The following is a 55641-nucleotide window of genomic DNA, read 5'->3' on the forward strand; positions in this document are numbered from 1 at the left end:
CCCAGTTGACGGATTGTGGCTTTGACCCGACGGCCAAGCTTCAGGTACAGCCTCACGGCGCGCAATCGGTCTTCGTACGAATACATGAACCACTCCTAGAGTAGTCCAAGATTTTGTCCGCACCCCCCCGGCACGAAGATGTCGATGTCTTTACTCAGCCGGTGTCGGTACCGAAACATCAGCACCGTTCCACCGCCCAGCGTCCAGAACGGGCCTCAACATCCCGACGAATTTGTGGAGAATCTCTTCGATCTTGATGCGGCTGCGGTAGTAGCCGCCGCGCAACGCCAGCGAGCACAACTCAAGAATCCACCTATCGACGTCGACCATTATCTGGAGATCCTATTCCGGCAAGGACTGGTTCAGACAACCAAAGCCTTAGCGACCTATTGTTCCATTCTCTAACATCGCAGCCCAACGCTGCCCATCAGGCACCTGCCGTAGCCGAAGGATGGAAAACCTGTCAATTGGAGAGAATTGAGTTGGCTATTGATTGGACAAATGCCTATGAAGGCATCGAAGTAGCGGTGGCAGCAACGGCTCAGGAATTTATTGACGCTCTTCGGCCATCCAATTCCCATTGGTGGGAAGGTGCATCTTGCCCGTGGGTTTTTCGGGGCCACGCATACGAGGAGTGGCAGTTATTACCTTCGGCTTGGCGCCCATCGAATACCATCTTGAACAACATCCGTTCAGCGCAGTGCTGGTTCGCTACGCGTCGCTTCCTTCGAATCAGGTGGATTCGGCCCGATGTAAACGGATTTACCATCCTTCCACACCACGGCGTACTGGCCTAGGCGGCGCTTGCGATCCAGTGCCTTGGCCACGGAATTGCGTAGGCTTTCCAGTGCCTTGCGCGTGTCTTCGTCATATTGGAGACTCATAGGCCCGCCTCACTGCGTAAGTGCCGATAGACGGCATCATCAAAAATTTCAACACGATTCCCCTGCTGAGTAAACACAAGAGCTGGGTCATCCAAGCTGTTCAGGTAGCAGCGCGTCAGGCTGACCCGGTGGGCATACAGTTCAAACAAGTTGCGCAAGCTCCGGGCAAAACGTCGTTCAATCGCCTGCGCCGGGATACTGTGGCCGCCGTGAGCGACACGCTCGGCCACCCGGTCATGAGACAGCTGCACATTGGGTAAGGCCAAGTATGACATCTCGACACGCCAGCCGCTTTGCATCAAGCGATCCACCAGCCGCAGGTAACCACGTCCAGACAAAGTTGTCTCAAAAGCGAAGTCCTGGCGCGCTCGTTCGCACCGGTCGATTTCCGCCAGATACAGCTTGGACGCAGCCAACTGCTCACGCTCGGGATTCAAGGGTGACAGCCCCGCAGCAATCAGGTCGGCATTGATGAACGTCTGGCATTGGGCGACCGCCGGGAGGTAGTCCAGTGCAAAGGTTGTTTTTCCTGCGCCATTGGGGCCTGCAATGATCCAGCAGGTGGGCGTCAGACTCATACCTGCAAATCACCCGCATTGGCCACTTGCACATCCAACCGCATTTGCTCACGAAACCAAGCATCGTGATCAGGTGCCTGCTTCTGGGTTCGGACGTAATCGCGCATGAAGGCCCGCAACAGCTGTGCACCGCTGACGTCTCCCGCCTTGGCGATTTCAGTGAATTCGTTCTTCAGTTGCTCGTCCACACGAAACGTGAAGGTGGATTGATTCATGGTTTGGCCCATGTGTTACATCGAAAGTGCAATCTAACACAAACCTCAGAGCTACAGCAAAAGGAGTACAAGGGCGATGTTCTATGTAAAGCCCCACCGCACCGGCGACGGCCTTGGATACCTCGTCCTCCCGATACCATGCCAGCGCCGTTTAGCTGATCATGGTATCGGTGTCTCTTTCAATGGCACCTTCTCTTCATGCCATAAAAAATGCCATTGATGATGCGATAAACATCGTTATTGATTCGATATTTTTACAATAAAATCAATAGATTATAAAACAATCTCACTCCCACTCTATTATCAATAGAATATTAATACACTTATATTTCATTATCTTGTAAAAACAAATCAATCCAATGCCATGAAAAATACCATGCCTAATTTATCCGACTGAAAATTGCTCGTTCTGCCGACGTTCGCGCTCCTGGTCGGCAATCTCGCCCGGCTGCAATGCCAGCTCGGCATCGCTCATATCCTCGAGCACGTCGCGCAGGCGGATAGTGCAAGAGATGGGCGGCGGCTCGAACTCGTAGCCACCAGCGATCATTTCGGCCTCGGCTTCCTCAGTGATGAAAAACGGCTCATCGCTCTGATGCAGCTTCGTCATGCCCTTTTCTCCTGGCGTTCATCCTGGCCGACAGCGGTCAGCGCTGTCGGCTTCAGAAGACGGCTGCACAGACTATTAGAAGTCAACTGCACTGAAACCGTGAGCACATCATTTTCCTTCAATCAGTTCGCCGAATAGCTCCTTGACCTTGGCTTTGGCATCGGTCAGCGCCACGCGGCCTTGCTCGGTGATCTCATACATCCGTCGATCCCGTCGACCGGTGCGCTCATGCCGAGAAGTGAGATAACCCTTCTTTTCCAAACCGTGCAGCATGGGGTATAGCGTCCCGGCACTAAGCTCGTAGCCGTGGTGGCGTAGCTCTTCGATGATGCCGAGGCCGAAGATGGGTTCTTCGGCTGCGTGATGCAGGATGTGCAAACGGATCAACCCGCCGTAAAGGTCTTTGTCGGTCATGCTCGGAACCTCACAGGGTCACGCTCAACAACCAGCCCACGATACCACTGCCAACCACGACCAGCCATGGCGGCAGCTTCCAGAACATCAGGGCAACCAATGCCACAAGGGCCAAGCCGAAGTCTTGCGGCGCATGAATCGCGCTCGTCCATACTGGTTGATAGAGGGCGGCCAGCAGCAGACCAACCACGGCCGCATTGATGCCCAGCAACGCCGCTTGCGTGCGGGTGTTGCGGCGCAGACGTTCCCAGAACGGCAAGGCACCCACGATCAGCAGGAAGGACGGCGCAAAGATCGCTAGCAGGCAGACCAAGCCCCCCAACCAGCCGGAGGGTGCCTGGTTCATCGAAGCACCGAGAAACGCCGCGAAGGTGAACAGAGGGCCAGGGACGGCCTGCGCGGCACCGTAGCCTGCCAGAAATGCGACATTGCTGACCCAGCCAGAAGGCACCACTTCGGCTTGCAGCAGCGGTAACACGACATGTCCGCCACCAAAGACCAGCGATCCGGCCCGGTAGAAGGAATCCACCATAGCCAGCGTCTGATTCGGGAACATGGCTGTCAAAAACGGCAACCCGATCAGTAGAACAAAGAACAGCGTCAGCCAGAACAAACCGACGCGACGCCGCATGGCAATCGGCAACGGGTCATGCGCAGCGCCCTGCTGAGGTTTGAACAACAACAGGCCAATAATCGCTGCAATGGCGATGACCCCCACCTGTCCCCAGGCAGACGGCACCAGAAGCACAAAGCAGGTCGCCGCCGCCATGATGGTGATGCGGGGTGCGTCTGGACAGAGATTGCGAGCCATCCCCCATACGGCTTGCGCGACCACCGCCACGGCCACCACCTTCAAACCGTGCAGTACGCCTGACGGCATCGCATCCCCGTAACTGGCCATTCCCAACGCAAACAGGATCAACACAATCGCCGACGGCAACGTGAAGCCCGCCCACGCGGCCACGGCCCCGGCATAGCCGGATCGGGAGAGCCCGAGCGCGATGCCGACCTGACTGCTGGCCGGCCCCGGCAGGAATTGGCAAAGGGCGACCAAATCCGCATAGCTGCGCTCGGTCAGCCACTGTCGCCGCGTCACAAACTCATAGCGAAAGTAGCCCAAATGGGCAATCGGGCCTCCGAAAGAGGTCAGGCCCAATCGGAGAAAGATCAGAAAAACAGCCCACGGGCTGTGGTCAGTCTTCGTGGTACCGGTCATGGTCGCATCTTGATTTCTGGTTTCGTTAGACCATAATAATCGAATTTCGATAACGAAATACGACAAAGAAAGGTACGCATCATGGAGCTCGTTCTGATCGGACTTGCGACCCTACTGACATCTGGGCTGACCTTATTCTCAGGCTTCGGCTTAGGAACGATACTAATGCCGGTGTTCACATTGTTCTTCCCATTGCTATTAGCCATAGCGGCGACTGTTGTGGTGCATTCCGCCAACAATCTCTTCAAGTTCGAGTTGATGGCCCGGCAATCCGTGGAGTGTCGGTCGCCACGCTCACCTCGCTTGGCGCACAGCCGCTACACCCAATCAACTGGTGCAGTCGTCTTCTAAAAATGACATGCGCCTAGCTCATTTCGACCACTTAAATGAGCTGTTGAGTATACCCATAATTTCGACTATTATTGAAATATGGAAACGATAAATGCTGTTGCCGCTCTGGCGGCCCTCGCTCAAGAATCGCGCCTCGCGGTGTTCCGGCTGCTCGTCCAGGCCGGTCCCGCCGGCATGGCCGCCGGAAAAATCAGCGAAGCGGCCGGCATCCCGCCGTCTTCGCTATCCTTCCACCTGAAAGAGCTGGCACACGCCGGCATGGTCACGTCGCGGCAAGAAGGCCGGTTTGTGATCTACGAGGCGAACTTTTCGACGGCCACTAACCTGGTGGCCTTTCTCACGGAAAACTGCTGCGGCGGCCAGGTGTGCAACCTGTCTTGCACCACGGAAGCCGGGAAGGTGTTGGCATGAGGCTTCGCCATCTTTCCGACCCCGATTCTTTGCCCGCTTTGAACAAATCCTTTGCCATCGAGCGCCCGGCGCTCGGGCTGGCACCCGACGCCCCGCCGGTGCGTATCCTGCTGCTGTATGGCTCGCTGCGCGCCCGCTCGTTCTCACGGCTGGCCGTCGAGGAAGCGGCCCGGCTGCTACAATTCTTTGGCGCAAAAACACGCATCTTCGACCCGTCCGATTTGCCGTTGCCCGATCAAGTGCAAAGCGACGATCACCCGGCCGTCAAGGAGCTGCGCGCCCTGTCCGAGTGGTCAGAGGGACAAGTCTGGTGCAGCCCGGAACGCCACGGTCAGATCACCAGTGTCATGAAGGCGCAGATTGACCATCTGCCGCTTGAAATGGCCGGCATCCGGCCGACCCAAGGCCGCACCCTGGCCGTGATGCAGGTATCCGGCGGCTCGCAGAGCTTCAACGCCGTGAACACCTTGCGTCTGCTCGGCCGCTGGATGCGGATGTTCACCATTCCGAACCAGTCGAGTATCGCCAAAGCGTTCCAAGAGTTCGACGCGGCGGGCCGCATGAAGCCCTCGCCGTACTACGACCGAATAGCCGATGTGATGGAAGAACTGGTGCGCTTCACGGCGCTGGTACGACCGCACCGTGAAGCACTGACAGACCGCTATTCCGAACGGAAAGCGGCCGGCCACGTCATCGACCAGGCCACCGATCTTTCATCCATCGCCATTGCTCCCCAGGCACTACCAGAAAGCGAAACATCATGACCGAAAGAATCTATAACGTCCTCATCCTCTGCACCGGCAATTCGGCGCGCAGCATCATGGCCGAAGCTCTCATCAACACGATGGGGCAAGGGCGCTTCCGCGCCTACAGCGCCGGCAGTCACCCAACCGGCAAGGTCAATCCCTTCGCCGTCGAAAAGGTGGAGTCGGTGAATTACCCGACCGAGAATCTGCGCAGCAAGAGCTGGGACGAGTACGCCACGCCCGACGCACCGAAGATGGACTTCATCATCACCGTCTGCGACAACGCCGCCGGCGAAATGTGTCCGGTGTGGCCTGGTCAGCCGATCTCGGCGCATTGGGGATTTGAAGACCCGGCCGCCGTCGAAGGCACTGACGACGAGAAGCGCCGGGCCTTCGAACAAACCTTCCGGCACATGATGAACCGCGTCCGCCTATTCGTGAATCTGCCTCTCAAAATGCTTGACCAGACGGCCATCAAGCGCGAGCTGGCGAACATCGGCAAGACCGAGCAGGAAGCATGAGCGCCGGCGCACAGGCCATCGCCGCGAAGCCGCGCCAGGCCCCGATGAGCGGCTTCGAGCGTTACCTGACGCTGTGGGTGGCCCTGTGCATCGCCGCCGGCGTTGCGCTCGGCCAAGGCCTTCCTGACGTGTTCCAGGCCATCGGCCGCATGGAAGTGGCCCAGGTCAATTTGCCGGTGGGCCTGCTGATTTGGGTAATGATCGTCCCGATGCTGGTCAAGATCGACTTCGGGGCGCTGCACCAGGTCAAAGAGCATTGGCGCGGCATCGGCGTCACGCTGTTCGTGAATTGGGCCGTCAAGCCATTCTCGATGGCCCTGCTGGGATGGCTGTTCATCCGACAAGTGTTCGCTCCGTTCCTGCCGGCCGATCAACTGGACAGCTACATCGCGGGCTTGATCTTGCTGGCCGCCGCGCCCTGCACGGCAATGGTGTTCGTGTGGAGCCGCCTTACCAACGGCGACCCGCTTTTCACGCTCTCGCAAGTGGCTCTGAACGACGCCATCATGATCGTGGCCTTCGCGCCCATCGTCGGCCTGCTGCTGGGCATGTCCTCGATCTCGGTGCCTTGGGACACGCTGCTGATTTCGGTCGTGCTCTACATCATCGTGCCGGTGATCCTGGCGCAGCTCTTGCGGCGGCATCTGCTCAAGCAAGGACAGACCGCCTTTGAACGGGCCATGCAGAAGATCGGGCCGTGGTCGATGGCCGCGCTGCTGCTGACGTTGGTTCTACTGTTCGCCTTCCAGGGCGAGGCCATCATCTGGCAGCCGTTAGTGATCGCCATGCTGGCCGTGCCGATCTTGATTCAAGTGTTCTTCAATTCCGGGTTAGCCTACTGGCTGAACAAGCGGGCGGGGGAAAAGCACTCTGTCGCCTGTCCTTCGGCCCTGATCGGTGCCAGCAACTTCTTCGAGCTGGCCGTGGCGGCCGCCATCAGCTTGTTCGGTCTGCACTCCGGTGCTGCATTGGCAACCGTGGTCGGCGTCCTGGTCGAAGTGCCGGTGATGCTGCTGGTCGTGCGCGTGGTGAATCGTTCGAAGAGCTGGTACGAACGAGGTTGAACATGAGTAGGGAAAAAACTGAGGAAATGATTGCAGATTGCCGCGCCGGCCGCTTCCAGGCGCATTCGATCACTGACCTGGAACACCTAATATCCATGCTTGATGAGGTCGCCCGATGACAGACCCAAAGAACCTAGAGAACAGGCTGCATGAGAAGGCCGACCCGGCCCGCGCCGTTTCCACTGGCCGGGTGCGCTACACACTGGCCGAACTACTGGCCGACGCGGAAGCATCCGGGGCTTACCCGCTGCCGCCGGAGGAACGCGAATGGATGGATGCGCCGTCTGTGGGTCGGGAATGGCCAAACAGTGAAGATTGAAAAAGGCGGCCAGTTCGAGTGGCCGCCTTTTCGTCATTAGCTGCACGCTTGGCGCAAGGCGTTCATTGCTTCTTGAAAATCAGCCTGTGCCGCCCGGCCCGTTTCAGCTTGGTAGTACACCACCATGAAAGCGTTGGCGACGGCTTCGGCCACTGGCCCCAGACTCTGCGCTGCGGCCTGGTCGATATACTCCAAGGAAGCTAAGATCGCCGCCGCCTGGTGCACGACATACCCCGGTTCGATAAGATGTTGTGTTGTCATGATTCACCTCTCCAATAGGTGTTGATTGAAAGTGCCGGGCTGGTTGTGGCCAGCCCGGTGCGCCTACAGGTATAGACCCGCCGCCTCCGCGAATGCCGACCGCTGATTACTGCGCGCCTTGCCCTCGATGGGTACCGGCTTGGCTTCAAGCTCTCGCATAGGGTCTGGCCGTGCAGCAAAAGCCGCCGCTTCTGCCTCTCTATCAACTTCGGTCGATTGTTCGCCCAGCGGCGAAACAAACGCTTGGCCAGCTTCTTCCCTTGGCGTTTCATCCAGGGCCGCCAATGCGGCCATGTAAGGTGTTGTCATTGGTCTAGCTCCTTCCTTCGTTGTTGTCAGTGTTAGGATTCACGAAACCAGCAACCTCGGAATTCCGCTCCTGCTGCCGCTCCTGGGCATATGAAACGTAGTCCTCGACTCCGAACGTATTGCCCTCACTCTTGGCCTGCCATTCGGCATGAGACGCCATTGCTTGCGCCTGGTCGGACTCTGACAGCGCGTTGAATCCGCCGGTTTGATTTATCCAGCCGCCGCCACTTGGTTTGCCGGAACTGCCAGCATCACCGCCAAGGCTGTTGCCACCAAAGTCCTGCCCTTCGGTGCTCTGCGCCGTGTTTTCTCCTGGCTCCATACTGGCCCTGATTCCAGCCGCCAGTTTTCCGCCGGTTGTCTCTGCTACCCGCTCCTGGAACCCTTGCTGCATTTGAGAACCGACACCCTTGGCCAGCTCGGATGCAGTACCAGCGGCCAGCTTCGCCGCCCTGGCAAAACCGCCACCACTTGAGCTGCTACCGCTGTCGCTAAAGCCTGCTGCCTGGGCAAACGGTGAACTGCCAGCCGTATCAGCCTCACCACCGCCGCTGCTGCTGCCACTGTTGGCTATCGACCCCATGCTGGGCATATCGCTACCGGCGCCCATCGAGGCTGATGCTTTCTGGAATGCCGCCTGGATGGCCGATGCGCCGCCCACAGCCCCGGTAGCAGCTCCCATCACGGCCTTACCAGCCATTGCTGCGCCGCCGGTGGCCATGCTTGCCGCTGTCATTGCAGCCCCCATAGCTGCGCCTGCACCGAAGCTACCCGCTCCACCGATAGCGCCCAGGCTCGCGCCCGTCACAATCCCGGAAATCATCGAAGGAACCTTGTTGACCAGGAACAGCAATATCAAAGCAATCACCAACATAACGGCCAGCTCTTGAGAGGTCACACCCTCGCTGATTTGCGCGTAATAGTGATTGATGAACTGCTTGCCAATTGCGACCAGCAGCACCATCGCCATGAGCTGCGCGGCCACGCCCAACACGGTTTTGTAGTAGTTGATGGCCATGTCGGAAGTCCAACGCGACCCACCAAATCCGAGAAAGAAAATGCCGGCATACATCAGAATCCAAGCCGATGCCATGACCAGCAGTAGGTTAATCGCGATCAATGCCATGACGATCAACACAGCAATGGCCAACAACTCCATGACCAAGGCCGTTGCGAACTGTCGCCACCCCAATTCCGACGTGGCCTGTACTGTTTTGTGATACAGCTCAAAACCCAAGTCGAGGATGCTTGATGGCCCCAGCTTGCTATCAGACAAACCACCTGCCTGCGCTCCCAGCATTTGCAAGGACTCAACCATCGTTCCAGCGATATTCATGCCGGTAGTGGCATTCGTCAGCAGCCACCAGAAAAAGCCGGTGAAGATCGTGAACCGGACGAACTCCGCGAAGAACTCGCCAATGTCGGCCTTGCGCAAGGCCATCTGGCCAAATGTCCAGACCATCGAAATCACTACCAGCGTCCAGAACAACCGGGATGCGGCAGCTTCAATGGCAGGCCCCCAGGTTGATGCCGTAGTGTGAAAACGCTCCAGGACGTCATTCATGACACCGCTACTGCTAAGTTCCTGCGCCATCGCCGGTTCAGCTAACGCCGCAGTAACGGCCACCATCAGGCCACCAAAAACAATTTTTTTAACCATGTCGGCCACCTCAATAATTGTCTTTAGGGCTGGGCTTGAACTCCCACTGGCGCATTTGTTTGGCCTTCTGGAATGCTCTGCATTCCTCGGTAAAAGCCGCTCGGTTCGCTTCGCTGCGCGTTTCGTTCAATGCTGCCTGGAACGCATCAGGGGCGCACGTCGCCGCGTTTGGTTCGGGCATCCTTTCCTGTTCACATCCAGCCAACAACAGCACCGCAGCCGCCGCAGTAAATAAGATTTTTTTCATCGCACCATCTCCCTAGTAGTTGTCTGCCGGACTCGGGCGAAACGTCCAGGTACGCATTTGCTCGGCCCTGGCATCACCTCGCGCCTCGGTATCGAGTTCTGCGGCAATCCGGGCCGCCTCTGCATTGTGTTGAGCGGTCAACATGGTGCGAATCTGCAAGAGCTGGTTGGCCTGCTGGCTGGCAAGCTGGTTGGCGTAGCCGATGGCCTGTAGCTGGCCAGTTGCGCCCTGGGCCGCGCCTTGCAGCCGCTCCAGGGTACGGGCGTCATCCCTCAACGCCTTTTGCTGGTCGGCCACGGTCTGAAACAGGGCATCATTGGCCTTCTTTTGCGACTCGGACGCCAGGCGGCGGTTTTCAGCCATTGCGGCCTGTTCGGCGGGTGTGCAACCGGCGGTGCCGTTAAAGCAAGGGGATGAACGGTAATAGGCCACGTCCTGGAACTTGGCCAGGTAGTTGTCCAGGCTGCCAAGCTGGTTTTCGTAATACGCCAGGGTGTTCTGAGCCGCCATCAATCGGTTGATGGTGGTCTGCGCCTGATCCCAGATATACGCGGCCGGGGCCATCGTGTTTTGCAGTTGGTTTTCGTACTGCTGCAATTGGGTCTGATACTGCTCAATCTGTTTGAGCGTCTGCGCTACAGACTCGATGGCAGTCATGATGTTCTGAGTCAGGTTGCCGCCGTCGATGACAGGGATGCCAGCCTGAACAGGGGCGATGCTGATAGTGGTGATAAAGCCAGTTGCGAGCGCAACGGCTAGAGCGGTTTTTTTAGCCGCTAAAATTCGGCTGTTTCGCATGGTCATTACCTCTCAAATGAATAGTTGCTATTCATCGAGTAGCTGCACTATGCACTATTCGGTAATTGACCAGCCCGATGCCGGTGGGCGGCCTTTTTTATAAGATCACGGCATCAAGTCAGAACTTTCTTCGCTGGTTTCGATTCACTCAGCCCAACTTCCCGGCTAATCTCATCCAGCTCCAACGGTTGTACTGCCGCTGTCAGTATTTCGCGTATTTCCGCGTCGGTGCTCCTCTCATTTAGCGCTGCTCGAACCTTCAACGCTCGGTGCACCTCGGCGGGCAAGTTTCTGATTAGCACATTGGCCATATCACTTCCCTTTTGGTGTACCAAACAGTTATGCTATCAAAGCAATCAAAAATATCAACCGTTGATTACTTTCTACTTGGCCGAACCACACTTTTCATGACCTGCCCCATTTCGTCCTGGGTAGCCTCGATCCGGCCCAGCAGCGCCAAGATGGTCGCCTCGCCAAAGTTGGCCGTCCGCACGTCATCGGTCAGCCAGAGTTTCAGCAGGCCACCAAGTCGGCCAAGGTCGCCATTGATGCGGGCCAGTTCGCGCACGCGCTCGTAGTCGGTGATGCCCTTGATTTCGTAGCCCTGGCCGACTTCGCGCAAGTAGCGCGCAACACTCAAGCCCGCCTGCCGGGCTTGGCGTTCGATCTCTTCTTTCTCATCCGGGAACACCGGCACCCGTAGGTGGTGGCGGCGCTTCCGGCCCGCTTGCTTTTCGTATTCCTCCATCGTCCAACCTCGCTTGTTGCTTCTTTGCCGGCGGTAGCTGGTTGCCTCGCAGAGCAGGATTCCCGTTGAGTGCCCCCGGCGCGAATAAGGGATAGTGAAGATAGATAACCGGCTTGCCGGTTAGCTAACTTCACCCATCCTGCCCGCATCTCAACCACTATCGCAACTCTAACGGATATCGAACAACGGGCTACTTATCCTCAAACTAACATCGATTACTGGCAACACAGATGTAATCGCCAAAGAATCGGTATGTAATCGGTATAGCTGCTTGAGAATCGCTGTTAAATCGGCTTCAAATCGGAATCCAGAATGCTAGAAATCGAAAAACACCACCCGCCCCAATAGGGCGAGTTGAACGCCAAGAAGGAAGGCATAGCCCGCCCCTCAAGTGTCAATGAACACGAGAAATTTGCCGCCCTTCCCGTCATACCACTAAGGCGACGTATTGATATTTGAGGGGCAATCTTTCCGGATGTTGACACCTTCACGCAGGTTACCGGCTATGCGTATCCAGCAGCACGGCTTATTCCTGTTTGGTAATAATAAGAATAATAATCTTCTTATTATTCTTACCGGATAGATAAACATTGCCAGATCATTTGAAATCTTGGGTTAGAGTCTCGACATAGAGAATTCATAAGCGCACACAGCAGCCCTCCAGCGCTGCTAGCGACACTTTCGGCTTCAGAACATGGGGCAGGACACCCTGATTGCTTTCACCGCTCACAAGGCGTCTCAGAAGCCACAATAGCCACCTTTTCTCTTCTTGGCGTTAAACCATCGGCCTATGGCCGATTGAGAAAGCCCGCCAGGGCTTTATTGGCAAGGTCAGAACGCGCCCTCAAGGCGCGAGCTGCACCGCGCATGATGGATTATCTTTAGATAATCTTGGATGGATTTCTCAAACTCCCCGCAAAGCCTTACCCCATCTGGGTTTTCCAGATCGGGACGGGTGGCGTTACGACGGTGAAAGGGTGACGTTACGACGGTAGGCGGGTGGTGTTACGACGGTAAATAGGTGCTGTTGCCGTGTGGCCAGGCCTCTTGATTTCCCATTTTCCCTTGGCGTACTCGTTTACTATCCAACCCACGGCGGCAACTTCGGCCAGAGCCTTACGAGCGGTCTGGCGGCGTGTTTTAAGTGTGTTGGGGTTGGTGACTTCATCTGGCCAGACATAGCCGCAAAGCGTGTCCACCTCCACGCGCCCGGATTTGCCGGGGTCGATCCAGCCGCATAGCCGTTGATGCATCAGCCGTGCCGGATCAGTCTTTAGCACCCGCACTTCCGCCATGTCGATACGGGCATATGGACGATGCCCCAGGATCGCTTCGGCAATGCGCGGATTCAGGGCAACCCATAGCCTGCCGTCCGCCTCGTCAAAAGCGTGGCTCATCAGGTGGAACGCGGCTTGCCGCCGTCCCTTCGTCACAAGGATGGTGACGTTCGACATGCGTAGCAGGCTGGCTTTGAGCGCCTTGATGTTGTCGCCGCTATCCGTCATGCCCGTTTCTGAGAGCAGCTTGGTCAGGCTCTCACGAACCACCAAGCCGTCTTGCTCAATGGCTTCGAAACGTGGCTCAAGGAATAGCCGTAGCTGTCGCCCGGTCTCACTGGTCGGTTCCGGGGTCAGCAAGATGCCGTTCGGCCCGCCAAGGGCCACGATGCCTTGCAGAAGGCGCATGTCATCGGCCCCAAGAGGTTCGAAACCAACGAAGCGCATGGATTCGCCTTCACCAAAGGTGTAGGTCACGTCCAGCTTGCCCCGTTTGCGCTCGCCACGCTTGAGGCTACGAAACAGACCAGGTGCCAAACAGTGCGCGGGATCATGCCGAACGTGGGTCAAGTTATGCTTAGGCTTCTTCACGCGGCCTCCTTTTCACCTTGCACTGCCGCTCCAGTACAGCAGGCTTCAACACGCCGCCGTCGTGCCGTCTAAACCAGAGTTCTTGAAAAGGCGCGCCATAGTTGGCCTTGCTGACGCCAAAGCGGACAAAATACCCGCGCTGACAATCATCGACCCCCAGTATCTCGGCCTCGCCTTGCGTCATGCCGGATAGGTACGATTGCCAACGGATGTTATCGACCAGTACGGACGATCCACGACTGGCCTGCTGTTGATCGCCCGACCCCATCATGGCTGCGCTTTTGCTCGCGTGGTGCAGAAACACAATGGAGCAGCCTGTATCCGCGGCTATAGCCTCCATGTGCCCCACAACCTGCGCCATCGGCCCGCTAGCGTTCTCCTCCTCGATGTGGAAGCGTCGCAAAGTGTCCAAGATCATCAAGCGACGACCTTCAGCGGCTCGATTGAGGGCATCGAACCAGCTAGCAACCATGATGTTGGGGCATTTACCGATCAAGGGTTCAATGAGCAAACCATCAGCCACAGCTTGCCGTTCTGCGGCGCTGAGGTGCGCCCCAAGGGCGTGCAGACGATGGTGAATAGCCGACGGTGGATCTTCAGCAGGCAGATAGACCACTTGCCCGGTGGGAAACTCGCCTATTTCAAGTAAATCAGGCCCCCCAGCAATCTGTGCAGCCAATTGAAGGGCCAACATTGATTTACCAGCCCCACCAGGCGATACAAGAGCACCAACAGTGCCTGCAACCATATTAGGCAGAACATAATCAATGGGTGGCGGCAATTCCGTGAAAGCCGCCATAAGATCAAGAGCCATATAACTAGCCCTCTATAGGGCCAGGTCGCGCAGCTTGATCGCCCGATGATTTACGTGTCTCAATCCACTTTTCGACCTCTGACAAATCCCAAGCGACGTTTCTACTGGTAAGCGCGATGCGGCGTGGAAACTCCCCTCGCTGCTCCAGGTTATAAATTGTTCGTGTCGAAAGCGGGATCATCTCCAGGAGCTTCTTCCTGTTGATGAGGGTCTTGATATTTTGCATGGGTCAATACCTCTCAAATGAATAGTTGCTATTCATCGAGTAGCTGCGCGAAGCAGCTAATCGGTAATTGACCTGCCCGATGCCAGTGGCGGCCTTATTTGTGAAATCATGGCATCAAGTTCAATGCTATCAAAGATAGCAAAAACATCAACCCTTATTGCCTCCCAAAGTCCACTCGTCAACCATATCCGCCCAATCCTGCAACATCGCTGCCCGCTGCTCACGGTATTCAGCCTTGTTGTAGACGGCTCTGACACCCTTCTGCTCGTGCGCCAAACACTTCTCAATCCAGTCGGTGTTGTAGCCCGCCTCATGCAACAGCGTACTGGCTGTGCGCCGCAAATCGTGCGGCCCGAACTTGGCAAGTGACTTCCCATCTTTCTGCGCCGCCTTGTAAGTCAGGGTCAACACTTGGTTGAGTGTGGCAGCGCTCATCGGCGCATCCGAGTCGTACCGTGATGGCAAAACGAAGTCGGAACCACCCGCAAAGGTTTTCAGGGCAATGAAAATATCCAGAGCCTGCTGGGACAGAAATACCAGGTGCGGGTTACGGCGCTTCATCCTCTCCTTCGGAATCGTCCACAACGCCTCGCTGAAATTGATCTCGCTCCAGGTTGCATTGGTCAGCTCGCTTTTGCGCACCATGGTCAGCAAAAGCAGCTTGGCCGCCGCACGATTTGTTGGGCTTGTACCAACCCGCTCCATGTACTGGTACATCAGCCCAATTTCTTCCGGCGTCAACGCGCGGTCGCGCGGCTCGAACCGGGCGATGCTTGTTGGGCGCACCAGTTCTGCCGGGTTTTCGACCTTCTGCCCACGCTCGATGGCCCAGCGAAATACCTGCAACACGATTTCACGCACATGAACGGCGGTGGCCGGTGCGCCTCGCTCAACAATGGCATCAGTCAGCGCCCGCAAGTCTTCGTGGGTGATCTCCACCAACTTCTGATTGCTGAATTTCGGCTTCAGCTCACGCTCATAGACCGAACGGCGCATATCGCGGGTGGAGTCGGCCATCTGGTAGCCACGCAGCCACTTTTCCGCCCAGGCACCAAACGTCTCCGCATCTTTAACTCGCGCCTTGTCACGGGCCTTCTCCTTGGCCGGCGACTTGCCAGCCGCAACCATCTTCTTGGCGTCATTCAACTGCTCACGGGCTTCAGCCAAGGTGATGCCACCGACGCCATATCGACCAAAGGTGATGGTCTCCTGCCGTCCGTTGATTGAGTAGTTGTAACGAAACGAGATGGAGCCGGCTGGAGTCACGGCCACATAGAGACCTTCTCGGTCATTCACCTTGTAGAGCTTGTCCCTGGGCTTGAGATTTCGCAGCTTGGTATCGGTCAGCATGTAGCGTGTCCTTCTTCATTCTCGATACCATGCTGAAAAAACGCCAAATTTGCATCGTTTTTTCTATACAAAACAACAAGTTATCAAAATTCAATACCATGAACACATAAGAAAATGCAGCATGGTATCGGCATCAACCATGGCATCATCAACGGATAGTACCAGCTTTAATGCCATGCTCAAACGGTGCTTGACGCTTCCTCCAGTTGCCAGATCGTGCCAGACAAAAATATAAAAAAGCCCGCAATTACGCGGGCTTAGCGGCTTTTTATGCCTTCAGATGCCTGACCGTGCCAGACGCGGGATCATTCCCACTCAATCGTCGCCGGCGGCTTGCTCGACACGTCGTACGTCACCCGGTTGATGCCGCGCACCTCGTTGATGATGCGCGACGATACCTTTTTCAGCAGCGCATACGGCAGTTCGGCCCAATCCGCGGTCATGAAGTCCGAGGTCTGCACGGCGCGCAGGGCCACGACGTAGTCGTAGGTGCGGCCGTCGCCCATGACGCCTACGGATTTCACCGGCAGGAAGACGGCGAAGGCCTGCGAGGTCAGGTCGTACCAGCTCTTGCCGCTGTTGGGCTCGATGGTGGCGCGCAGTTCCTGGATGAAGATGTCGTCGGCGCGGCGCAGCAGGTCGGCGTATTCCTGCTTGACCTCGCCCAGGATGCGCACGCCCAGGCCGGGCCCGGGGAAGGGATGGCGGTACACCATGACGGGCGGCAGGCCCAGGGCCACGCCGAGCTTGCGCACCTCGTCCTTGAACAGCTCGCGCAGGGGCTCCAACAGTTTCAGGTTGAGGGTCTCGGGCAGGCCGCCCACGTTGTGGTGGGATTTGATGGCGACGGCCTTGCCGGTCTTGCTGGCCGCCGATTCGATGACGTCGGGATAAATGGTGCCCTGCGCCAGCCAGCGGGCGTTTTGGAGCTTGCCGGCCTCGACCTGGAACAGCTCGACGAACTCGCGGCCGATGATCTTGCGCTTGGCCTCGGGGTCGGACACGCCGGCGAGCTTGCCCATGAACTGGACGCTGGCGTCGATGTGCATGACCTTGATGCCCAGGTGGCTGGCCATGGTGTCCATGACCTGTTGGGCCTCGTTCAGGCGCAGCAGGCCGTGGTCGACGAACACGCAGGTCAGCTGGTCGCCGATGGCCTGGTGGATCAGGGCGGCCGCGACCGATGAGTCGACGCCGCCGGACAGGCCCAGAATGACCTCGTCGTCGCCGACCTGCCGGCGAATGCGCTCGACGGCCTCGGTGACGTAGTCGGGCATGTTCCAATCCCGCGCGCAGCCACAGATGTCGGTGACGAAACGCTCGAGCATGGCCTGGCCCTGCACGGTGTGCGTGACCTCGGGATGGAACTGCACGGCGTAGAATCCGCGCGCCTCGTCGGCCATGCCGGCAATCGCGCAAGTCGGGGTCGAGGCCATGAGCTTGAAGCCGGGCGGCAAGGCGGTGACGCGATCGCCATGGCTCATCCAGACTTTCAGCATGCCGTGACCTTCGGCCGTGCGGAAATCCTCGATGCCGTCCAGCAATCGCGTATGGCCATGGGCGCGGACCTCGGCATAGCCGAATTCCCGGTGATCGGAAAATTCGACCTGCCCACCCAACTGCATGGCCATGGATTGCATGCCGTAGCAGATGCCCAGCACCGGCACGCCGGCGGCAAAGACCGCCGCCGGCACCTTCAGCGATTCCTCGGCATAGGCCGAGGCATGGCTGCCTGACAGGATGATGCCCTTGAGCCCCGCCTGATCCGCGATGAATCCGTCGTCCACGTCGCCCGGATGGATCTCGCAATAGACACCGGCCTCGCGCACGCGGCGGGCGATCAGTTGGGTGACTTGGGAACCGTAGTCGAGGATGAGGATGCGCTGATGCATGATGGGCAAGGGGAAGGAGGATTCAAGGCGTTAATGTAACCCATGGCGCCCTCGTCCGCGCTGCCCTGCTCGCCCTGGCGCGACGCCTGGCGGGCCGTTACATTAGAGGCCAAGAGGAGATCGTCGCATGACTTTGAAATCCATCACGCTGCCCCTGCCGCTGGCGGGGCTATTGGCGCTGGCCGTCGCCATGGGGATCGGCCGCTTCGCTTTTACGCCGGTGCTGCCGATGATGCAGGCGGACCAGGGGATGTCCCTGGCCCAAGGGGGTTGGCTTGCCAGCGCCAACTATCTGGGCTATCTGGCGGGCGCCCTGGTGGCCGCCCGGCTGCCGTGGCCCGCCGACGCGCTGCTGCGCCGCGGCCTGTGGACTGTGGTGCTGACGACGGCGGCCATGGGCGTGACGGGCCACTGGCTGGCCTGGCTGCTGTGGCGCTTCCTGGCGGGGGCGGCCGGCGCCTGGGTCATGGTCGGCACGGCGGCGCTGTGCATCGCACGCCTCAATGCAGCCGGGCGCGCCGGGCAGGCCGGCGTGGTGTTCGCCGGGGTCGGCTGCGGCATCGCCTTTGCCGGCCTGGTGTGCATGGCGCTGGCCCTGGCCCAGGCCTCGTCCCCGCAGGCGTGGCTGCTGCTGGCGCTGGCGGCGCTGTGTGGCCTGGCGGGCGCCTCCGCGCTCTGGACCCGGCCGGCACCGGCGATGTCCCCGGCCGCCGACCGCCGGACGCCATCGGGCGCGGCGTCGTCCGTGGCCGCCGATGGGCCTGCGGGCCCTGGACGCACAGGCCGTCCCGGCCTGCACTGGGGCCTGATCTGGTGCTATGGGGTCTATGGCTTCGGCTACATCCTGCCGGCGACGTTCCTGCCCGCGCAGGCGCGCATGCTGGTGCCGGACCCGCTGCTGTTCAGCCTCGCCTGGCCGGTGTTCGGCGTGGCGTCGGCGGTCGCGACGCTGATCGCCGGCCGCCTGCTGCGCCGCTACACGCGCTGCGAAATCTGGGCCGGCGCGCAGGTCGTGATGGCCGTCGGCGTGCTGATGCCGGTCTGGATCCACAGCCTGGCGGCCATCCTGGTGGCCGCGATCTGCGTCGGCGGTACGTTCATGGCGATCACCATGGTCGGCCTGCAGGAGGCCCAGGCGCGGGTGGCCGCGCCATGGGTCAAGACTCAGATCGCGGCCATGACCGCCTCCTTTGCCGTCGGCCAGCTCGTGGGGCCTTTGTTTTTCAGCTTCACGCACCTGTGGTTCGATGCGGGCCTGGAACTGGCGCTGGTGCTGGGGGCGGCCGGCCTGGTGGCCGGCGTCATTCCCATCCTGCGCTTGCAAGGCGGACGGCGGGCCGCATGAGGCCGGGCCTGAAACGCCCGTCGGATGGACCTCAGTCGGCGCGGTAGTTGGGGGCTTCTTTAGTGATCTGCACGTCGTGCACGTGCGATTCGCGCACACCCGCGGCGGTGATCTCGACGAACTCGGCCTTGCCGTGCAGCTCGCCGATGGTGGCGCAGCCGCAATAGCCCATCGAGGCGCGGATGCCGCCGACCAGCTGATAGATGATGGCGATCACGCTGCCCTTGTAGGGGACGCGCGCCTCGATGCCTTCGGGCACGAGCTTGTCGACATTGTTGCCCGGGTCCTGGAAGTAGCGGTCGGCCGAGCCGTCGGCCATCGCGCCCAGGCTGCCCATGCCGCGATAGGATTTGTAGGACCGCCCCTGGAACAGGACGACCTCGCCGGGGGCTTCCTCGGTGCCGGCGAACATCGAGCCCATCATGCAGGTGGAGGCGCCCGCCGCCAGCGCCTTGGCCACGTCGCCGGAATAGCGGATGCCGCCGTCGGCGATCAGGGGCACGCCCGAGCCTTCCAGGGCCTTGGCCACGTCGGCGATGGCGGTGATCTGCGGCACGCCCACGCCGGCCACCACGCGGGTGGTGCAGATGGAGCCCGGGCCGATGCCGACCTTGACGCCGTCGGCGCCCGCCTCGACCAGGGCCAGGGCGGCCGCGGCGGTGGCGATATTGCCGCCGATGACCTGGATGTTGGGGTAGTGTTTCTTGACCCAGCGCACGCGCTCGATCACGCCGGCGGAATGGCCGTGCGCGGTGTCGACCACGATGACGTCGACGCCGGCGCCGGCGAGTTTTTCCACGCGCTCGTCGGTGCCCTCGGCCACCCCGACGGCCGCGCCCACGCGCAGCTGGCCCTGGGAATCCTTGCTGGCGAGAGGGTGCTCGGTGTTCTTGACGATGTCCTTGACGGTGGCCAGGCCGCGCAGCTGGAACTTGTCGTTGACGATCAGCACGCGCTCGAGGCGATGGCGGTGCATCAGGGCCTGGGCCTCCTCGAGGGTGGCGCCCTCGTGCAGGGTGACGAGGCGTTCCTGCGGCGTCATGACCTCGCGCAAGGACACGTCCAGGCGGTCTTCGAAGCGCAGGTCCCGGTTGGTGACGATGCCGACGAGCTTGCCGCCCTCGACCACCGGCAGGCCGGAAATGCCGTGCTGGCGCTGCAAGGCGATGGCGTCGCGCACCTTCATCGTGGGCGTGACGGTGACCGGGTCGATGACGATGCCGAATTCATGGCGCTTGACCCGCGCCACCTCGCGCGCCTGGGCGTCCGCGTCCAGGTTCTTGTGGATGATGCCGATCCCGCCTTCCTGGGCCATGGCGATGGCCAGGCCGGACTCGGTGACCGTGTCCATGGCGGCGGATACGAGGGGGATGTTGAGCTGGATGCTGCGGGTGAGATTGGTGGCCAGGCGCGTGTCGCGCGGCAGCACCTGGGAATAGGCCGGAACCAGCAACACATCGTCGAAGGTCAGGGCTTTCTTGATCAGACGCATGAATGAACTCCGCACAAAGATCGATTATACCGTCTCGGCAAAGGGTTTTCCCGCGCCTCCACCTCGCGGCTTGCACGCCGCCCGGATTCGATAGGCACAGCACAGCCCATGGGGACGATGCCGCACTATCCTATCGAAACGCGTGCGTTGCGGAACATGCGCATCCAGGGGCTGTAGCCGCCGTGCGGCGCATCGTCGCCGCCGGCATCGGCCGGGCCCCATCGTTCGGGGCGCCACGACATCATGACGTTGCGCGTGACGCGCTCGGGGTGCGGCATCATGATAGTGAAACGGCCGTCGGCGGTGGTGACGCCGGCCAGCCCCCCCGGGCTGCCGTTCGGGTTGGCCGGGTAGCGCTCGGTGCGCGCGCCGCGATTGTCCACGTAGGCCAAGGCCTCGGCCACGCGCGAGGCATCGCCCTGCAGTTCGAAGTTCGCGTAGCCCTCGCCGTGGGCCACGGCGATGGGCGCGCGCGCCCCCGCCATGCCGGCGAGAAAGATCGAGGGCGAGTCCAGGATTTCGACCAGCGAAAGGCGCGCCTCGTACTTTTCCGAGACGTTGCGGGTGAAGCGCGGCCAATGGCCGGCCCCCGGAATCGCGTCGGCGAGGGCCGCCATCATCTGGCAGCCGTTGCACACCCCCAGGGCGAAGGTGTCGGGGCGCTCGAAGAAGGCCGCGAACTGCGCGGCCAGGGCCTCGTTGTAGCGGATGGTGCGCGCCCAGCCCTCGCCCGCGCCCAGGACGTCGCCGTAGCTGAAGCCGCCCACCGCCACCAGCCCTTGCGCATCGCGCAGGTCGGCGCGCCCGGCCAGCAGGTCGGTCATGTGCACGTCCACGGCCTCGAATCCGGCGGTGTCGAAGGCCCAGGCCATCTCGACCTGGCTGTTGCAGCCTTGTTCCCGCAGGACCGCGACGCGCGGGCGCGCGCCGGTGGCGATGAACGGGGCGGCGATGTCCTCCTGGGGATCGAAGTTCACCCGCGGGGACAAGCCGGGATCATCGACATCGAGCCAAATGTCGTATTCGGCCTGGGCGCAGTCCGGGTGGTCGCGGCGCGCCATGATGCGCCGCGTGGTCTCGCTCCAGGCCTGGCCAAGCTCGGCGATCGGACGCTGGTAGATGCAGGATCCGTCGCGATAGACCTGCAGCTCGGCCTTGCCGTTGAGCATGCCGACGACGTGCGAGCAGGGCGACAGGCCCGCCTGCCGCAGGCTGCGCAGAACCTCGTCGCGCTGGTCGCGCCGCACCTGCAGCAGCAGGCCGGCTTCCTCATTGAACAGGGCACGCAGATTGCGCTCGTGGCGCAGCACGGCGACTTGCTCGCCGCGGATCTTGTAGTCGCCGGCGTCGGCCTCGTGGGGATCGATGGTGAGCATGTCGAGGTTCAGCGACACGCCCGTGCGCCCGGCGAAGGCCATCTCGGCCGCGGCGGCCAGGAGGCCCCCGTCCGAGCGGTCGTGGCAGGCCAGCACCAGGCCGCGTGCCGCCAGCTCGCGCACGGCCAGGAACGCCGCGCGCAGCACGCCGGCGTCGCGCATGTCGGGCGCCTCGTCGCCGATCCGGCCATGGACCTGGCCCAGGACCGAGCCGCCCAGGCGCTGGCGCCCTTCGCCCAGGTCGATCAGCAGCAGCACGGTGTCGCCCTGGTCGGTGCGCAGTTGCGGCGTCAGCGTGGCGCGCACGTCGCCCACGGGTGCGAACGCCGTCACCACCAGCGACACCGGCGACACCACGGCATGGTCGCCCGCCTCGTCCGTCCAGGCGGTGCGCATGGACAGGGAATCCTTGCCGACCGGAATCGACAGGCCCAGGGTCTGGCACCAGTCGCTGACGGCGGCGACCGTATCATAGAGGGCCGCATCCTGGCCCGGCGCGCCGCAGGCGGCCATCCAGTTGGCCGAGAGCTTGACGTCCTCGAGGCGCGCCACGTCGGCGGAAACCAGATTGGTCAAGGCTTCGGTGACCGCCATGCGGCCGGAGGCCGCCGGGTCCAGAACCGCGACCGGGCTGCGTTCACCCATGGACATGGCCTCGCCGCGCACCTGTTCATAGTCGGCCAGGGTGACGGCGCAATCGGCGACCGGCACCTGCCAAGGTCCCACCATCTGGTCGCGCGCGGACAGGCCGCCCACCGTGCGGTCGCCGATGGTGATGAGGAATGATTTGTTGGCCACGGTGGGGTGGCGCAAGACGCGTTCTATCGTTTCGCCCAGGTCCATGTCGGCCAGGTCCAGGGGTTCGCCGCGAAACGCCAGGCGCTCGGCCCGGCGCGCCATGCGCGGCGGCTTGCCGAGGATGGCGTCGACCGGCACGTCCACCGGCCGCATGCCCTCGGGCGCGGGACGCTCGGCATCCAGGCCTGGCAGGCCTTCGCCATGGGTGACGCGCAGGCTGCGATCCTCGGTGGCAATCCCCACCACCGCATACGGGCAGCGCTCGCGCTCGGCGATGCGGCCGAACCGTTCGAGGTCGGCCGGCAGGATGGCGAGAACGTAGCGTTCCTGGGACTCGTTGCTCCAGATTTCAGCCGCGGACAGGCCGGATTCCTCGACCGGCACGCGGTCGAGTTCGAACACGGCGCCGCGCCCCGCGTCATTGACCAGCTCGGGGAAGGCGTTGGACAGCCCGCCCGCGCCGACGTCGTGGATCGCCAGGATGGGATTGGCCTCGCCCTGCTGCCAGCAGCGGTCGATGACCTCCTGGGCGCGGCGCTGCATCTCGGGATTGCCCCGCTGCACGGAATCGAAATCGAGCTCGGCCTGGTTGGCGCCCGCCCCCATGCTGGAGGCCGCGCCGCCGCCCATGCCGATGCGCATGCCGGGACCGCCCAGCTGCACCAGCAGCGCGCCCGGCGGCAGCGGATCCTTGTGCGTCAGGCGGGCGTCGATCTGGCCCAGTCCGCCGGCCAGCATGATGGGCTTGTGGTAGCCCCAGCGCACGCCGTCGACCGTCTGCTCGAAGCTGCGGAAATAGCCCAGCAAGTTGGGACGCCCGAACTCGTTATTGAAGGCCGCGCCGCCGATCGGCCCCTCGATCATGATGTCCAGCGGGCTGGCAATGCGGTCGGGCGCGCCGCCCGCGTCCTCCCAGGGCTCGGGCGCATCGTCGACGCGCAGGTTCGACACGGTGAAGCCGGTCAGGCCGGCCTTGGGCTTGGAGCCGCGGCCGGTCGCGCCCTCGTCGCGGATCTCGCCGCCCGCGCCCGTGGCCGCCCCCGGGAACGGGGCAATGGCCGTCGGATGGTTGTGGGTCTCGACCTTCATCAAGGTGTGGACCTGGGCGTCGTGGCGCGCATAGACGGGCGACTCGCCGCCCGCATGGAACAGTCGGGCGGGGCCGCCGGCCATCACGGCCGCATTGTCCGAATAGGCCACGACGGTGCCGACGGGCTGCGCCGCGTGGGTCTCGCGGATCATGTCGAACAGCGTGCGTTCCTGGGCCTGGCCGTCGACCGTCCAGCGCGCGTTGAAGATCTTGTGACGGCAGTGTTCGCTGTTGGCCTGCGCGAACATCATGAGCTCGACGTCACTGGGGTCGCGCCCCAGATCGGTGTAGGCGCGCAGCAAATAGTCGATCTCGTCGCCGGACAGCGCCAGGCCCAGGTCGGTATTGCAGGCCTCGAGCGCCTCGCGGCCGCGCGCCAGCACCGCAATGGCCTGGACCGGCTTGCCCGGCAAGGGCGCGAACAACGCCTGGCCGTCGAAATCGCCCTCGACCACCGCCTCGGTCATGCGATCGTACAGGCAGGCCGCCACGGCCTCGCGCTGCGCCGCGTCGAATTCGCGCCGGCCCAGCAGATTGCGCTGAGGCAATACCGCATAGTGGATGCCGCGCTCGATACGGCGCACGGCCGACAGGCCGCAGTTGTGTGCGATGTCGGTGGCCTTGCTGGCCCAGGGCGACACCGTGCCGGGCCGGGGCACCACCATGAATTCCAGCGCATGCCGCTCGGCGGCCGAAGCCTCGCGCGGCCGGCCGTCGTCCAGCAGCGCGTCGAGCCGATCACGGGCCGAGGCATCCAGTTCGCCGTCCACCCCGACGTAATAGCGGAAACGGGCCTCGACCGAGGCGACGGGCAGGCCCCGGGCTGAAAACGCCTGCAGCAGGCGCGCGCGCCGAAAGGCTGACAGGGCGGAGGAACCGGAAATGAGGAGGACGCGGGTCACGGGGCTGGGCGGCAAAAAATAGGTATGAAGCCTTCTATTTTACCCCGGGATACCCCTCGGAAGACGGACGCCTGGGGCACGAGCCCTCAATCCGGATAGCGGATTTCAAGCACATCCAGTTCGTCCAGCCCCGCCGGGGTCCGCAAGGCGACGGTGTCGCCCTCGCGAGCCTTGATGAGGGCGCGCGCGACCGGCGACACCCAGCTGATGCGCCCGGCCAGCGGCTCGGCCTCGTCCACGCCGACGATGGTGATCTCGAACTCCTCGCCCGCCTTGTCGCTGTACACCACGGTGGCGCCAAAGAACACCTGGTCCTTGTTGGGCTGCTGCGAGGGGTCGACCACCTCGGCGCGCTCCAGGCGCCGCGTGAGGAAGCGGATGCGCCGATCGATCTCGCGCAGGCGCTTCTTGCCGTACAGGTAGTCGCCGTTTTCCGAGCGGTCGCCGTTGGAGGCGGCCCAGGACACGGTCTGCACGACCTCGGGGCGCTCGACATTCATCAAATGCATCAGCTCGTCGTGCAGGGCGCGATGGCCCTGGACGGTCATGTAGTTCTTGACGCCCTCCGGCAAGGCCGGCGCATCGGGGATGTCGTCGTCGTCCGCATCCTCGGATTCCTTGACGAAGGCTTTGTTCATGGCATGCTCCTGAAGGGGGCCGGCGCCGGCCCCGCTCGTGTTCATATGACAAACGGCGCGACCAACGCCCGGGCTAGAGCCAGTCGTGCCAGACCGGGGTCAAGCGCTCGGGCAGGTCAGGCAAGGCCCCCAGGTCGGGGCGTCCGCGGGCCGGGCCGTGGAAATCGGAGCCGCGCGAGGCCTCGAAACCATAGTGCAGCGCGACCCGCTCGTATTCCGTGTATTGCCGGGGCGTATGGGAGCCGGACACCACCTCGATCCCGCGCCCGCCCAAGGCCTTGAACTGCTGGAACAGGGCATCGAACTGCAAGGGCGTATAGCGGTAGCGGCCGGGATGGGCGATCACCGCCTTGCCGCCGGCCGCCTGGATCCAGCCGACGGCCTCCTCCATCGAGGCCCATTGCACGGGCGCATAGGCGGGCCTGCCTTCGCCGAGGTAGCGGTCGAAGGCGTGCTGCATGTTCCGCACCTTGCCCTGCGCGTGCAGGTAGCGCGCGAAATGGGCGCGGCTGATCAGGTCCGGGTTCTGGGCCAGCGCCAGCGCGCCGTCATAGCAGTCGCCCAGCCCGCAGGCCTGCAGGCGATCGGCGATCTCGCGGGCGCGGGCAAAACGGCTGCGTCGCACCGCCGCCAGGCCCCGCCCCAGACCCGGGTGCGAGGCATCGATGTTCAGGCCGAGGATATGCACCGTGGCGGCGCAGAACGTCACTGACACCTCGACACCCGGCACGAAGCGCATGCCCAGGCGGGCGGCCGACTCGGCCGCCTGCGGCAGGCCGGAGAGCTCGTCGTGATCGCTCAGCGCCCACATGTCGACGCCGTTCGCGCAGGCGCGGGCGGCGACCTCATCGGGCGCCAGCAGGCCGTCGGACTGGCTGGAATGGCTGTGCAGGTCGATGTTGATGGTGGTCTCCCAGCCGCCGTCCCGCCGGGACGGGAAGACGGAAAATGCTCAGGCGAACAGAAAGTCCCGGATCGCGTCGACCTGGTCGGCCGTGCGCAGGGTGGGCGCATGGCCCACGCCCTCGAACTCGACCAGGCGCGCGCGTGGATTGCGCTCCAGCATGGCGCGTGCCACCTCGCGCGGCAACAGGTCGGACTGTGCGCCGCGCAGGATCAGCGCCTCGGCGGGCAGGTGCTCCCAGGCACCCCACAGCAGGGCCTCGGCGGCCTGGACAGCGGCCGGCGACTGCGGCGCAAAGGCCTGAGCGATCCGCAGGTCGTAGTGCTTGATCCAGTGGCCGTCCTGCTCGTTGAACACATGCCGGGTCAGCGCCTCCCAGCCGGCCTGGTCATGTGGGCCGAACCCGGCGGAAACGGTGCGCACGTAGTCGACGGCCTGCGCAAAGCTGTCGAGGCGCAGGGCCTGGCCCACGTAATCGCCGATGCGGCCCAAGCCGTCGGCATTGAGGGCCGGGCCGATGTCGTTCATCACCACGCGGCCCAGCGGGACGTCGGGCGCATCGCCCAGCCCCCAGGCGCCGCGCTGGGGACGCATGCCGGCCGACAGCGCCAGCGTGCCGGCCAGCCCCAGTCCGATCAAGCCGCCCATCGAGGTGCCCACCCAATCCAGCCGGGCCGGACGCAGGCGCGCGATCAGCATGAGCATGTCGGCGGCGTATTGCGGGACCGCGTAATGCGCCGGATCGATCAGCCAGTCGGACCGGCCGCGCCCCGCCACGTCCGGACACACCACCCGGTAGTGCGGCGCCAGCGCGCGGGCCAGGATGTCGAAATCCCGACCGGTGCGGGTCAGGCCATGCACGCACAGCAGCACGCGGTCATTGGCCGGATCGCCCCACTGCCAGTAGGCCATGCGGTGCGTGCCGGCCGGACTGACGCAGGTGACGTAGTCGAGGCGGGGTTCGGCGGAATCCTCAAGGGTGCTCATGGATAGTCTCGTCGTGGACATCCCTTGATTGTAGCGGCCCCGGGAGGCGCCGCGGCCCGGGGCGCCACGCCTCAGATGTGCAGAGCCCGCCCCAGCGCCCGCAACGCCGCCTCCTGGACCGCCTCGCCCAGCGTGGGATGGGCGTGTATGGTGCCGGCCACGTCCTCCAGGCACGCGGCCATCTCGAGGGACTGCGAGAACGCCGCCGAGAGCTCGGACACCGCCCGCCCGACCGCCTGCCAGCCGATGATCAGGTGGTTGTCGCGGCGGGCGACGACACGCACGAAACCGTCGCTGGATTCCAGCGTCATGGCGCGCCCGTTGGCGACGAACGGAAAGCTGCCCTCGATGGCGTCCACCCCCGCCTCGGCGGCCTGCCGGGGCGACAGGCCGGCGGTGACGATCTCGGGATCCGTGAAACATACGGCCGGGATGGCCGCCGGAATGAAATGCCGGGTATGTCCGGCAATCCGTTCAGCCACCATTTCCCCTTGCGCCATGGCGCGGTGCGCCAGCATGGGCTCGCCGGTGAGGTCGCCGATGGCCCACACGTTGCGCATCGAACTGCGGCACTGCGAATCGACGCGCACCGCCAGGCCGTCCATGTCCAGCATCAGGGCGCTGAGCCCGAAACCCCGGCTGCGCGGGCGGCGTCCCACAGCGACCAATACGCGATCGGCGGCCAGGATGCGCTCGCGGCCGTCCTGGCCCTGGATGCGCACGCCCTTGCCGTCGTCGGCCAGGCCCAGCAGCTGCGTGGCCAGATGAGTGCGCATGCCGAGGGCCTTGAGCGAGGCCGCCACCGGTTTTGAGAGTTCGGCATCGTAGGCCGGCAAAATCCGGTCCTGGGCTTCGATCACGTCGACCTCGACGCCCAGCTTGCGATAGACCGTCCCCAGTTCCAGGCCGATGTAGCCCGCGCCCACCACGGCGAGGCGCTCGGGCAGGTTCGCGGGCGCCAGGGCCTCGGTGGAGGACACCACCGGCCCGCCGAAGGGCATGAAAGGCAGCGCCGTGGGCTCGGACCCCGTGGCCAGCAGCAGGTGCTCGCAGCGGATGCGCTGGCTGCCGCCGTGCACGCCGTGGGCGGCCTCGAGCTCGACGTCGACGGTCTTGCCGTCCACGATGCGCGCCCAGCCCCGCACGACCGTGACCTTGTGCTTTTTGAGCAGTGCGCCGACCCCCGTGGTCAGGCGCTTGACGATGCCGTCCTTCCAGGCCATGCCGCGCGTCAGGTCCAGCGTCGGCGGCGATGCCTGGATGCCCAGCGGCGAATCACCGTCCGCCAGCGCCTGTGCCGCCTGGAACCGTTCGGCCAGGTGGATCAGCGCCTTGGATGGTATGCAGCCGATGTTCAGGCAGGTGCCGCCCAGGGCCGCGCCCTCGACCAGCACGGTGGGAATGCCCAGCTGGCCCGCCCGGATGGCGGCCACATAGCCGCCGGGGCCGCCGCCGATGATGAGCAATGTGGTGTTGGTTTGGGTCTGCATGCTTACTCCACGAACAACAGGGCCGGGCATTCCAGATGGCGCCGGATGCACTGGATGAACTCGGCGGCATGCATGCCGTCGACCACGCGGTGATCGAAGGACGAGGACAGGTTCATGAGCTTGCGCGCCGTCACGTGCCCCTCGACGAACACCGGCCGCTCGACCACGCGGTTGACGCCCACGATGGCCACCTCGGGGTGGTTGATCACCGGCGTAGACACGATTCCGCCGAGGGCGCCCAGGCTGGTCACGGTGATGGTCGAGCCGGTGAGTTCGTCGCGCGCGGCCTTGCCGCTGCGCGCGGCCTCGGACAGGCGCAGCACCTCGGCCGCGAAGGACCAGAGATCCAGGGTTTCGGCATGGCGCAACACCGGGACCATCAGGCCGGCGGGCGTTTGCGTCGCCACGCCCAGGTGCACCGCCCCGTACTGCGTGACCCGCCCCGCCTCGTCGTCATAGCGCGCATTCAGCTGGGGATACTCGCGCAGGGCCAGGACCATGGCCCGCCCGAGGAACGGCAGCAGCGTGAGCTTGCCGCGCGCGGCGGCGCACTGCTGGTTGAGGGTCTGGCGCAGCGCCTCGAGCTCGGTCACGTCGATTTCCTCGACGTAGGTGAAATGCGGGATGCGGCGCTTGGACTCCTGCATCTTCTGCGCGATCTTGCGCCGCAGGCCGACGACCGGAATCTGGGTTTCCTCGTCGTGCGCATCATAGAGCGATGCCGTGGTGCGGCCCGAGGTGTCGTTGCGGTCGCGCGCCAGCCACGCGTCCAGGTCGCCGTGCGTGATGCGGCCCGCCGGCCCGCTGCCGGGCACGTACTGCAGCGTGATGCCCAGGTCCCAGGCACGCCGCCGCACCGCCGGCGAGGCCAGGGGCTTTTGCCCCTCCGGGCGTGAAGGCGTGCGCATGGCGGCGCTGGGGCGTCCCGCCGCCTCGGGCAGGGCCGCGGCCTGCCGAGCCGACGTCCGATCATCGGCCGCGGCCGGCGCGTCGGCGGCAACGCCGTCGGTCGCCTCATCGGCCGCATCGCCGGTTCGATCCGGAGCCGCCGCGGCCCGCGCCTCGGGAAGGGCCGCGGCGCCGGCCCGCACGCCGGCCTTGGGCGCCGCAGCGGCGGCGTCCACATTTCCCTCGCCCTCGACTTCGAGGCGAATGAGCTCGGAGCCCACGGCCAGCACGTCGCCGACCTGCCCGCCCAGGGCGACCACCGTGCCGTGCACCGGGGATGGCACCTCGACTGTGGCCTTGTCGGTCATGACGTCGGCCAGCACCTGGTCCTCGACCACCGGGTCGCCCACCTTGACGTGCCATTCGGCCAGTTCGACCTCGGCAATCCCTTCGCCGATATCCGGCATCTTGATGACGAAAGTACCCATCATGCCTCCCGCACAGCACGCTTGAACGCCTCGGCGACTCGCTTGGGGCCCGGAAAATAAGCCCACTCATGCGAGTGCGGATACGGCGTGTCCCAGCCCGTGACGCGCTCGATCGGCGCCTCGAGGTGGTAGAAGCAATGTTCCTGCACCAAGGCGACCAGCTCCGCCCCGAAGCCGCTGGTGCGCGTGGCCTCGTGCAGCACGACACAGCGCCCGGTCTTGCGCACCGAGGCGAGGATGGTCTCGAGGTCCAGCGGCCAGATGCTGCGCAGATCGATGATGTCGGCCTCGATGCCGGCCTCGCGGGCCGCCACCTCGGCGACGTAGACCATGGTGCCGTAGGTGATGACGGTCAGTTCGCCGCCCTCGCGATACAGCGCCGCGCTGTCCAGGGGGACCGTGTAATAGCCCTCGGGCACATTGCCCTGGGGATGCTTGGACCAAGGCACGACCGGCTGGTCGTGATGGCCGTCGAAGGGCCCGTTGTACAGGCGCTTGGGCTCGAGGAAGATCACCGGATCGTCGTTCTCGATCGAGCTGATCAGCAGGCCCTTGGCATCGTAGGGATTGGACGGCATGACCGTGCGCAGGCCGGCGACGTGGGTGAACAGGGCCTCGGGGCTCTGGCTGTGGGTCTGGCCGCCGAAGATCCCGCCCCCGCAAGGCATACGGATGGTCAGGGGCGCGGTGTAGCCGCCGGCCGAACGGTAGCGCAGGCGCGCCGCCTCGGAAAAGATCTGGTCGGTGGCCGGGTAGAAATAATCGGCGAACTGGATCTCGACCACCGGTCGCAGGCCGTAGGCGCCCATGCCGATGGCCGCGCCGACGATGCCGCTCTCGGAGATCGGCGCATCGAACACGCGCGAACTGCCGTACTTGGCCTGCAGGCCCTCGGTGCAGCGGAACACGCCGCCGAAATAGCCGACGTCCTGGCCGAAGATCACGATGTCGTCGTCGCGCTCGAGCATGATGTCCATGGCCGAGCGCAGGGCCTGGATCATGGTCATCGGGCGCGTCTTGAGCTTGGTTTTTTCCGCCATGTCAGACTCCCAGTTGCTGGCGCTGGCGGCGCAGGTGCGCCGGCATGTCCTTGTAGACGTCCTCGAACATGGTGGCCACGCTGGAGGTCCGTCCGCTGGCCAGCGTGCCGTGGGACTCCGCCGCCTTCTGGGCGGCGACCACCTCGGCCTCGCAGGCCTTCTGGGTGGCCTGGTGCTCTTGTTCCGACCAGATGCCGCGCCGGATCATGTGCTGCTTGAGGCGGGTGATGGGATCGCCCAGCGGAAAGCGCGCCCAGTCGTCGGCGGGCCGGTATTTCGAGGGGTCGTCCGAGGTCGAATGCGGGCCGGCGCGGTAGCTGACCCATTCGATCAGGGTGGCGCCATGGTTGTTGCGGGCGCGGTCGGCCGCCCATTTCGAGGCCGCGTATACGGCCAGGAAATCATTGCCGTCCACCCGCAGCGAGGCCAGGCCCGTGCCGATGCCGCGCGCCGCCAGCGTGATGCCCTCGCCGCCGGCCACGCCCTGGAAGGTCGAGATCGCCCACTGGTTGTTGATGATGTTCAGGATCACCGGCGCGCGATACACGTGGGCGAAGGTCAGCGCCGTCTGGTAGTCGGATTCCGCCGTGGCGCCGTCGCCGATCCAGGCCGCGGCGATGCGGGTGTCGCCCTTGATCGCCGAGGCCATGGCCCAGCCCACGGCCTGCGGGAACTGCGTGGCCAGGTTGCCCGACAAGGTAAAGAATCCCATTTCCGGCACTGAGTACAGCACCGGCAGCTGGCGCCCCTTGAGGGGGTCCTTGTCGTTGGAAAAGATCTGGCACAGCATCTCGACCAGCGGATAGTCGCGCGCGATCAGCAGGCCCTGCTGGCGATAGGACGGAAAATGCATGTCGCCGTCGCGCATGGCCAGCACCTGGCCGATGCAGATCGCCTCCTCGCCCAGGCTTTGCATGTAGAACGAGGTCTTTTTCTGGCGTTGGGCGATCAGCACGCGGGCATCGAAGATCCGCGTCCTGATCATGGCCTGCAGCCCCTTGCGCAACAGCTCGTCGTCCGGCGGGTCCTCGGCCCAGGGCCCGACCGCCTCGTCGTGCTCGTCGAGCACGCGGATCAGACCCATGGCCAGGTCGCGGGTGTCGTAGGGCGGGACGTCGATGGGGGGTTTGGGCGCGGCGCCGGCCGGCTGCAGGCGCAGGTACGAGAAGTCGGTCGCGTGACCGGGACGGCCCGAGGGTTCGGGCACGTAGAATGCTAGCGGTTTTTGTCTCATGGTCGTAAAAATCTTTTGGATTTTTCACAGTTCCCCACCGGGGACCCAGCGTCGTCTTGTGGACGGCAAGCGCATCATCGCCGATCCCGCATCGTCGCGCAAGATGGCAAAGACCACTAGAAACCCCTGATCGGAGGGAACGGCGATCCAGCGGTTTTCCAGTGCAGCCGCCCGTCGTGCCAATACCGCCGCGACGACTCCAATGCACTGTACAACGATAGCGCCCCAGCCCGCGATTGGGCAAGGATCGCGCCGTCGCGGTCGGTGCGCCAGAGGCGCGTACCCGCGCGCGTCCACCGGGCCGCCACCGCAGGCGCGGGATGGCCGTGGCGATTCCAGGCGCCGGCCTGCACGATGACGTGGGCCGCAGCCAGGCGGTCGACCCAGGCCCGCGTGGACGAGGTGGCCGAGCCATGGTGCGCCGCCACCGCCACGTCCGCCGGCCCCAGGCCGCGCGCCAGCAACGCCGCCTCGGAACGGGCATCGACGTCGCCGGTCAGCAGCAGCGTATGGTGGGCGCCGCGCACCCGCAGCACGCAACTGGATGCGTTGGCGTCGGCGCGCCGCGCGCCGGCGGCCTCGTCCAATGGCCACAGGAATTCGAAGGACACCCCGTCCACCCGCCAGCTTGCGCCGTGCCGGCACGGCACCTCGGCCAAGGGCCCGGGCGGCGGCGCGGCGCCGAGCTTGCGCGCTTCGCGCGCGAGCCACGGGCTCAAGGGAAACGAGCTGTAGGACTGTTCCACCGGCAGCCCCGACAGCAGGCTGCGCACGCCGCCCGCGTGGTCCAGGTCGGCGTGCGACACCACCAGCACGTCCAGCCGCCGCACCCCTTGCGCCCGCAGGAAGGGCACCACGGTGCGCAAGCCCTCGTCCGAGCGCGCGCTGCGCCGCGCGCCGGCATCGAACACCAGCGTGCTGCGCGCCGTATGCAGCACCAGCGCACTGCCCTGCCCGACATCCAGCGCATGCAGCGTCCAGTCGCCCTCGGCGGGCCGCGCCGGCACCCAGAACAGCAGCGGCAGCATCGCCAGCCAGCCCAGGCGGCGATGGCGCCAGCCGGCCGGCCACAAGGCCAGGATCACCCCGGCGCAGGCCAGCAGGTTCAACGCCACAGGCGCGGCCGCCACCGGCCAGTGCGCCGCGGGCAGGCCGCCCAGCCACTCGGTGGGCCGCATCATGGCCGCCAGCGCCTCATGCCCCACAGCGGCGATGGACTGCGACAGCCAGGCGCCGCCGGGCACCAGGGCGCAGGCCGCCGCCAGCAGCGACAGCGGCGTGACCACCCAGCCGATCAGGGGGATCGCATACGCATTGGCCAGGGGCGACACCACCGAGACCTCGTGGAACAGCCACGCCAACGGCGGCATGAGGGCCAGGGTGACCGCCATCTGGGCGCGCACCGCCAGCGACAAGGCGTGGCGCAGCCGCTGCGCCATCGCCGGCTGCGGGAATCCGCCACCCGCCGTGCCTGAGACATCCCCGGAGTCCGCCGCAACCGCCGCATCGGCCGACGCCCGGGCCGACACCGCCAGCAGCACGGCGACCGCGCCGAAGGACAACCAGAATCCGCTGGCCAGCACCGCCCAGGGATCGAGGGTCAGCACCGCCACCGCCGCCGCGGCCAGAATGCGGGAGCCTCCCAGGCGCAGGCGCAGGACGTGGCTGCCTGCCACGACCGCCAGCATCATGAAGGTGCGCCGCGCCGGCACCCCCCAGCCGGCCAACAGGCAATACAGCCACGCCACGGCGAGCGCGGCCCAGGCCGCCGCGATCTGCGCCGGCAGATATTCGGCCAGCGCCTTGCCGCGCCAGCGCAGGCGCCGCCACGCGGCGTACGCCGCCAGCCCGCCAAAGGCGGCGATCATGGTGATGTGCGAGCCGCTGATCGACACGAGGTGGGTGATGCCGGTGCGATTGAAGGTGCGCCAGTCGCCGTCGTCCACGCCATCCTGGTCGCCGATCGCCAAGGCCAGCAGCACCGGCCCGTAGCGCATGCCGCCCAGTGTCGCTTGCAGCGCCTCGCGCACCGCATGGCGCGCGCGTTGGGCAAGGACCTCGAGGCTGGTCCATGGATCATCACGCAGTAATTGCGGCGTGCCGCGCACAGTGCCCGTGGCGCGGATCCCATGCGCAAAGGCATGGCGCTCGGTGTCGAAGGCATGCGGATTGAGGGCGCCATGCACCGGCCGCGTGACCAGCGCCATGCGCCAGACCTGGCCGGGGGCCAGCAGCGGAAAGGCGGGCGTCGGTTCGGCGGGCGGCGCATAGGGCCCGCGCCACCCGGGCGCGCCCCAGGTGACGAGGATCCGCCGCGGCACGCCCCCGGGACGCGCCGACAGCACCTCGGCCTCGAAGCGGCGGCGATCCGGATCCAGGCGCGGCAAACCGACGATGCGCAGGTCCACCCGCGTCACGCGATCGACGTTGATGTCGGCCAGGGCGTCGGCCAGCCGATGCTGCGCCAGGGCGACCGTCCAGGCAAAGCCGCCGCAGGCCGCAAGCCACACCAGGGCGCCGCCCGCCGCATGCGCGGCCAGGACCACGCCCGCCCTGCCGGGCAAGCCGCCGCGCCGGCGGTGCACCTGCGCCGCCGCCAGCCACACCCCCGCCGCCGGCACGGCCGCAAGGATCGCCCAGGCAGGGTTCGGCAGATCGGCCAGCCCATGCGCCGCCGTCACGCCGCCGACGAAACCCAATGCGGCCAGCCGGCCGATCATGTACCCTCCCCCGCGCACCGGTCCGTCGATGCCACCGAGACGCCGGACACGGCGTCGATCCACGGCACCGTGGCGCGCATGCAAAGGGTTTCAGCGTAGCGCTCGCGGCGCCACCCGGGGCGCCCATCGGGACACCGGCGGCACTTCGGATTGCACGGGGTTCGGGCCGGCGCCCAAGGCCGGCCCATGGCGGGGGTCGCGAACGCGGCCCCCGCGAGACGGCTAGGCTTCGCTCATGCCGGCGGCGGGTTCAGGCGCCGCGCCCGCCCGCACTGTGTCCTCGATGCGCCGGCCCACGTCGGCATCGATATTTTTCCAGTACTCGAACGCGCGTTCCAGCACGGGGCTGCGCACGCCGCCCAGCAGACTGCCCGCGACGGTTTCCACCAGGCGGTCGCGCTGCGCGTCGTCGAACACCTCGCGCACCAGCGTGCCGGGCTGGCCGAAGTCGTCATCCTCGGCATGCAGGGTGTAGGCGCTGCGCACCATCTCGGTGTCGGTTTCCCAGCCGTCCTCGACCTTGCCGGTGTGGTCGGCCCAGGCGCGTCCCTGCGAATTCGGGGCATAGACGGGCTGGCTGCCGCTGTGCTCGTAGGCCATGTGTCCGTCGAACATATACGTGTTGACCGGGACCTTGGGCCGGTTGACCGGCAACTGGTGGAAGTTCGTGCCGATGCGGTTGCGCTGGGCATCGTTGTAGGCAAAGGCGCGGCCCAGCAGCATCTTGTCGGGCGACAGGCCGATGCCGGGCACCGTGTTGCCCGGCGAGAACGCGGCCTGCTCGATCTGGGCAAAGAAATTCTCGGGGTTGCGATCGAGCGTCATCGTGCCGACCTCGATCAGCGGATAGTCCTTGTGCGACCAGGTCTTGGTCAGGTCGAAGGGATTGAAGCGATACGCCTTGGCCTCGTCGTACGGCATGATCTGCACGGACAGCGTCCAGCTGGGATGCTCGCCCCGGGCAATGGCCTCGAACAGGTCCCTGCGGTGATAATCGGCGTCCAGGCCCGCCATGTCCTTGGCCTGCTGGTTGCTGAAGAATTCCATGCCCTGCCGGGTGTGGAAATGGTATTTGACGAAGAAGCGCTCGCCCTGGGCGTTGATCCACATGTAGGTGTGCGAGCCGTAGCCGTTCATGTGCCGCCAGGTGCGCGGCAGACCGCGGTCGCCCATCACGTACGTCACCTGGTGGGCGGATTCCGGATTGCTGGTCCAGAAGTCCCACTGCATGTGATTGTCGCGCAGGCCCGAATCGGGCAGGCGTTTCTGGCTGCGGATGAAGTGCGGGAACTTCATCGGGTCGCGCAGAAAAAAGATCGGCGTGTTGTTGCCCACCAGGTCGTAATTGCCCTCGGTGGTATAGAACTTCAATGAAAAGCCGCGCACGTCGCGCCAGGTGTCGGGGCTGCCGGCCTCGCCCGCCACGGTGGAAAAGCGCGCCAGCATCTCGGTCGTACAGCCCTTCTGGAACAACGCGGCCTTGGTGTAGGCCGAGACGTCGGCCGTGGTCTGGAATGTGCCGAATGCGCCGGCGCCCTTGGCATGCGGCTGGCGCTCGGGCACTTTTTCGCGGTTGAAGTGCGCCATCTGCTCGAGAAAGTGCACGTCGTGAAGCAATATGGGCCCGTTCGGGCCCACCGTCAGGGAATTCCGGTCGCTGGGTGCGGGCGCCCCGGAGCCGGTGGTCGAGCCAATGGCATCAGTGTCTTTCGGTCGATTCATATCTTGCTCCTTCCGTCAAAACGTCAACGAACAAGCCCGCCGGCGGCGGGTCGGACGAAGACCACTATACAGGCCGGCCGCCCTCGGCAGAAGCCCCCGCGGCGCGCCTCGCGCGGGATGCCTGGATTCAGCCGAGGCCGCGGGTGAGGGCCACGCCGCGGTCCAGCCTTTCCAGGATGGCGGCGCGCATCGATTCGGGCGCGGTCTCGAGGATGGCCGGCCAGCGATCCTGCGCGGCGCGGACGGTGGCCTTGGCCACCTGCAGGAGGCGCGCGGCCCTGGGGACCCGCGCAAGTTCGAGCAAGCGGGCCAGGTCCGCCCAATCAAAGGTCCTGAGGCGCGCATCGATGGCACGATTGACCGCATAGTCCGTCGGCCCCACGCGATCGAACAAGGCGGTCACGCAGACCGGATCGTACAAGGGCGCGAGGACGGGCTCGGCGGCGTCCGGATAACGCACGGCCCAGTTCTTGAGGTGCGCATCGGTGTTCCCCATGAGGACGAAGGCCACGAAGCGGCCGACGAATTCCTGCGCATCGCGCGCGGGGTCGGCCGAAAACCGGTCGATGATGCGCAGCATCGCCGGATAGTCCTCGAAAATCCCCTTGCCGTACTTGTGCCGCGGCTCGTAGCCGAGGATCTGGTTGAATTCCTCCATGTGGATGCGCCGCCCGTCCGGGCCGCGATCGAAGCGCCGCACGACGAGGACGTCCTCGAAAGGCAGATCCTCGGGCAGGTCGGCATCGCGCCGGCCGATGAGTTCCGCGTGCGCGCAATCCAGACCCAGGGCGCCAGCCAGCTGGTAGGCCGCGTATTCGTTGGCCACCAGGTCGGGATGCCGGATCGAGGGCAGTTTCAGGATGTAGGCGCCCGCCGCGCCTCGGCGGCGCACGACGTAGCGGCGCCCCTCCCGGACGGCGGAAAATTTGGTGACCACGCCGGGAATCGAGGCGGCATCCTCGACCGGGGACTCGACGAATCCTGGCTCGAGCACGTCCAATCCCATGACCGTGTGCCACACGCGTACCGCGTCGGGAATGCCTTCGTCCGGTGGCACGGGTTCGACCTCGAGCGCGCCCATGAGGTCATGGCCGGCGGCGGCCAGCAGCTCGAATTCGTCCTCGGGGGCACAGCCCCGCGCGCGGGCGAGGCGCTCGCGGTTGTGGCCCTCGGGCAGCAGGTTCTGGAAGAACGCCGGCCACTTGCCATCGGCCCGCGTCAGCCGCGCATCGCGGATCGCGGTCAGGATGGCGCGCGTGGCGGCCTCGTCGGTGCCCCGATAACTGAGCGACACGGTCGGACGCCCAGGGTCCTCGACATAATCGGGATCGAACGAGACCCGCAAGATGTCCCCATAGCGCGACAAATGGCCGATCGCCCGCCGGCGTCCGTCCGGACAATGGAAGTACAGCCGCAAATAGTGGATGGCGGTATCCATCAGGCGTCCCGCCCAAGCACCTCGTCGACCGCCGAACCGGGCGCCCCCACGCCGGGGGGCTGGCCCAGCAGGCGGCCGCCCGACTGGACGAATTGCTGCACGTCCCGGCGGATGGCCGAAGGCACAAGCATCAATTCCATGCCCATCGCGCGCGCCATGACTGCGAGCGTCGACAGCCGGGGATCCGTCGCGCCGGATTCCGCCTTCTGGACGGCCATGCGGCTGAGGCCCGCCCGGTCTGCGAGCTGTTCCTGGCTCAGGCCGAGATGGCGCCGTGCCGAAGCCAGTTGCCTGGGGAGAGTGATCATCATGAATATCTAACTGGACGAAAAGATAATTTATATTATCAAAATCCGGACAGAAATACCACCCTAAAGATAACTATAATTATCTTTAAGCAAACAAAGATAATTATAGTTATCTAAAGAGGGGATCTTCATTCATGTCGATGGAGCCGGCTTGGTGCCCCGCTCAGGCCGCCAGGCGCGGCAGCACGCGGCAAGCGTTCCGATGGCAGGCGGCGACGGCGTCTTCGACTGCGATGCCGCGCAGGGCGGCCAGCGTCCGCGCGACGCCCGCGACCTCGGCCGGCTCGTTGCGCCGCGCCGAGAGCGGATCATCAGGGTCGCGCCCCAGCCACGCGGGCGGGATGTCGGGCGCATCGGTCTCCAGGACGAGGGCGTCCATGGGCAGCTGCGCGGCCAGGCGGCGGATCTGCAGAGCGCGCTCGAAAGTCATGGCTCCGCCGAACCCCAGGGCGCAGCCTTGATCGATGAACTGGCCGGCCTGCTGGAAACTGCCGTTGAAGGCGTGCGCAATGCCGCCGATCGACGGGCGCCGCCGCAGTTGCTTGAGGATCTCGTCCTGCGACCGGCGTACGTGCAGCAGCACGGGCAAGCCATGGCGCCGCGCCAGATCGAGCTGCGCCTGATAAAAATGGTCCTGGCGCAGCCGGGCGTCCGACTCGCGCAAGGCGGGCACGAAAAAGTCCAGGCCGATCTCGCCGATCGCCACGAAGCGCGGATCGTTCAGCGCCCGCTCGACCGCCGCCGACAGGGCCTCCAGGTCGGCGTCCGAGGCGTCCGGCGTGGCGATGGGGTGGATGCCCAGGGCATAGGCGCCGCCTTCGATGCGGTGTGCCAGGTCGCGCACCGCCTGGAAATTTCCGCGCGAAACCGCGGGGATGACGATGCCGGTCACGCCGGCCGCCTGCGCACGGGCAAGCACGTGTTCCCGGTCGGCATCGAACTCCCGGGCGTCCAGATGGCAGTGCGTATCGATCAGCATGAGTCCTCCACGGTGTCGGCGGCCCCGCCCCGTCCGCCGGAGAGCCGTCCGGCTAGACGTCCGCCAGCCGACCCTGGTCCATGGACAGGCGGCGATGGGCCAAGGCGGCCAGCGCCGGATCATGGGTGACGATGATGAAAGCGGTGCCCAGGTCACGATTGATGTCGCGCAGCAGCACGAACATGGAATCGGCGGTGCTGCGGTCCAGATTGCCCGTGGGCTCGTCGGCCAGCACGCAGGCCGGACGGGTCACCAAGGCGCGGGCCAGCGCGACGCGTTGGCGCTCGCCGCCGGACAGCTGGCCCGGAAAATGACCGATGCGGGCCGCCAGGCCGACCTGCTCCAGCATGGCACGTGCCTGCTCGCGGGCCTGCGCCCGCGATTCGCGGCGCACGATGAGCGGCATGGCGACATTGTCCAGCGCAGTGAATTCCGGCAGCAGATGATGGAACTGGTAGACGAAGCCCAGATGCCGGTTGCGCATCCGGCTGCGCTCACGCTCGGACAGGCCGGCGGTGTCGCGGCCCTCGATCACGACCCGTCCGGCGTCCGGCAGGTCCAGCAGGCCCAGCACGTGCAGCAAGGTGCTCTTGCCCGAGCCCGATGCGCCGACGATGGCCACCATCTCGTGGTGATCGACGTGCAGGCTCACGCCGCGCAGCACCTCGACCCGTCCGGTGCCTTCGTCATAGGTCTTGGCCAGGTCGCGGGCCATGAGCACCGGCGTGTTCGGCGCATTCGCGCCGCCGGTCGCGGACGGGTTCAGGGACTCAGTCATGGCGCAATACCCGTGCAGGCTGCAGACGCGAGGCGCGCCAGCTGGGATACAAGGTGGCCAGCAGGGACAGCACCAGCGAGGTCGCGCCCACCGCGATGATGTCGCTGGCCTGCGGATTGGAGGGCAGCTCGCTGATGAAGTAGATCTGCTGCGGCAGGAACTGCACGCTGAACAAGCGTTCGATGAAGGGCACGATGACGTCGATGTTGTACGCTGTGAGGGTGCCCAGCAGCACCCCGGCGGCGGTCCCCGCCACCCCGATCAGCGCCCCCTGCACCAGGAAGATCCGCGCGATCTCGCGCGGCGTGGCCCCCAGCGTGCGCAGGATGGCGATGTCCGAGCGCTTGTCCTTGACGGCCATGACCAGCGAGGACAACAGGTTGAAGGCGGCCACCGCGACGATCAGCGCGAGAATGAGGAACATCATTCGCTTTTCGGTCTTGACGGCCGCGAACCAGGTGCGGTTGTTCTGGGTCCAGTCCTGCGCGCGCGTGCCCGGGGGCAGGCCGCCGAGCAGATCGCGGGCGACCTGCGGCGCGCGCTGCATGTCGGCGATGCGCAGACGCACGCCGGCCACGCCGCTGTCGCGGAAGACGCGCGCCGCGTCCTGGACATCGATGAAGGCGAGCGACGCGTCGTATTCGTAATAGCCGGTGGAAAAAATGCCCGATACCGTGAAGCGCCGCATGCGCGGCGAAAAGCCCGCGGGCGAGATCGAGCCCTGCGGCGCCAGCACCAGCACCGTGCCGCCCACGTCCAGGCCCAGCGACTGGGCCAGCTGATTGCCGATGATGATGTTGAAGGCGCCCGGTGCCAGGTCGCCAAGGGACCCGATGACCATCTGTCCGGCCAGGTCCGATACCTTCGGCTCCACGGCCGGATCGATCCCGCGGACCTGCACGCCCGAGAGCGCCTGGCCGCGCGCGAGCATCGCCTGCGCCGCCACGAAGGGGGCCGCGCCGCGCACCTCGGCATTGGCCTCGGCGCGCTGCGCCAACCCCTGCCAGTGCTCGAGGACCTCCTGGTGATCGGCGCCGGGGACATACAATTCGATATGCGGCAGGACGGACAGCATCCGGTCGCGCACCTGGGTCTGGAATCCGTTCATCACCGACAGCACGATGATCAACGCAGCCACGCCCAGGGCGATGCCGGCCATCGAGCTGGCCGCGACGAAGGACACGAAGCGATCGCCCCGGCGCCCGCCCCGCCCGCCTCTGGACAGCCCGGCATAGCGGGCGCCTATCCACCATTCATATGACATTTTCGTCGGCATACCCGATTGACTCTACAATTCCAGAATGCACATCGTACTCCCCGGTGCGCTGCCCGATCCCGGCGCGGCGACTGAACTGGCATCGCGCCTGGCGGACACCGCGCCCACCCTGGCGCGCTGGTTTGCGCGCGCCCGCGCCGACATCCTGGCGAGCCATGCCGCCGACACGCGCTGCACCCCGCTGGAACACTGGCTGCTCGAGGCCCGCGGATTCCGGGCGGGACCAGCCCAGCATCTTAGCGCAGGACTGGGCCCGCTGCGCGCACCGGACCTGGCCGACGACGGGCCGGTCTGGCTGGCCGAGCTCACCCACATGGCCCCCTCGCGCGACGGCGCGGCACTGCTGACGGCCAACACCCTGGACATCACCGACGCCCACTCACAGGCCCTGTTCGAGGCGGCGCAAGAGGCGTTCGAGGATGCCGGCCTGGCAATGGACTACTGTGCGCCCGCCCTGTGGCGGGTGCGTTGGCCCGAGCCTATCGCCCTGTCCTGTGCCAGCCCCGCACTGGTCGCGGCCAGCTCGGTCAACGATTGGTGGCCGCAGGAAACCGCCGCGCGGCCCTGGCGGCGCCTGGTCAATACGCTGCAGATGCTGTGGCACGAGCATCCGGTCAACCAGGACCGTGCGCGTGCCGGCCTGGCGCCCATCAACAGCCTGTGGCTATACGGCGGCGCGCGCGCCGGGCAGCTCGCACGACCCCTGCCGGACGATACGCGCATCCACGATGCCCTGTACGCCCCGGCCCTGGCCCAGGACTGGGGCGGCTGGCTGGCGGCCCTGGCGCACCTCGAGGCCGAGGTCTTCGCCCCGCTGGCGGAGCACCGGCCCACGCTGGTGCTGACCGGCCGGGAACGTATCGTCACCCTCGCCGCGCGCACCGGCTGGCTCGCGCGGCTGCGCAAGGACGACTGGAGATCCTGGTGGTCGAACCCCTGATCCAGGCGCGCCGCGCCGACCCGGCACTCATCGACGCCTTCGTCCGCCAGGGCGCCCACCCGCTGATGGCCCGCCTCTGGGCGGCCCGCGGCCTGGATGGCCCGGCGGCGCTGGCCACGGGCTGGGGCGCCATGATCCCGCCGGCGCGCCTCACGCATGCGCGTCGGGCCGCGGAACTCTTGGCCGAGGCGATCACGCGCCGGGACCGCATCCTGATCGTGGCGGATTACGATTGCGACGGCGCCACCGCCTGCGCGGTCGCGATGCGTGGCCTGAGCGCCATGGGGGCTCACGTCGATTTCCTGGTGCCGAATCGCTTCGAGACCGGCTACGGCTTGTCGCCCGCCGTCGTGGATCTCGCCTGCGCGCACCCGGGCGGCAAACCCGACCTGCTGGTGACCGTGGACAACGGCATCGCCAGCCTCGACGGCGTGGCCGCGGCGCGCGCCGCCGGCATGGAGGTGATCGTGACCGACCACCACCTGCCGGGCGAGGCCCTGCCCGAGGCGCTGGCCATCGTCAATCCCAACCAGTCGGGCTGCGATTTTCCGTCCAAGCACCTGGCCGGCGTAGGCGTGGTGTTCTATGTGCTGCTGGCGCTGCGCGCGGTGTTGCGCGAGCGCGGCATCCTGGCGGCGGACGCGGGCCCCCGGCTGGAACAGCTCGCCGACCTGCTGGCGCTGGGCACTGTGGCCGACGTGGTGCGCCTGGACGCCAATAACCGCCTGCTGGTGTCCCAGGGGCTCAAGCGCATCCGCGACGGCCGGATGCAGGCGGGGATCCGTGCCCTGTTCGCGGTCTCGGGACGCGAGGCGCGCAAAGCCACCGCCCAGGACCTGGGATTTTTCCTCGGCCCGCGCATCAACGCCGCCGGCCGGCTCGCCGACATGAGCCTGGGCATCCGCTGCCTGCTGGAGGACGACGAGGGCCGCGCCATGGATCTGGCCCGGGAACTCGAGGACATGAACAGCCGGCGCCGCGAACTGGAATCGGCGATGCGGGAACAGGCCATCGCCAGCATCGACGCCGAGGCCCAGGCGCGCGCGGCCAGCGTCTGCGTCTACCAGCAGGGCTGGCATCAGGGCGTCATCGGCCTGGTCGCCTCGCGCCTGAAGGAAACCTATGGACGCCCCGCCCTGGCCTTCGCGCCGGCCGGAGGGGACGAGCTGCGCGGCTCGGGCCGCTCGATTCCCGAAGTGCATCTGCGCGACGCGCTGGACCTAGTGTCCAAGCGCCTGCCCCAGGCCATCGTCAAATTCGGCGGGCACGCCATGGCCGCCGGCCTGACATTGCGCGCCGGCGCCTATCCGGATTTCATCGAGCACTTCGACCAAGCCGTGCGGCTGCTGAGCGGCCGCGAGGCGTTCGAGCCCCGGATCGACACCGACGGTTCGCTGGAGTCCGGTTATCTGAACGCCGAGATCGCCGGCATGCTGCAGACCCAGGTCTGGGGCGCGGGCTTTCCGGCACCGGTATTCCACGACACCTTCCGCGTCGTCCACCAACGCCTGCTCAAGGACAAGCACCTGAAGCTCTACCTCGAGCGCGGCGCACAGCGCATCGATGCGATCTGGTTCAACCGCAACGTGCCGCTGCCCGAACACATCGAGGCGGCCTATCGCCTGGACCGCAACGAATGGGGCGGCCGCGTCGATGCGCAACTGCTGATCGAACACGCCCGCGGCGCGTAGCGGTCGTCCTGAATCAGGCGCCGCCCCCCCGGCGCCGGCGTCATGCCGCCGGGCGCGACGACAGCACGATGCCGCCGATGATCAGGGCAAACGCCAGGCCATGGTACAGGCCCGGCGCCTCGCCCAGCAGGAACAGCGACAAGGTCCCGGCAAACAGCGGCGTGAGGTTGTTGAAAAATCCCGCGGTCGTCGGGCCCACGCGCTGCACGCCGGCACCCCAGCAGCGAAACGCGAGGACCGCCGGACCCACCGCCACATAGAGGATGGCCAGCACGACCGTCCAGCTCCATTCGATGTGCGCATCCGTGACAGACCATTCGATGCCCGCCAGCATGCCCGACCAGACCACGCCATAGGCGATCTGGGCGGTCAGGAAGCCCGCCCAATGGGCGCGCAGGGAATCGCCGGCATCGACGCGGGTGAGCTGCCAGCTATAAAAAGAAAAGCAGATCGTGGCCAGCACCATCAGCAGGTCACCTGCCACGAAGCGCAGCGCCAGCAGATGCTGCCAACTGCCTTGGGACAGGACCACGGCCACCCCGGCCAAAGACAGCGCCGAGCCCAGCATCTGCGCACGTCGGATCGCCACCCCATGAAACAGGCGGCCGATGATCAGCATCCAGACCGGCATGCTGGAGGTCACCAGCGTCACGTTCACTGGCGTGGAGGTGTGCAGCGCCAAGTACTGCAGGCTGTTGTACAGGCCCACGCCGAGCAGGCCCAGCAGCGCATAGCGCCGCCACTGCGTCCACAGGCCCGAACCGCGCCGCAGCACCTGATGGCCCAGAGGCAGCAACAGCACCAGGGCCAGCGCCCAGCGCAGGAAATTCAGGGTGAACGGCGGGATGATCGAGATGACGGCACGGCCCATGACGGCATTACCGGCCCACAACAACGGCGGAACGAGTAGCAAAAGGGTGGTCGACAGCGTGAGTTTCTGGTTCATGCCGGATTCCGGACGACTGGGATGCGGCCCGCCATGCGGGGCCGCGCGTGGACGCAGGGTCTGGCTGCATTCTAAACCGCCCGTCTTTCGCTTGACATAATATGTCTCTTTCTTTATACTTTAAGGCTTAGATGTCAGCGGTTTTGCTTTACTTTCAGCTCGGGCCACAAACCGGCCCGTCTTTCGGGCCGGCAGCCTCGGCCCGCAACAGTTCAACGCGCGCCCTGGTGCGCGTCGTCCAGACCCGATCGCTCCCTTGCGACAGCTTGCAGGCTCCACGATGGCTTGCGACGTGACGCGCGGCCGCTGATTGCCCGCCAACCTCACCGGAGAGCCCCATGGCCAAAGAAGAACTGCTCGAGATGCACGGATCCGTCACCGAAGTCCTGCCCGACTCGCGATTCCGCGTGACGCTGGACAACGGACACCCGGTGATCGCCTACACGGGCGGCAAGATGCGCAAGCACCATATCCGGATACTGGCCGGTGACCAGGTGACGCTCGAGATGTCGCCCTACGACCTGAGCAAGGGCCGCATCACCTTCCGCCATCTGAACCGCAGCGGCGCCCCTTCGACCGGCCCGCGCCGCCGCCACTAAAAAACCGGCCCCCACCGTTCCCGCGCGCCCATAGGGCCCGGGGCGGCCTTGGTGCATCCCTGCCGCCGGATCGGCCCGACGGCACGCCCCTCAGTGGCAGTCGGGAACCACCTGATCCAGATACACCTCGAAGGCAATGTCCCTGGCCTGATCCGCCGTCAGCGCCGCCAGGCGCCCGGGAGAAGTCGCTGTCGCCAAGGCCCGCACGGCATCCGGGCGCGCCGGATCGGCCGCCGTCACCCGCGCCAGGCCGACCCGGCGATAGGGCTCGAGCCGCGCCGAGAATTTCCGCCATTCGGGAAACTTCAGCAAGGCCTCCAGAAACATCTGATCATGGACCATCGCGTCGCACAGGCCGGTGCGCACGCCCAGCAAGGCGTCGGTGGTCGACGGATAGACCTGTTCGATGGCCCCGTGCCGCGCCGCCAGCTCGCCGACGTAGCGGCCATCGGCCGCCAGGCACACCGTGCGGCCCGCAAGCGAACGCCAGTCGTGAATGTCGGTGTCGGTGCGCATGATCGCCATCGGGCTGGCCGAGTATTCCAGCGAGGCCGCCCGCACGCCCTCGCCCGGCCCGCCGGCTTCCCCGACCACGCCCAGCCAGCCGACGAGTTCGCCGCCGGCCACCATGGCCGTCAGGCGTGCCGGATCCTCGACCGCCACCAGTGCGCCCCCGGCCCCGACGGCCGCGCGCCCCGCCAGCACCTCGATGCGGGCCGGCGTGCGCACCTTGGCCCCCGGCGCCGACGGCGCCGGCACGGCGGCCATGCCGACCGCGGCTTGCGCCGCGGGCGCCGGCGCGGCGAACACCGAACCGGCGCATAGGGCCAGCGTGCCTAGAAAACGGCGCGATGACACAGGCCCGCGATTCATGATTGCCCTCGAATCCGTTCAGACATATTGATAGCGCAATACCTTGCGCTTGATGTTTTCCAGGAAGACCTGATCGATCAGGGTCGCCAGCACGGCGATGGTCAGGATATTGGCCATCACGCCCAGCATGTCCGCGGTTTCCCCCGAATAGGCCAGCGAGCGGCCCAGGCCTTGGCCGAAGCCGATCAGCATCTCGGCCGAGATCAGCGCGCGCCAGGCGTTGCCGAAGGCCAGCTGGGCGCCGGTGATCAGCTCGGGCATGACCGCCGGCAGATACACCCGGCGCACCATGTCCCAGTGGGAAGCCCCCATGACGCGTGCCGCCGACACGTGGGTCTGCAGCACGCTCTCGGTGGCATTCATCACCGACAGGGCGGCCGGGAAGAAGGCCGCCAGCGCGATCACCACGATGATCGGCAGATTGCCGAAGCCCATCAGGATCAGGAACAAAGGCACCCAGGCGATCGAGGGGATCGACTGCAGGATGATGATGGCCGACTTGAGGACCTCGCGAAAGAACAGCAGCAGCCCGCCCAGCAGGCCAAAGCCGATGCCAAAGAGCAAGGCGAAGCCGTAGCCCGCCCCCAGGCGCCCCAGGCTGCCCGACAGCGCTTCGCGAAACTCGAGCGACTGCACGTCCTGCCACAGCCGCACGGCCACCGCCGGCACACCCGGCATGAGGAAGTCCGGCAAGGTCCAGGCGGCGGCCTGCCAGAACAGCAGGATGGCGGCCATGGCGATCAGCATGGCGAGCTTGCGGGCGAAGGGCGATACGCGTTGCTTTCTGCTCATAAGCGATAAATGGAACGGCCGGGCGAACCCGGCCAGAAATCAGACTTGGTCGAAACGGACGATTATCGCATCGATCAGAGCTTGCGCGCCTGCTGCCATTCGAGGTCGACGATCGTGTCCACCTTGAACTGGGAGCCGTCTTTGGTCTTGAGCGACCCCTGGGCCTGCATGATGTCGGCGATCTCCTGCATGCGCGCCAAGTCGGCGTCGTCGAGCGCGGCATTGAAGGTCTGGGTCTGGATCGCCTTGCTGATGACTTCCTCGCGCGGGACCTCGGTGCCGTCGAGCGTCTTGAGCGTCGGTTCGGCGATGAAGTAGCCGGCGATCAGCTTGGCGGCCTCGTCGGGCTTGGATTCCAGCAGCTCGATGGCCTGGCGCTGGGCGTCCATGGATTTCCACACCTGGTCCTTCTTGGTGCGCAGAACCTCACCCGAGGTGATGGTCACCATGCAGGGGAAGGGCCAGACCTCGCCGATCTCATAGATCTGCGTGACCGGCGCGATCAACTGCGCGATGCTGGCTTGCGGCTCGAACAGGAAGGCCGCGTCCACGCGCTTGCCCACCAGCGATTGCACGGCCACCTGCGGGCTGACGCCCAGGATCGACAGATCGGCGGCCTGCAGGCCGGCGTCCTTGAGGACGACGCCCTTCAGGACGGTGTCGGCGGTGCTGCCTTCCTTTTGCGAGGCCAGGGTCTTGCCCTTGAGGTCCTCGACCTTGTCGATGCCGGCGTCGTTGCGCGCCACCAGCGCGTGGAAGCCGCGCTGCGCGCCGCCCACGACCTTCAGGTCGGCGCCGCGCGAAGACCACGAAGCCGCGTTGGTGAAACCCAGCACGCCGGTGTCCAGCTGGCCGCCGACGATGGCCTTGATCAGGTCCGTGCCGGACTTGAATTCCACCAGCTGCACGTCCAGGCCCTGCTGCTTGTAGAAACCGCCCTCATACGCGGCGATCGCCTGCGCGTCGTCCATGACGCGGATGTAGCCCACCTTGAAGGGCTCGGCGGCGACTGCCTGGGATGCCATGGCCAGCGCGGCCAGCGCCGGAACGAGAATACGGGTCAGTTTCATGCTGCAATGTCCTCAGGAGTGAATGTTTCGTCTTCGGCGCGCTCGGTCTCGATGCCCAGCAGGCCCAGGATTTCGCGGCGCAGGTCGGCGAAATCGGATAGATCGTGTGATTTCTCGCGCGCCGCCAGATTGAATTCCTTGAGCACGTGCGCCGGGCGCTGGCTGAACACCACGATGCGGTCGGCCAGGAACAGCGCCTCGTCCACGTCGTGCGTCACCAGCAACACGGTCGGCCGGGTTTCGCGGATCAGCGTGCGCAACGCATCCTGCAGCGTCATGCGTGTCAGGGCGTCCAGGGCACCGAAGGGTTCGTCCAGCAGCAGCACCTCGGGCGCCGAGATGAAGGCTCGCGCCAGCGCGCAGCGCTGCCGCATGCCGCCCGAGACCTGGTGCGGGAAATAGTCCTCGAAGCCTTTCAGCTTGACCTTGTCCAGCCACAGCGCCGCCTGGGCGCGGGCCTCGGCGCGGCCGACCTTTTGCAGCTCGAGCGCCATGGCGACGTTCTGCGACAGGGTGAGCCAGGGATACAGCGCGTTTTCCTGGAACATCAGCATGCGGCTGGGGTCGGGTCCCTCGATGGGGCGCCCGTCGGCCAGGACCTCGCCGGCCGTGGGCTTTTCCAGGCCGGCGGCGATGTGCAGCAGCGTGGATTTGCCGCAGCCCGACGGCCCGACCAGGGCGACGAGCTCGCCCGGCGCGATGTGGCTGGAGAACTGCTCGACCACGCGTAGCGTGCCGAACTGCTTTTCGACGTTGTTGAAGGATAGATTCATGGTGCGGCCTCGAATCCCCGATGCCATCGGCAGGAGGACGAGAGAATATTTCATCAGTGGATTATGGAAATTTAACGGCGGACCTTATTACCGAACAACGAATTTATTATGATTTTCATATGAGTATTAGTTATATAAGGATCGCGGGATCCCCGTCCTTCATGAGCAGCAGGGCCCCACGGCCGGCGCCCTGCGCTACCATGGGAAAATCCACCGCCCCGAAACCCTCGCCATGTCCGCCAACGCCCGCCCCCCGATTCCTCCTGCCGACGCCATCGAGGCGCTGGCATTGCGCCATGCCGAGACGCAGCGCCGCTGCGAGGCCTTGTTGCCCTTGCTGGCCCCGGCAGGCGCGGCGCCGGCGCCCGCGCCTGCCGCCCGCGCCACGGCAGCCGCGGAACTCCTGGCGTACTTCGACGGGGCTGCCCAGCGTGCGCGCGAAGCCCAGGAACACGGCGTGTTCCCCGCCTTGATCGAATCCATGGCGGGCTCCGATGCAGTCTGTCTGCGGGGCATGACCGACGGCCTGCGCGACGAGCGCCGCCGCCTGGACGGTATCTGGCGTGCGCGCCTGCGGCCGGCGCTCGCGCAGCTCGCGGCCCACGCGCCAGCCACCATCGACGAGGCCGCGGCCCGTGCCTGGGTGGCGGATTTCCAGCGGTATCTCCAGGCGGCCGACGAGGAACTATTGCCCATGGCGGCCCGCCTGCTCACCGACGAGGCCCTGGCCGAACTGGGCGAGCGCTGGCCTCCGGAGAGCATCGCGCCGGGCGCCCTGCCCTGACATACGGGTGTCACCCGCGGCTGTCATGATTCCTGCGCCCGCCCGCGCCGTATGGCAAGGGCTCGACCGGGAACCCGACCCATGCTGCACGCCTCGACGCTGAAGACCCGATTCATCCTGTTTCTCGCGCTGCTCGGCGCCTGCGCCCTGCTGGCCCTGTTCTCGGTGCGCCATCTGCTCCAGGTCACGGCCGAACTGAGGTCGGCGGAGTCGGCGCGCTACGAGACCAGCCGGCTGGCGAACGAATACAAAACCCTGGCGGCCGCCATGACGCGCGACGCCATGGCCTTCGTCTCGAGCGAGCAGCCCGAATTCGAACAGCGCTATCAGCATCACCTCGCCGTCCTGACCGGCCGCGCGCCCGATGCGCAGGGCGTCCAGGCCGAGCGGCTCGCACGCTTCCGCGAGGCGGGACTGGCCCCGGCGGAGCTGGCATTGATCGAGGACGCGCATGCCGCCCTGCTGGCGCTCTCGGCGACCCAGCGCGAGGCCATCGGCACGGCCAAGGGGGAACTGGACGACGGCCAGGGCGGCATCCGGATCGCCCTGCCCAACACGCTGCTGGCCAAGGTCCTGATCCATAGCCAGCAGTACAACGACGCCGACACCGCCATCGCCCAAGCCATCGACGCGTTCGATGCCATGCAATCGGCCCGCCTGGAGCAGGCCGTGGGAACGGCCAGTGCGCGCGGCCGCACGGCGGGACAAGTGGCCCTGGCGGCATTGGCCGTCCTGCTATTGTCCAGCGCCCTGGCGCTACGCGGCCTGTACCGCTCGATCAAGCGGCCGCTGGACCAGGGCGTGGCCCTTGCCGGCCAGCTGGCCGACGGCAATCTGGCCTTGCGCATCCCGGCCGGCGGCGCGGACGAGATGGGCCGGCTCATGCGGGCGCTGGAAGGCATACGGCGCGGCCTCGGCGCCACGGTGCAAGGCGTCGCCGGACATGCCGAGCACATCGAGGCCAGCGCCGCCATTCTGTCGGCCGGCCAGGAATCCCTGCTGCGCGACGGCCATGCCCAGGCCGCCATGCTGCGCCAGACCTCGGCCGCCATGGCCGAACTGGACCGTACCGTGCAACTGAATCACGCGCGCACCGCCGAGGCCCTGGACCTGAGCGAACATGGCGATCAGCGCGCCTGCGAAGGACGGCAGGCGGTGGACCGGCTGACCGAGGCCATGGCCGGCATCCAGCAGGACGCCCGGACCGTCGCCCAGGCCACGCGCCTGATCGGCGACATTGCATTCCAGACCAAGCTCCTGGCCCTCAACGCCGCCGTCGAGGCCGCGCACGCCGGCTCGCAGGGCCGCGGATTCGCCGTGGTGGCCGGCGAAGTCCGGATTCTTGCGCAGCGCTGCGACGAGGCCGCCAAGGCGATCGCCGCGGCCATCGACAAGGCCTTGGCGCACAGCCGCTACGGCGGCGAGCTGGCGGCCTCGGCGCGCGGCGCCATGGGCCAGATCGTCGAGGTCATGGCGCGCAGCCGGCAGATCATGGATGAGGTCTCGCAGGCCTCGCGCACGCAGGCCGATGCCATCCGCGAGACCGCGCAGGCCACCCACCGGCTGGAGGACATGACCTCGCGCAATGCGCACGACATCGAGCGCACCGCGCAAGCGGTCTTCGAGCAGCATGGGCGCATCGAGGCGCTGCGCCGCGCGCTGGCGCAATTCCGCCTGGATGAAGAACACCCGGTCCTGGTTGCGGCTTGAGGGACACAGGGTCGCCGCCCAAGGCCCCGGCGCGGCCTGCGGCCCGCGAACGTGCGTGGCTAGCCCGCCGCCCGCAGATGGCGCGCCACGGCCCGCAATAGGCCCAGAAAGGTCACCGCCCACGCAAACAGGGCCACGGGCAGGAACAATTCCGGCAGGCCGTCCAGGAAGTCGAAGGCCATGGCCCGGCTCATTTCGAAGGTGCAGGCCGCATACATCCCCAGCGGGAACACCGCCCCCCAGTACAAGGGATCGTATTCGAAGGGAAAGCGCTGGAACCCATAGCGCCAGACCCCCAGCAACAGCAGCATCGGCACCCACCAGGTGCCGGTCGCCCAGTAAAAGACGGTGAATCCCTTGAGAAACGGCATCAGCGACACCAGGAACGGCGCGTCGGCCGCGTTGAGGATCAACAGCGAGCCCGCCAGGGTCGAGATCGCCATCGCCCCCATGTTGATCCAGTACGGCGGCGCCAGGTCGCCGGGCAGCAGGCGAAAGAAGGTATAGCGGTAAAAGATCAGCGACATCATCCAGATGTACAGCATGCCGCCCCACAGCCACATCGACAGCGCCAGGAAATTGAGTTCCAGCCGGTACGGTTGGCCGATGCGCGCGGCCACCAGCGCGCTGGACACCGCCACTGACTGGGTGGCGACCACCGCCAGCAGCCAGCCGCCGTTGATTCCCTTGTCCAGCGGCGGCTTCACGGCCTTGACCGTCAAGGCGAGGAACACCGTGTACATCAAGCCCAGCCACAGCACGATGCCCAGCAGCCAGAGGACGAAGCCCACGCTCAGGTCGTCGTGCAACAGCATGAACTGGCTCGCGAGCACGCAGGTGCCGGCCACCATGGTGAAATACCCCGGCCCCCGCAGATGGTCGACCATGTCGCCGAAGAACCGCCGGGGATGGCGCACGGCGCGCAGCGCATAAAGCACCCACAGCACGGCATACTGCCCGATGTTCAGGTAGAACAGCGCGGTGGCGATCCAGGGGCGGCCCATCATGTGCGCGGCCAGGGAAATGATGCCCGTGGCCATCACCAGTCCGAAATAGGCCGGCGACAGATCCGCCAGGGCCCGCGGCCGACCGCCCGCGGCGCCGGGCGCCAAGACCTCGCGCCGCGCCGCGGCCACCGGCACGGTCACGCCGCCCTCCCCCTTCCATGCTTGCATGCTGCTCCTCCTGTGCCCCAGTGCGCGGCCTCATCGCCGCACGCGCTAAAATAGCGGATTCACCTCGCAAGTTTAAGCCGGTGCGCCTTCTTTTGCGGCGCGCCCACACACAGGATTGACCATGGAAGCCGAACGCCAGAACCAGATCAGCGCCCACATCGAGGACTACGCCGAGCGGCAGAGCCTCTTGCGGAGGTTTCTTTGACTACGATGCCAAGGCCGAACGCCTGCACGTCGTCAACGCCGAACTGGAAAACCCCGACATCTGGAACGACCCCCAGCATGCCCAGGACCTGGGCCGCGAGAAAAAAAGCCTCGAGGCCGTCGTCCGGGCCCTGGCCGACATCGAGCGCGGGCTGAACGATGCGCGCGAGCTGTTCGAGCTGGCCAGCGCCGACGATGACGACGCCACCCTGGCGGCCATCGAGCAGGACTGCCAGGCGCTGGGCGAGCGCCTCGAGGAGCTCGAATTCCGCCGCATGTTCTCGAACCCCGCCGACCCGCTGAACTGCTTCGTCGACATCCAGGCGGGCGCGGGCGGCACCGAGGCCCAGGACTGGGCCTCCATGCTGCTGCGCCAGTACCTGCGCTACGGCGAACACAAGGACTTCAAGACCGAGATCCTCGAGACCTCCGAAGGCGACGTGGCCGGGGTCAAGTCGGCCACGATCAAGTTCAGCGGCGAATACGCCTACGGGCTGCTGCGCACCGAGACCGGCGTGCACCGCCTGGTGCGCAAAAGCCCCTTCGACTCGTCCAACGGGCGCCATACCTCCTTTGCCAGCGTCTTCGTCTATCCCGAGATCGACGATTCCTTCGAGGTCGAGGTCAATCCCGCGGACCTGCGCATCGACACCTACCGGGCCAGCGGCGCGGGCGGCCAGCACATCAACAAGACCGACTCCGCGGTGCGCATCACGCACGAACCCACGGGCATCGTCGTGCAGTGCCAGAACGACCGCTCGCAGCACCGCAACCGGGCCGAGGCCATGCAAATGCTGAAATCCCGGCTGTACGAACTCGAGATGCGCAACCGCATGGCCGAGCAGCAAAAGCTCGAGGACTCCAAGAGCGACGTGGGCTGGGGCCACCAGATCCGTTCCTATGTCCTCGACCAGAGCCGCATCAAGGACTTGCGCACCGGCGTCGAGATCTCCAACACCCAGAAGGTGCTGGACGGCGACCTCGACCCCTTCATCACCGCCAGCCTCAAGCAGGGCGTCTAGGGGCCACGCCCCCGCCCACGCCCGCCAATTCCCTTTCCAAAAGCACGACGCACCCGATAAGACATGAGCGCCCCGCACACCGACACCGCAGCCCTGGACGAAAACCGCCTGATCGCCGAGCGCCGCGCCAAGCTCGACAGGCTGCGCGAGGCGGGCCCCGCCTATCCCAACGACTTCCGCCCCGACAGCCACGCCGCCGCCCTGCACGCGGATTGCGACGCCCTGGACGAGGACGCCCTGCAGGCCCTGGGCCGCGAGGCGCGCCTGGCGGGCCGCATGATGCTCAAGCGCGTCATGGGCAAGGCCAGCTTCGCCACCCTGCAGGACGGCACCGGACGCATCCAGCTCTACCTGGACCGCGGCGTGCTGGGCGACGAGGCCTACGCCGCCTTCAAGTCCTGGGACATCGGCGACATCATCGGGGCCCAGGGCCGCGTATTCAAGACCCGCAAGGGTGAACTGTCGATCCACGTGACCGCCCTGCGCCTGTTGGCCAAGTCCCTGCGGCCCCTGCCCGACAAGTTTCACGGGGTGTCCGACCAGGAGCTGCGCTATCGCCAGCGCTACGTCGACCTGATCATGACGCCCGAGGCGCGCCGCACTTTCCTCGCCCGCAGCCGCGTCATCGCCGCCATCCGCGACATCATGCTGGATGCGGACTTCCTCGAGGTCGAGACGCCGATGCTGCACCCCATCCCCGGCGGCGCGGCGGCGCGGCCCTTCGTCACGCACCACAATGCGCTGGACATGGAAATGTACCTGCGCATCGCACCGGAGCTTTATCTGAAGCGCCTCATCGTCGGCGGTTTCGAGCGCGTCTTCGAAATCAACCGGAACTTCCGCAACGAAGGGGTGAGCCCGCGCCACAACCCCGAGTTCACCATGATGGAGTTCTACGCGGCCTACACGGATTACCTCTGGCTGATGGACTACACCGAGGCCCTGATCCGCGAGACGGCCGCCCGCAGCTGCGGCACGACCCTGCTGAACTACCAGGGCCGGGACCTGGACCTGGGGCGGCCGTTCGACCGCCTGACCATCGTCGAGGCCATCCTCAAATACGCCCCGGGCTACCAGCCCGCGCAACTCGAGGATGCCGCCTTCCTGCGCGGCGAACTGCGGCGCCTGGGCACCGACGTCGACGGCCCCGCACTCGCCCAGGCCGGCCTCGGGGCCTTGCAGCTTGCGCTGTTCGAGGAAACCGCCGAGGCCGAGCTCTGGCATCCCACCTTCATCATTGATTACCCGGTCGAGGTCTCGCCGCTGGCGCGCGCCTCGGACACGCGCGAGGGGATCACCGAGCGTTTCGAGCTGTTCGCCTGCGGGCGCGAGATCGCCAACGGCTTTTCCGAGCTGAACGATCCCGAGGACCAGGCCGCGCGCTTCATGGCTCAGGTCGCCGCCAAGGATGCCGGCGACGAGGAAGCCATGTACTACGACGCCGACTACGTGCGGGCCCTGGAATACGGCATGCCGCCCACGGGCGGCTGCGGCATCGGCATCGACCGCCTCGTCATGATGCTGACGGACAGTGCCAACATCCGCGACGTCATCCTGTTCCCGCACCTGCGTCCCGAGGACTGAGCCGGCCCGTGAAGACAACGCGGCGCCACCGGCTGATTCCGGCGACGCCGCTACGATTTGGCCTCAACAAGCCGGGCGTGGCC

At 65.5% G+C, this 55641-nt stretch carries 53 protein-coding genes and 1 pseudogene; 13 read left to right on the top strand and 41 right to left on the bottom strand.

Annotated features, from left to right (window positions below):
- Positions 1 to 128: 128 nt before the first annotated feature.
- From OOZ48_RS00005 to chrA, 7 genes and pseudogenes are all read right to left on the bottom strand, one after another.
- A pseudogene (locus OOZ48_RS00005) lies at positions 129 to 212 on the bottom strand (nucleotidyl transferase AbiEii/AbiGii toxin family protein); the annotation flags it as partial.
- A 480-nt stretch (positions 213 to 692) separates the two neighbouring features.
- The gene (locus tag OOZ48_RS00010; RefSeq protein WP_269493968.1) at positions 693 to 884 is read right to left on the bottom strand and encodes a hypothetical protein; all 192 of its coding nucleotides are present in this window, start codon (positions 882 to 884) and stop codon (positions 693 to 695) included.
- Positions 881 to 1462: a zeta toxin family protein gene (locus OOZ48_RS00015; RefSeq protein ID WP_269493971.1), complete on the bottom strand. Its 582-nt coding sequence runs from the start codon at positions 1460 to 1462 to the stop codon at positions 881 to 883. Before OOZ48_RS00015 ends, OOZ48_RS00010 begins: the two co-directional genes overlap by 4 nt.
- A complete protein-coding gene (locus OOZ48_RS00020) occupies positions 1459 to 1677 on the bottom strand; it encodes a hypothetical protein (RefSeq protein ID WP_269493974.1) in 219 nt (72 codons plus the stop codon). Before OOZ48_RS00020 ends, OOZ48_RS00015 begins: the two co-directional genes overlap by 4 nt.
- Before the next feature lie 385 nt (positions 1678 to 2062).
- Complete coding sequence (locus OOZ48_RS00025) at positions 2063 to 2287, bottom strand: hypothetical protein (protein WP_094829794.1); 225 nt, start codon at positions 2285 to 2287, stop codon at positions 2063 to 2065.
- A gap of 108 nt (positions 2288 to 2395) precedes the next feature.
- Entirely contained in the window at positions 2396 to 2701 is a 306-nt protein-coding gene (locus OOZ48_RS00030; protein WP_134838266.1) for a PadR family transcriptional regulator, read from the bottom strand.
- Between the two features lie 10 nt (positions 2702 to 2711).
- Complete coding sequence (gene chrA, locus OOZ48_RS00035; RefSeq protein ID WP_269493977.1) at positions 2712 to 3917, bottom strand: chromate efflux transporter; 1206 nt, start codon at positions 3915 to 3917, stop codon at positions 2712 to 2714.
- A gap of 429 nt (positions 3918 to 4346) precedes the next feature.
- Here chrA and OOZ48_RS00040 point away from each other — a divergent pair, with 429 nt between their 5' ends.
- The 5 genes from OOZ48_RS00040 to OOZ48_RS00060 all read left to right on the top strand — a co-directional run bounded on the left by OOZ48_RS00040 (position 4347) and on the right by OOZ48_RS00060 (position 7329).
- Complete coding sequence (locus OOZ48_RS00040; RefSeq protein ID WP_094829797.1) at positions 4347 to 4679, top strand: ArsR/SmtB family transcription factor; 333 nt, start codon at positions 4347 to 4349, stop codon at positions 4677 to 4679.
- Positions 4676 to 5443, top strand: a complete 768-nt coding sequence (arsH, locus tag OOZ48_RS00045; protein ID WP_269493980.1) for an arsenical resistance protein ArsH — start codon at positions 4676 to 4678, stop codon at positions 5441 to 5443. The genes OOZ48_RS00040 and arsH overlap by 4 nt, the downstream gene beginning before the upstream one ends.
- On the top strand, positions 5440 to 5946 hold the full coding sequence (locus tag OOZ48_RS00050) for an arsenate reductase ArsC (RefSeq protein WP_094829799.1): 507 nt from the start codon (positions 5440 to 5442) through the stop codon (positions 5944 to 5946). The genes arsH and OOZ48_RS00050 overlap by 4 nt, the downstream gene beginning before the upstream one ends.
- A complete protein-coding gene (gene arsB, locus OOZ48_RS00055; RefSeq protein WP_094829800.1) occupies positions 5943 to 7010 on the top strand; it encodes an ACR3 family arsenite efflux transporter in 1068 nt (355 codons plus the stop codon). Before OOZ48_RS00050 ends, arsB begins: the two co-directional genes overlap by 4 nt.
- A gap of 115 nt (positions 7011 to 7125) precedes the next feature.
- Positions 7126 to 7329, top strand: a complete 204-nt coding sequence (locus OOZ48_RS00060) for a hypothetical protein (RefSeq protein ID WP_000131871.1) — start codon at positions 7126 to 7128, stop codon at positions 7327 to 7329.
- A 36-nt stretch (positions 7330 to 7365) separates the two neighbouring features.
- Here the strand turns inward: OOZ48_RS00060 and OOZ48_RS00065 are convergent, their stop codons facing one another.
- The 12 genes from OOZ48_RS00065 to guaA form a co-directional block, all read right to left on the bottom strand.
- Positions 7366 to 7590, bottom strand: coding sequence for a type I toxin-antitoxin system ptaRNA1 family toxin (locus tag OOZ48_RS00065; RefSeq protein WP_269493983.1), 225 nt, complete (start codon positions 7588 to 7590; stop codon positions 7366 to 7368).
- A 63-nt stretch (positions 7591 to 7653) separates the two neighbouring features.
- Positions 7654 to 7899: a hypothetical protein gene (locus OOZ48_RS00070; RefSeq protein ID WP_094829803.1), complete on the bottom strand. Its 246-nt coding sequence runs from the start codon at positions 7897 to 7899 to the stop codon at positions 7654 to 7656.
- Positions 7900 to 7903: 4 nt separating this feature from the next.
- A complete protein-coding gene (gene trbL / locus OOZ48_RS00075; RefSeq protein WP_094829840.1) occupies positions 7904 to 9559 on the bottom strand; it encodes a P-type conjugative transfer protein TrbL in 1656 nt (551 codons plus the stop codon).
- Between the two features lie 10 nt (positions 9560 to 9569).
- Positions 9570 to 9806, bottom strand: a complete 237-nt coding sequence (trbK, locus tag OOZ48_RS00080; RefSeq protein ID WP_269493986.1) for an entry exclusion lipoprotein TrbK — start codon at positions 9804 to 9806, stop codon at positions 9570 to 9572.
- 12 nt (positions 9807 to 9818) lie between these two features.
- Positions 9819 to 10604, bottom strand: a complete 786-nt coding sequence (trbJ, locus tag OOZ48_RS00085; protein ID WP_269495372.1) for a P-type conjugative transfer protein TrbJ — start codon at positions 10602 to 10604, stop codon at positions 9819 to 9821.
- 113 nt (positions 10605 to 10717) lie between these two features.
- The gene (locus tag OOZ48_RS00090; protein WP_094829805.1) at positions 10718 to 10915 is read right to left on the bottom strand and encodes a FitA-like ribbon-helix-helix domain-containing protein; all 198 of its coding nucleotides are present in this window, start codon (positions 10913 to 10915) and stop codon (positions 10718 to 10720) included.
- A gap of 65 nt (positions 10916 to 10980) precedes the next feature.
- Entirely contained in the window at positions 10981 to 11352 is a 372-nt protein-coding gene (gene traJ / locus OOZ48_RS00095; protein ID WP_094829806.1) for a conjugal transfer transcriptional regulator TraJ, read from the bottom strand.
- Positions 11353 to 12335: 983 nt separating this feature from the next.
- On the bottom strand, positions 12336 to 13220 hold the full coding sequence (repC, locus tag OOZ48_RS00100) for a replication protein C, IncQ-type (RefSeq protein ID WP_269493989.1): 885 nt from the start codon (positions 13218 to 13220) through the stop codon (positions 12336 to 12338).
- A complete protein-coding gene (locus OOZ48_RS00105) occupies positions 13207 to 14034 on the bottom strand; it encodes a helicase RepA family protein (protein ID WP_269493992.1) in 828 nt (275 codons plus the stop codon). Before OOZ48_RS00105 ends, repC begins: the two co-directional genes overlap by 14 nt.
- 4 nt (positions 14035 to 14038) lie before the next feature.
- Positions 14039 to 14260, bottom strand: a complete 222-nt coding sequence (locus OOZ48_RS00110; RefSeq protein ID WP_269493995.1) for a helix-turn-helix transcriptional regulator — start codon at positions 14258 to 14260, stop codon at positions 14039 to 14041.
- Between the two features lie 147 nt (positions 14261 to 14407).
- Positions 14408 to 15610, bottom strand: coding sequence for a tyrosine-type recombinase/integrase (locus OOZ48_RS00115; protein WP_269493998.1), 1203 nt, complete (start codon positions 15608 to 15610; stop codon positions 14408 to 14410).
- 305 nt (positions 15611 to 15915) lie between these two features.
- Complete coding sequence (gene guaA / locus OOZ48_RS00120; protein ID WP_269495373.1) at positions 15916 to 17502, bottom strand: glutamine-hydrolyzing GMP synthase; 1587 nt, start codon at positions 17500 to 17502, stop codon at positions 15916 to 15918.
- 127 nt (positions 17503 to 17629) lie between these two features.
- Here guaA and OOZ48_RS00125 point away from each other — a divergent pair, with 127 nt between their 5' ends.
- Positions 17630 to 18847: a YbfB/YjiJ family MFS transporter gene (locus OOZ48_RS00125; protein WP_269494000.1), complete on the top strand. Its 1218-nt coding sequence runs from the start codon at positions 17630 to 17632 to the stop codon at positions 18845 to 18847.
- A 31-nt stretch (positions 18848 to 18878) separates the two neighbouring features.
- On the opposite strand, the gene guaB is transcribed toward OOZ48_RS00125, so the two are convergent.
- The 16 genes from guaB to OOZ48_RS00205 all read right to left on the bottom strand — a co-directional run bounded on the left by guaB (position 18879) and on the right by OOZ48_RS00205 (position 41383).
- The gene (gene guaB / locus OOZ48_RS00130; protein ID WP_269494003.1) at positions 18879 to 20339 is read right to left on the bottom strand and encodes an IMP dehydrogenase; all 1461 of its coding nucleotides are present in this window, start codon (positions 20337 to 20339) and stop codon (positions 18879 to 18881) included.
- Between the two features lie 125 nt (positions 20340 to 20464).
- Entirely contained in the window at positions 20465 to 24505 is a 4041-nt protein-coding gene (gene purL, locus OOZ48_RS00135; protein WP_269494006.1) for a phosphoribosylformylglycinamidine synthase, read from the bottom strand.
- Positions 24506 to 24591: 86 nt separating this feature from the next.
- Complete coding sequence (gene greB / locus OOZ48_RS00140) at positions 24592 to 25143, bottom strand: transcription elongation factor GreB (protein WP_269494009.1); 552 nt, start codon at positions 25141 to 25143, stop codon at positions 24592 to 24594.
- A gap of 73 nt (positions 25144 to 25216) precedes the next feature.
- Positions 25217 to 26047, bottom strand: coding sequence for a PHP domain-containing protein (locus OOZ48_RS00145; protein ID WP_269495374.1), 831 nt, complete (start codon positions 26045 to 26047; stop codon positions 25217 to 25219).
- Positions 26048 to 26095: 48 nt separating this feature from the next.
- Positions 26096 to 27034, bottom strand: a complete 939-nt coding sequence (locus OOZ48_RS00150) for an alpha/beta fold hydrolase (RefSeq protein ID WP_269494012.1) — start codon at positions 27032 to 27034, stop codon at positions 26096 to 26098.
- 71 nt (positions 27035 to 27105) lie between these two features.
- Positions 27106 to 28524 carry a dihydrolipoyl dehydrogenase gene (gene lpdA / locus OOZ48_RS00155; protein WP_269494015.1) on the bottom strand — a complete coding sequence of 473 codons (1419 nt, stop codon included), beginning with the start codon at positions 28522 to 28524 and terminating at the stop codon, positions 27106 to 27108.
- Positions 28525 to 28526: 2 nt separating this feature from the next.
- The gene (locus OOZ48_RS00160; RefSeq protein ID WP_269495375.1) at positions 28527 to 29900 is read right to left on the bottom strand and encodes a dihydrolipoamide acetyltransferase family protein; all 1374 of its coding nucleotides are present in this window, start codon (positions 29898 to 29900) and stop codon (positions 28527 to 28529) included.
- Positions 29900 to 30940 (bottom strand): alpha-ketoacid dehydrogenase subunit beta, encoded by a 1041-nt coding sequence (locus tag OOZ48_RS00165; RefSeq protein ID WP_269494018.1) that lies wholly within the window; start codon positions 30938 to 30940, stop codon positions 29900 to 29902. Before OOZ48_RS00165 ends, OOZ48_RS00160 begins: the two co-directional genes overlap by 1 nt.
- A gap of 1 nt (position 30941) precedes the next feature.
- Positions 30942 to 32174, bottom strand: a complete 1233-nt coding sequence (locus tag OOZ48_RS00170) for a 3-methyl-2-oxobutanoate dehydrogenase (2-methylpropanoyl-transferring) subunit alpha (protein ID WP_269494020.1) — start codon at positions 32172 to 32174, stop codon at positions 30942 to 30944.
- A gap of 116 nt (positions 32175 to 32290) precedes the next feature.
- A complete protein-coding gene (locus OOZ48_RS00175) occupies positions 32291 to 34894 on the bottom strand; it encodes a DNA internalization-related competence protein ComEC/Rec2 (RefSeq protein ID WP_269494023.1) in 2604 nt (867 codons plus the stop codon).
- Positions 34895 to 35116: 222 nt separating this feature from the next.
- Positions 35117 to 36616, bottom strand: a complete 1500-nt coding sequence (locus tag OOZ48_RS00180) for a catalase (RefSeq protein ID WP_269494026.1) — start codon at positions 36614 to 36616, stop codon at positions 35117 to 35119.
- Positions 36617 to 36743: 127 nt separating this feature from the next.
- Positions 36744 to 38054: a type II toxin-antitoxin system HipA family toxin gene (locus OOZ48_RS00185; protein WP_269494029.1), complete on the bottom strand. Its 1311-nt coding sequence runs from the start codon at positions 38052 to 38054 to the stop codon at positions 36744 to 36746.
- On the bottom strand, positions 38054 to 38365 hold the full coding sequence (locus OOZ48_RS00190; protein ID WP_269494031.1) for a helix-turn-helix domain-containing protein: 312 nt from the start codon (positions 38363 to 38365) through the stop codon (positions 38054 to 38056). Before OOZ48_RS00190 ends, OOZ48_RS00185 begins: the two co-directional genes overlap by 1 nt.
- A 160-nt stretch (positions 38366 to 38525) precedes the next feature.
- Positions 38526 to 39341, bottom strand: a complete 816-nt coding sequence (locus OOZ48_RS00195) for a TatD family hydrolase (protein WP_269494034.1) — start codon at positions 39339 to 39341, stop codon at positions 38526 to 38528.
- A gap of 52 nt (positions 39342 to 39393) precedes the next feature.
- On the bottom strand, positions 39394 to 40119 hold the full coding sequence (locus OOZ48_RS00200; RefSeq protein WP_269494037.1) for an ABC transporter ATP-binding protein: 726 nt from the start codon (positions 40117 to 40119) through the stop codon (positions 39394 to 39396).
- A complete protein-coding gene (locus OOZ48_RS00205) occupies positions 40112 to 41383 on the bottom strand; it encodes a lipoprotein-releasing ABC transporter permease subunit (protein WP_269494039.1) in 1272 nt (423 codons plus the stop codon). Before OOZ48_RS00205 ends, OOZ48_RS00200 begins: the two co-directional genes overlap by 8 nt.
- Positions 41384 to 41420: 37 nt before the next feature.
- Between OOZ48_RS00205 and OOZ48_RS00210 the strand changes: the two genes are divergently transcribed.
- Positions 41421 to 42335 (top strand): hypothetical protein, encoded by a 915-nt coding sequence (locus OOZ48_RS00210; protein WP_269494042.1) that lies wholly within the window; start codon positions 41421 to 41423, stop codon positions 42333 to 42335.
- On the top strand, positions 42320 to 44026 hold the full coding sequence (gene recJ / locus OOZ48_RS00215; protein ID WP_269494046.1) for a single-stranded-DNA-specific exonuclease RecJ: 1707 nt from the start codon (positions 42320 to 42322) through the stop codon (positions 44024 to 44026). Before OOZ48_RS00210 ends, recJ begins: the two co-directional genes overlap by 16 nt.
- Before the next feature lie 40 nt (positions 44027 to 44066).
- Here recJ and OOZ48_RS00220 read toward each other — a convergent pair whose 3' ends face one another.
- Positions 44067 to 44972 carry a DMT family transporter gene (locus tag OOZ48_RS00220; protein WP_269494049.1) on the bottom strand — a complete coding sequence of 302 codons (906 nt, stop codon included), beginning with the start codon at positions 44970 to 44972 and terminating at the stop codon, positions 44067 to 44069.
- 338 nt (positions 44973 to 45310) lie between these two features.
- On the opposite strand from OOZ48_RS00220, the gene infA reads away from it, so the two are divergent.
- Complete coding sequence (gene infA / locus OOZ48_RS00225) at positions 45311 to 45571, top strand: translation initiation factor IF-1 (RefSeq protein WP_269494052.1); 261 nt, start codon at positions 45311 to 45313, stop codon at positions 45569 to 45571.
- Between the two features lie 90 nt (positions 45572 to 45661).
- Here infA and OOZ48_RS00230 read toward each other — a convergent pair whose 3' ends face one another.
- The 4 genes from OOZ48_RS00230 to OOZ48_RS00245 all read right to left on the bottom strand — a co-directional run bounded on the left by OOZ48_RS00230 (position 45662) and on the right by OOZ48_RS00245 (position 49079).
- Positions 45662 to 46444: a transporter substrate-binding domain-containing protein gene (locus OOZ48_RS00230; RefSeq protein WP_269494055.1), complete on the bottom strand. Its 783-nt coding sequence runs from the start codon at positions 46442 to 46444 to the stop codon at positions 45662 to 45664.
- Between the two features lie 18 nt (positions 46445 to 46462).
- Positions 46463 to 47236 (bottom strand): ABC transporter permease, encoded by a 774-nt coding sequence (locus OOZ48_RS00235; protein WP_269494058.1) that lies wholly within the window; start codon positions 47234 to 47236, stop codon positions 46463 to 46465.
- A gap of 74 nt (positions 47237 to 47310) precedes the next feature.
- The gene (locus tag OOZ48_RS00240) at positions 47311 to 48306 is read right to left on the bottom strand and encodes an ABC transporter substrate-binding protein (protein ID WP_269494061.1); all 996 of its coding nucleotides are present in this window, start codon (positions 48304 to 48306) and stop codon (positions 47311 to 47313) included.
- Positions 48303 to 49079, bottom strand: a complete 777-nt coding sequence (locus OOZ48_RS00245; RefSeq protein ID WP_269494064.1) for an ABC transporter ATP-binding protein — start codon at positions 49077 to 49079, stop codon at positions 48303 to 48305. Before OOZ48_RS00245 ends, OOZ48_RS00240 begins: the two co-directional genes overlap by 4 nt.
- Before the next feature lie 232 nt (positions 49080 to 49311).
- Here OOZ48_RS00245 and OOZ48_RS00250 point away from each other — a divergent pair, with 232 nt between their 5' ends.
- Both OOZ48_RS00250 and OOZ48_RS00255 read left to right on the top strand, forming a co-directional pair.
- Positions 49312 to 49863: a hemerythrin domain-containing protein gene (locus tag OOZ48_RS00250; RefSeq protein ID WP_269494067.1), complete on the top strand. Its 552-nt coding sequence runs from the start codon at positions 49312 to 49314 to the stop codon at positions 49861 to 49863.
- Positions 49864 to 49944: 81 nt separating this feature from the next.
- Positions 49945 to 51573 (top strand): methyl-accepting chemotaxis protein, encoded by a 1629-nt coding sequence (locus OOZ48_RS00255; RefSeq protein WP_269494070.1) that lies wholly within the window; start codon positions 49945 to 49947, stop codon positions 51571 to 51573.
- 59 nt (positions 51574 to 51632) lie between these two features.
- On the opposite strand, the gene OOZ48_RS00260 is transcribed toward OOZ48_RS00255, so the two are convergent.
- Positions 51633 to 52748, bottom strand: coding sequence for a tellurite resistance/C4-dicarboxylate transporter family protein (locus OOZ48_RS00260; protein WP_269494073.1), 1116 nt, complete (start codon positions 52746 to 52748; stop codon positions 51633 to 51635).
- A gap of 121 nt (positions 52749 to 52869) precedes the next feature.
- Here OOZ48_RS00260 and prfB point away from each other — a divergent pair.
- A protein-coding gene (gene prfB, locus OOZ48_RS00265; RefSeq protein WP_269494076.1) for a peptide chain release factor 2 occupies positions 52870 to 53974 on the top strand; the annotation gives its coding sequence in 2 pieces (ribosomal slippage) (positions 52870 to 52950 and positions 52952 to 53974; 1104 coding nt in all).
- 63 nt (positions 53975 to 54037) lie between these two features.
- Positions 54038 to 55558 carry a lysine--tRNA ligase gene (lysS, locus tag OOZ48_RS00270; RefSeq protein WP_269494079.1) on the top strand — a complete coding sequence of 507 codons (1521 nt, stop codon included), beginning with the start codon at positions 54038 to 54040 and terminating at the stop codon, positions 55556 to 55558.
- The last annotated feature ends 83 nt before the right edge of the window (positions 55559 to 55641 follow it).

The sequence above is a fragment of the Castellaniella sp. S9 genome (assembly GCF_027257175.1).
GTDB lineage: Bacteria > Pseudomonadota > Gammaproteobacteria > Burkholderiales > Burkholderiaceae_B > Castellaniella.

What these genes read in the sequence shown, in the direction of transcription:
- OOZ48_RS00065 (WP_269493983.1), bottom strand. Translation starts at nt 7,590, where the DNA reads ATGACAACACAACATCTTATCGAACCGGGGTATGTCGTGCACCAGGCG.
- OOZ48_RS00160 (WP_269495375.1), bottom strand. Translation starts at nt 29,900, where the DNA reads ATGGGTACTTTCGTCATCAAGATGCCGGATATCGGCGAAGGGATTGCC.
- OOZ48_RS00090 (WP_094829805.1), bottom strand. Translation starts at nt 10,915, where the DNA reads ATGGCCAATGTGCTAATCAGAAACTTGCCCGCCGAGGTGCACCGAGCG.
- OOZ48_RS00170 (WP_269494020.1), bottom strand. Translation starts at nt 32,174, where the DNA reads ATGAGACAAAAACCGCTAGCATTCTACGTGCCCGAACCCTCGGGCCGT.
- OOZ48_RS00180 (WP_269494026.1), bottom strand. Translation starts at nt 36,616, where the DNA reads ATGAATCGACCGAAAGACACTGATGCCATTGGCTCGACCACCGGCTCC.
- greB (WP_269494009.1), bottom strand. Translation starts at nt 25,143, where the DNA reads ATGAACAAAGCCTTCGTCAAGGAATCCGAGGATGCGGACGACGACGAC.
- trbJ (WP_269495372.1), bottom strand. Translation starts at nt 10,604, where the DNA reads ATGCGAAACAGCCGAATTTTAGCGGCTAAAAAAACCGCTCTAGCCGTT.
- OOZ48_RS00185 (WP_269494029.1), bottom strand. Translation starts at nt 38,054, where the DNA reads ATGGATACCGCCATCCACTATTTGCGGCTGTACTTCCATTGTCCGGAC.
- guaA (WP_269495373.1), bottom strand. Translation starts at nt 17,502, where the DNA reads ATGCATCAGCGCATCCTCATCCTCGACTACGGTTCCCAAGTCACCCAA.
- guaB (WP_269494003.1), bottom strand. Translation starts at nt 20,339, where the DNA reads ATGCGTCTGATCAAGAAAGCCCTGACCTTCGACGATGTGTTGCTGGTT.
- OOZ48_RS00025 (WP_094829794.1), bottom strand. Translation starts at nt 2,287, where the DNA reads ATGACGAAGCTGCATCAGAGCGATGAGCCGTTTTTCATCACTGAGGAA.
- OOZ48_RS00010 (WP_269493968.1), bottom strand. Translation starts at nt 884, where the DNA reads ATGAGTCTCCAATATGACGAAGACACGCGCAAGGCACTGGAAAGCCTA.
- OOZ48_RS00250 (WP_269494067.1), top strand. Translation starts at nt 49,312, where the DNA reads ATGTCCGCCAACGCCCGCCCCCCGATTCCTCCTGCCGACGCCATCGAG.
- OOZ48_RS00245 (WP_269494064.1), bottom strand. Translation starts at nt 49,079, where the DNA reads ATGAATCTATCCTTCAACAACGTCGAAAAGCAGTTCGGCACGCTACGC.
- OOZ48_RS00230 (WP_269494055.1), bottom strand. Translation starts at nt 46,444, where the DNA reads ATGAATCGCGGGCCTGTGTCATCGCGCCGTTTTCTAGGCACGCTGGCC.
- OOZ48_RS00260 (WP_269494073.1), bottom strand. Translation starts at nt 52,748, where the DNA reads ATGCAAGCATGGAAGGGGGAGGGCGGCGTGACCGTGCCGGTGGCCGCG.
- OOZ48_RS00115 (WP_269493998.1), bottom strand. Translation starts at nt 15,610, where the DNA reads ATGCTGACCGATACCAAGCTGCGAAATCTCAAGCCCAGGGACAAGCTC.
- OOZ48_RS00205 (WP_269494039.1), bottom strand. Translation starts at nt 41,383, where the DNA reads ATGTCATATGAATGGTGGATAGGCGCCCGCTATGCCGGGCTGTCCAGA.
- OOZ48_RS00020 (WP_269493974.1), bottom strand. Translation starts at nt 1,677, where the DNA reads ATGAATCAATCCACCTTCACGTTTCGTGTGGACGAGCAACTGAAGAAC.
- OOZ48_RS00105 (WP_269493992.1), bottom strand. Translation starts at nt 14,034, where the DNA reads ATGGCTCTTGATCTTATGGCGGCTTTCACGGAATTGCCGCCACCCATT.
- infA (WP_269494052.1), top strand. Translation starts at nt 45,311, where the DNA reads ATGGCCAAAGAAGAACTGCTCGAGATGCACGGATCCGTCACCGAAGTC.
- lpdA (WP_269494015.1), bottom strand. Translation starts at nt 28,524, where the DNA reads ATGCAGACCCAAACCAACACCACATTGCTCATCATCGGCGGCGGCCCC.
- OOZ48_RS00030 (WP_134838266.1), bottom strand. Translation starts at nt 2,701, where the DNA reads ATGACCGACAAAGACCTTTACGGCGGGTTGATCCGTTTGCACATCCTG.
- arsH (WP_269493980.1), top strand. Translation starts at nt 4,676, where the DNA reads ATGAGGCTTCGCCATCTTTCCGACCCCGATTCTTTGCCCGCTTTGAAC.
- OOZ48_RS00190 (WP_269494031.1), bottom strand. Translation starts at nt 38,365, where the DNA reads ATGATGATCACTCTCCCCAGGCAACTGGCTTCGGCACGGCGCCATCTC.
- OOZ48_RS00110 (WP_269493995.1), bottom strand. Translation starts at nt 14,260, where the DNA reads ATGCAAAATATCAAGACCCTCATCAACAGGAAGAAGCTCCTGGAGATG.
- trbL (WP_094829840.1), bottom strand. Translation starts at nt 9,559, where the DNA reads ATGGTTAAAAAAATTGTTTTTGGTGGCCTGATGGTGGCCGTTACTGCG.
- OOZ48_RS00070 (WP_094829803.1), bottom strand. Translation starts at nt 7,899, where the DNA reads ATGACAACACCTTACATGGCCGCATTGGCGGCCCTGGATGAAACGCCA.
- OOZ48_RS00125 (WP_269494000.1), top strand. Translation starts at nt 17,630, where the DNA reads ATGACTTTGAAATCCATCACGCTGCCCCTGCCGCTGGCGGGGCTATTG.
- OOZ48_RS00050 (WP_094829799.1), top strand. Translation starts at nt 5,440, where the DNA reads ATGACCGAAAGAATCTATAACGTCCTCATCCTCTGCACCGGCAATTCG.
- OOZ48_RS00150 (WP_269494012.1), bottom strand. Translation starts at nt 27,034, where the DNA reads ATGAGCACCCTTGAGGATTCCGCCGAACCCCGCCTCGACTACGTCACC.
- OOZ48_RS00235 (WP_269494058.1), bottom strand. Translation starts at nt 47,236, where the DNA reads ATGAGCAGAAAGCAACGCGTATCGCCCTTCGCCCGCAAGCTCGCCATG.
- OOZ48_RS00040 (WP_094829797.1), top strand. Translation starts at nt 4,347, where the DNA reads ATGGAAACGATAAATGCTGTTGCCGCTCTGGCGGCCCTCGCTCAAGAA.
- trbK (WP_269493986.1), bottom strand. Translation starts at nt 9,806, where the DNA reads ATGAAAAAAATCTTATTTACTGCGGCGGCTGCGGTGCTGTTGTTGGCT.
- OOZ48_RS00220 (WP_269494049.1), bottom strand. Translation starts at nt 44,972, where the DNA reads ATGAACCAGAAACTCACGCTGTCGACCACCCTTTTGCTACTCGTTCCG.
- traJ (WP_094829806.1), bottom strand. Translation starts at nt 11,352, where the DNA reads ATGGAGGAATACGAAAAGCAAGCGGGCCGGAAGCGCCGCCACCACCTA.
- lysS (WP_269494079.1), top strand. Translation starts at nt 54,038, where the DNA reads ATGAGCGCCCCGCACACCGACACCGCAGCCCTGGACGAAAACCGCCTG.
- OOZ48_RS00165 (WP_269494018.1), bottom strand. Translation starts at nt 30,940, where the DNA reads ATGGCGGAAAAAACCAAGCTCAAGACGCGCCCGATGACCATGATCCAG.
- arsB (WP_094829800.1), top strand. Translation starts at nt 5,943, where the DNA reads ATGAGCGCCGGCGCACAGGCCATCGCCGCGAAGCCGCGCCAGGCCCCG.
- OOZ48_RS00240 (WP_269494061.1), bottom strand. Translation starts at nt 48,306, where the DNA reads ATGAAACTGACCCGTATTCTCGTTCCGGCGCTGGCCGCGCTGGCCATG.
- OOZ48_RS00015 (WP_269493971.1), bottom strand. Translation starts at nt 1,462, where the DNA reads ATGAGTCTGACGCCCACCTGCTGGATCATTGCAGGCCCCAATGGCGCA.
- OOZ48_RS00175 (WP_269494023.1), bottom strand. Translation starts at nt 34,894, where the DNA reads ATGATCGGCCGGCTGGCCGCATTGGGTTTCGTCGGCGGCGTGACGGCG.
- OOZ48_RS00195 (WP_269494034.1), bottom strand. Translation starts at nt 39,341, where the DNA reads ATGCTGATCGATACGCACTGCCATCTGGACGCCCGGGAGTTCGATGCC.
- OOZ48_RS00255 (WP_269494070.1), top strand. Translation starts at nt 49,945, where the DNA reads ATGCTGCACGCCTCGACGCTGAAGACCCGATTCATCCTGTTTCTCGCG.
- OOZ48_RS00200 (WP_269494037.1), bottom strand. Translation starts at nt 40,119, where the DNA reads ATGACTGAGTCCCTGAACCCGTCCGCGACCGGCGGCGCGAATGCGCCG.
- chrA (WP_269493977.1), bottom strand. Translation starts at nt 3,917, where the DNA reads ATGACCGGTACCACGAAGACTGACCACAGCCCGTGGGCTGTTTTTCTG.
- OOZ48_RS00060 (WP_000131871.1), top strand. Translation starts at nt 7,126, where the DNA reads ATGACAGACCCAAAGAACCTAGAGAACAGGCTGCATGAGAAGGCCGAC.
- OOZ48_RS00210 (WP_269494042.1), top strand. Translation starts at nt 41,421, where the DNA reads ATGCACATCGTACTCCCCGGTGCGCTGCCCGATCCCGGCGCGGCGACT.